This window comes from Sphingopyxis terrae subsp. terrae NBRC 15098 (genome assembly GCF_001598815.1).
GTDB lineage: Bacteria > Pseudomonadota > Alphaproteobacteria > Sphingomonadales > Sphingomonadaceae > Sphingopyxis > Sphingopyxis terrae.
The window spans coordinates 1-55,008 of record NZ_BCZQ01000005.1 but is presented as its reverse complement, the minus strand read 5'-3'; the positions used below and the strand labels follow the sequence as shown (position 1 = coordinate 55,008).

Here is a 55,008-nt window from a genome sequence, read left to right as displayed (position 1 = left end):
CTGATGCTGGTGTTCGACGAAGTGCAGTGCGGCGTCGCGCGCACCGGATCGCTTTATGCCTATGAACAGTTCGGCGTCGCGCCCGACATCATGGCGACCGCAAAGGGCATCGGCGGCGGCTTCCCGCTCGGCGCCTGCCTTGCCACCGAAAAGGCGGCGCGCGGCATGGTCATCGGCACGCATGGATCGACCTATGGCGGCAACCCGCTGGCGATGGCGGCGGGGCAGGCGGTGTTCGACGTGATCCTGGAGGATGGCTTCATGGATCAGGTCAAGGCGACGGGCGAGCGGCTGCGCGGCGCGCTCGAACAGCTTATCCCCAATCACGATCATCTGTTCGAAAGCATCCGCGGCATGGGCCTGATGCTCGGCATCAAGATGAAGTCCGACAGCCGTGCCTTCGTCGCGCATCTGCGCGACAATCACGGGCTGCTGACGGTCGCGGCGGGCGACAATGTCGTGCGCATCCTGCCGCCGCTGAACATCGAGCAGGGTCATATCGACGAATGCATCGAGAAACTGTCGGCGGGGGCGGCGAGCTACACGCCGCCGGAAGCATGAGCGCACCTGCGCTGCGGCATTTCCTGAACCTGTCCGACGCGGGCGGGGATGCCATCGCGGCGATGCTCGCCGATGCGATCGACCGCAAGACGGCGCGCGCGGCCTGGCCCAAGGGCCGGGTCGACGCCGACGCGCCGCTTGCGGGTCATGTGCTGGCGATGATCTTCGAGAAGAATTCGACCCGCACGCGCGCGTCGTTCGACATGGCGATCCGCCAGCTCGGCGGCAGCGCGATGGTGATGGAAGCGGGGTCGATGCAGATCGGCCGCGGCGAAACGATCGCCGATACGGCGCGCGTCCTGTCGCGCTATGTCGATGCGATCATGATCCGCACCGATGATCATGCAAAGCTCGAGGAGCTGGCCGAATATGCCAGCGTCCCCGTTATCAACGGGCTGACCGACCTGTCGCACCCTTGCCAGATCGTCGCCGACCTGCTGACGATCGTCGAGGGCGGCAAGGCCTTGCCCGGCCTTGAACTCGCGTGGCTTGGCGACGGCAACAATGTACTCGCCTCGCTGATCGAGGCAGCGGGACTGTTCGGTTTCAACGTCCGCGCCGGGGTGCCGCAGGGCTATGACCCCGACATGCGCTTCGTCGAGGCGGCGCGCGCGCAGGGCGCGCGGATCGATATCGTGCGCGACGCGACCGAGGCGGTGGCGGGCGCCGACATCGTCGTCACCGATACCTGGGTGTCGATGGGGCAGGACCATGCGCATAACAAGCTGGCCGCAATGGCGCCCTATCAGGTCGACGAGCGATTGATGGGCAAGGCGAAGGGCGATGCGCTGTTCCTCCACTGCCTGCCCGCGCATCGCGGCGAAGAGGTGGTCGATGCGGTGATCGACGGCGCGCAGTCGCGCGTGTGGGACGAGGCGGAAAACCGCGTCCATGCACAGAAATCGGTTCTTTTGTGGGCGTTGGGGAAATTGTGAGCGAGACGCGCGAAACCTGGTTCGACGAACCGCTGATCTTCACCATCGCCGAGCGGCATGTCCGCGGCCGCTTCGTGCGGCTGGGGCCGGTGCTCAACCGCATCATGGCGGCGCACAGCTATCCGCCGGTGATGGAAAAGCTGCTCGCCGAGGCGCTGGTGCTGACCGTGCTGCTCGGTTCGACGCTCAAGGACGATGAAAGCCAGATGACGCTGCAGGCGCAGACCGGCGGCGGCCCCGTCGATCTGCTCGTCTGCGATTATCGCGCTGGTGAGCTGCGTGGCTATCTGAAGTTCGATGCCGAACGGCTGGCCGAAGTCGGACCCGACCCGACGCTGTTCGGTCTGTTCGGCGAGGGTTTTCTGGCGATCACCTTCGATCAGGCGGTGAGCGGCGAGCGCTGGCAGGGGATCGTCCCGCTCGAAGGATCGTCGATCGCCGATGCCGCCGAACATTATTTCGAGCAGTCCGAACAGATACCGAGCCTCGTCCGGCTTTGCGCGCGGCACGACGCGGAGCTGGGCTGCGTCGCCGGGGGTCTGCTGCTGCAGCATCTGCCCGACGGCGAGGTCGGGCGCGACCGGATCGAAGCGCGCGCCGATCATCCCGAATGGGAACATGCGCGCACGATTGCGGCGACGCTGAAGGACGAGGAACTGACCGACGCCGCGGCTTCGCTGGAAACGTTGGCGTGGCGGCTGTTCCACGAAGAGGAAGTGCGCGTCGAACCCGGCGTGGCGGTGTCGCGCGGCTGTCGCTGCAACATCGACCATTATGCGCGGGTTCTGGCACAGTTTCCCGAAGCCGAACGGCAGGAAATGGCCGACGACGACGGGATCATCCAGGTCGATTGTGCCTTTTGTTCGCGGCTGTTCCCCGTCCCGCTAGACGAGATCGCGACGCGCCACTGACGCACGGGCCGTCGATGAAGCGAGGCAGGCGTGCGCTGAATGGTTGAAATACGCGGGTTTGATGATTAGGTGATGTGCAGGGGTCGTTGCCGTTCCACACGGAACGGCCGGTGGACAAGGTGCAAATGACGATCTTCTCTCCCATGTTTCGCATATCGGCGATGGCGCTTGCCCTGACCGGAGCGGCGAGCGCGGTGCCTGCGCAGGCGCCGACGCTGGCCATGCTCGACCGGCTGGAAAAGGGCAGTTGGCAGCTGCGTGAGCGCGGCAAGGATGCGGTGCTCCAGACCGTATGTCTGGGCGACGCGCGCCGCCTGATCCAGGTCTATCATCCGCGCGCGACCTGCTCGCGCTATGTGATCGAGGATACGCCGACATCGGTGACGGTGCATTATACCTGCCCCGGCGCCGGGCATGGCCGCACCACGATCCGCAGCGAAACGAACCGGCTCGTCCAGATCGACACGCAGGGCATCGCCGACGGCAAGCCCTTCTCGCAGGCGATCGAGGCGCGCCGCGCCGGCGGTTGCTGAAGCAAACCCTTTGTTAACCATCCTTCGCTAGAAGGGCGATTGCGACACGCCGATGTGTGTCCTTCTCCCTAACGGCATTCATGCCGCACTGGGCCGCCCGTCGAACGACGCGCGGCCCATTTTCTTTGGTGCGCCGCACAAATCGCGGTCTTGCGCGAAGCGCGACGCGGGCGTATCGCGCGGCGATGCAGGATCTTTCCGGAAAAACGGTGATCGTCCTTCTGTCGGGCGGTCTGGACTCGATGGTTTGCGCAGGACTGGCGCGCGAGGCGGGGGCGCGGATTGTCGCGCTGACCGTCGATTACAACCAGCGGCACCGCGTCGAGCTGGACTCGGCGGCGCGGATTGCGACGGCGGTGGGCGCGGCCGAGCATATCGTGCTGCCGCTCGATCTGCGGCGCTTCGGCGGGTCGGCGCTGACCGCCGACATCGATGTGCCGAAGGACGGCGTGGGCGAGGATATTCCCGTCACCTATGTTCCCGCGCGCAACCTGATCTTCCTGTCGCTGACGCTTGGCCTCGCCGAAGCGCGGCGGTCGCAGGACATCTTCATCGGCGTCAACGCGCTCGATTATTCGGGCTATCCCGATTGCCGCCCCGAATTCATCGCGGGCTTCCAGCATCTCGCGCAGCTCGCGACGCGCGACGGCGACAAGGGGGTCGATTTCACGATCCACGCGCCGCTGCAGCATATGACCAAGGCCGACATCGCGGCCGAGGCGGCGCGGCTCGGCATGGATGCGGGGATGAGCTGGTCCTGTTACGACCCGACGCCCGAGGGGCTGCATTGCGGGCTGTGCGACAGTTGCCGCCTGCGCCGCAAGGGCTTCGCCGACGCCGGGCTCGCCGACCCGACGCGCTACGCCGTCGAGGCCTGACCCATGGCCTATGCGGTCAAGGAAATATTCCTGACGCTGCAGGGCGAGGGCGCGCAGGCCGGACGTCGCGCTGTCTTCTGCCGCTTTGCGGGCTGCAACCTGTGGACGGGGCGCGAGCAGGACCGCGCCAAGGCGATCTGCAAATTCTGCGATACCGATTTCGTCGGCACCGACGGGACGCTGGGCGGCAAATATGCCGATGCCGCGGCGCTGGCGGAGCGGATTGGCGAAACATGGGGGGCGGCGCAAGATGACCGCTATGTCGTGCTGACCGGCGGCGAGCCGATGTTGCAGGTCGACGATGCGCTGATCGAGGCGCTGCATGGCGAGGGCTTCACCGTCGCGATCGAAAGCAACGGCACGCTGCCGGTGCCGCGGCTGATCGACTGGATCTGCATCAGCCCCAAGGCGGGCAGCGAGCTGGTCCAGACGAGCGGCGACGAACTCAAGCTGGTGTGGCCGCAGTCGGGGAGCGATGTCGAACGGCTGGCGGAACTCGATTTCGCGCACCGGCTGATCCAGCCGCTCGACGATGCCAATGCCGCGGACAATGTCCGGCACTGTATCGATCTGGTGATGCGCGATCCGCGCTGGCGTCTGTCGCTGCAGACGCACAAGACGCTGGGGCTGCGCTGAGCGAAGAGACTGCGGCGACCGCCCTACTGGCTGTCGACCTGGGCCTTCTTTGCCGCCGGAGCGGGGACGGCGTCGGGATTGTCGCTCTGATCCGCGGGCGCGCTATCGCTGCTGCTGCTGTCGGCGCTTTCGTCGTCGGCCTTGCTGTCGGTCTTTTTGGAATCGCTGCCGGGCACGCTGCTGTCGACCGCGGTGCCGTCGCTCGCCGCATCGTCGAGGACGATCATCGAGTCGCTGATCGTGCCGGGTTCGACTTCGACCGCGTCGAGCTTGGTCGTGGTCTTGCTGCCTTCGCTGCCTCCGCAGGCGGCGAGCGACAGGGCGAGGAGCGAGGTGAGGATGATCCGCGTCATGTGCCGGTCCTAATCGCTGGCCGCGATCTTGTCGAGAAAGGCCGGAAGGGCATCGGCGAGCGCGGCGTCGACAGCGGCGAAATCGGCGGGACGGCCAAGCTCCGCCAGGCTCGTCACCGGAAATTCGGCGATGCCGCATGGCACGATGCCGCCGAAATGCGTCATGTCGGGCGCGACGTTGAGCGAAAAGCCGTGGAGCGTGACCCAGCGCCGGACGCGGACGCCGATCGCGCCGATCTTGGCCTCACGGCCGTCGCGATCGTCGGTCCAGATGCCGATCCGCCCTTCGGCGCGGCGCGCCGCGACGCCGAGCCGCGCGAGCGCGTCGATCACCCAGCCTTCGAGCGCATGGACATAAGCGCGCACGTCGCGCCCGCGCTGCGCGAGGTCGAGCTGGACATAGCCGACGCGCTGGCCGGGACCATGATAGGTGTAGCGCCCGCCGCGACCCGCGTCATAGACCGGAAAACGCGGGTCGAGCAGCTCGGCGGGGTCGGCGCTCGTCCCGGCGGTATAGAGCGGCGGATGTTCGAGCAGCCAGATGCGCTCGCCCGCCGTGCCGGCGTGGATCGCGGCGGCGCGCGCCTCCATATCGGCAAGCGCGGCGGGATAATCGACAAGGCCGGGCGAAACGGTCCATTCGGGAGGCGGGAGCGCGGGCATCGCGCGGCTTCTGCCCCGCGCGGGCGCGAAGCGCAAGGGGGCGGCATCCGCGCCGAACGGGGCTGGACTTTGGCCGCGAAGCCGGTCAGGTTCGGCGCCAATCCGAAGCGATAAATGACGGGGTATCAATGGCAAAATTCGATATGGGCGCGGCGTGGGACGATGCCATTCAGCTTTTGAAGGCACACCGCCCGCTCACCGGCACCATCGCGGCGGTTTTTCTGTTCCTGCCGGCGCTTGCGGTGGCCTGGTTCGGCCCGGCGCCGATCGAGCCGCCCGCCGAAGCGACGATCGACCAGCTGACCGCCGCGATGCAGCAGAATATCCTGCAGATGCTGCCGTATCAGATCGGCGTTGCGCTGTTCACGATGTTCGGGACGGTGGCGATCATGCGCCTGTGGCTGTCGCGGTCGAGCACCAGCGTCGGCGAGGCGCTGGGCTTTGCCGCGTCGATGCTGCTCACCATTTTGGCGGTGCAGATATTGACCGGCCTGATGCTGGGCGTCGGCTTTCTGCTGCTCATCATTCCGGGGCTTTATCTGATCGGGCGGCTCGCTTTTGTCGCGCCGCTGGTCGCCGACCGCGCGATCCGCAATCCGGTCGAGGTGATCGCGACAAGCTGGCAGATGACGCGCGGCAATGGCTGGCGCATTTTCCTCTTCCTGTTTCTCGTCACGCTGGTCGTCATCATCGCGGCATCGCTGGTGGGCGGGCTGGTCGGCATGATCGGCGGCGCGGGCAGCGTGGGCAAGATGCTCGGCGGGCTGGTCGAAGCGGGCTTCGGGCTCGTCGCGACGATGATCTCGATCGCGATTTCGGCGGCCGCCTATCGGCAGCTGGCGACAACCCAGGCGGGGGATATCTTCGCCTGACCATGTCCAACAGGGGAGAATGGATGTGAATAATATCAGCATCAGTCAGGCCTGGTCCTATGCGACCGGCTTTTTCAGCGGCCGCGCCGCCGAGCATGCCATCGCGCTGATCGGCGTCGGCATTGCGGTGCCGCTGATCCTGCAACTCGCGCTCGGCGGCGGCATGGCCGCCTTCGATCCGGCGCGGATGACGAGCGGGGCAGGGGCTTTCGCCGCGTTCAGCGGTTTTGCGATCCTGCTCGGCTTGGTCAATTACATCCTCCAGACCGGTAGCTATTTCGCTTCGTGGCGACTGGGCTTCAGCGACGGTCAGGAAAATGTCGGCGGTGCGCTGAGCTATGGGCTGGTGGCCGCGCTGCCCGTGCTCCTTTTCACGGCGGCGATCCTCTTCGTGATCGGCATCATCGGCTTTCTGCTCTTCGGCGGCGCCGTTGCGCCGGCGCTGCTCAGCGGCCGCCAGCCGAGCGAATCGGCGCTGGCGGGGATGGGTTTCGCGATGCTGATCCTGGTGCCGCTGTTCCTGCTGTTCATCGTCTGGCTCGCGGCGCGGCTGTGCTGCACCGGGCCGATCATGGCCGACAAGCGGACCTTCAATGTCCTGACCGGCCTGTCCGAATCGTGGCGGATCACCGGCGCGGCACAGTGGAAGATCTTCGCCTATTTCATCCTGCTGGGCATCGCCTTCCTGGTGATTGCGATGATCCTTGGCGCGGTGGTCGGCTTTTCGGTCTTTGCGAGCGGCGGGATGCCGGGCGCGGGATCGATGGTCGGACTGATCGTCGGCAGCATCGTGATGAGCATTCCCGTCGCCTATCTGCAGGTCGGGATTCCGGCGGGCATCTACCGCGCGCTCGGGCCCGTCGATGCGGGCAGCGTTTTCGCCTGATCGACGGTCAATATCGCAAGAATCAGGGGCGCCCGCGGCCGACGCGGCGCCCCTTTTTCGTCAGCTCCACTTGGCGAGGGGCGGCAGGCTCATCAGGATCGCGTCGATATTGCCGCCGGTCTTGAGCCCGAATAACGTCCCGCGATCGTAAACGAGGTTGAATTCGGCGTAGCGCCCACGCCACACCAATTGCTCCTCGCGCTCGGCGTCGGTGAAGGGCTGGTTCATCCGGCGGCGCACGATCTGCGGGAAGATGTCGAGGAAGGCCTCGCCCACGGCGCGGGTGAATTCGAAGTTGCGGTCGAAGCCCGCATCGTCGGCGCATTCGAGATGGTCGTAGAATATCCCCCCGACGCCGCGATGGACGCCGCGATGCGGGATATAGAAATAATCCTCCGCCCATTTCGAATAGCGGGCATAGGCATCGGGACCGAAGGGCGCGCAGGCGGCGCGCAGCCGCGCATGAAAGGCGTCGGTGTCCTCGGCATAGGGGATGGGCGGATTGAGGTCGGCGCCGCCGCCGAACCACCGCTTCGTCGTGGTGAGGAAGCGGGTATTCATATGCACCGCCGGAACATGCGGATTGGCCATATGCGCGACGAGGCTGATGCCGGTGGCGAAGAAGCGCGGGTCGCTTTCGGCGCCGTTGATCGATTGGGCGAAATCGGGCGCGAACTCGCCCGCGACGGTCGAGACATTGACCCCGACCTTTTCGAAAACCCGGCCGGTCATCACCCCGCGCACGCCGCCGCCGCCTTCGCCCGCCGCAATACCTTCGGCCTCGCGGTCCCACGGCGTATAGGCGAAACGCGCGTCGCTGCCCGCCTCGGCCTCGATTGCCTCGAACGCGGCGCATATCCGGTCGCGCAGCGACTCGAACCAGTCGCGCGCCGCCTGTTGCTGGGGATCGAGCGAAATCATGACGCAAAGCCTTTCGTCTGCCGGAGTGCCTCGGCCAGCGCGATGCCAGCCGCGACCGCGACATTCAAGGACCGAAAGCCCGGCCGCATCGGAATCGCGACCCGCGCCGCCGCGGCGGCATGGACATGCGCGGGAACGCCCGACGACTCCGCGCCGAGCAGCAGCACGTCGCCCTCCTGAAACACGAAATCGGGCAGGGCGGTCGCGCCCGCGGTGGTCATCAGCACCAGCCGCCCGCCGTCGGCGCGGTTCCAGTCGCCGAAGCCCGCCCAATCGGCGTGGCGCCGCACATTGGCGCGCGCGGCATAATCCATTCCGGCGCGGCGCAGCGCCTGGTCGGAAAAAGGAAAGCCGCACGGTTCGATGATGTGCGCCGGAACCCCGAAGCAGGCCGCGGTGCGCAGGATGGTGCCGACGTTACCGGCGATGTCGGGCTGAAACAGGGCGATTTGCATCGCTCCGCCTTAGCTTCGCGCGCCTGCGGAATCGAGAGGGGGCAACATAGCGGTCACAAAGCGGAAATTGCCTGTTGGCAAGGCTGTTGTGTGCGGCTATCAGGCCCGCAATTCCCGGAGGGGCCGCCGGGATTTGCGACGCTTTGCGCGCGTAAAACGGGGTGGCCAGTTTTCCGAGAACCATTGTCAGTTCACCCAGCGCAAGGGCAATCGAATGGCCAGTGAATCCAATCTCAACGCCGGCATCGAGGATGGCGTGCGGCGCCGGGACTTCATCAATATCGCGGCGGTCAGCTTCGCGGGTGTTGGTGCGGCCACCGTCGTTTTGCCGCTGGTGAACCAGATGAATCCGTCGGCGGACGTGCTGGCGCTGTCGTCGACCGAAATCGACATTTCCGCGATCCAGTCGGGTCAGGCGATCAAGACGAGCTGGCGCAAGCAGCCGGTGTTCGTCCGCAACCTGACGCCCGTCGAAATCGCCGAGGCGAAGAAGGTGCCGCTAAGCGACCTGCGCGATCCGCAGACGCTCGACGAGCGCACCAAGCCCGGCAAGGAAAACTGGCTGATCACGCTGGGCGTCTGCACCCACCTGGGCTGCGTGCCGCTCGGCGCCGCCGAGGGCGAGCCGCGCGGCGATTATGGCGGCTATTTCTGCCCGTGCCACGGTTCGCACTACGACACCGCGGCGCGTATCCGCAAAGGCCCGGCGCCGAAGAATCTGTTCGTGCCGCCTTATGAATTCAACAGCGACACCGTCGTGACGATCGGCTGAGGAGCGAGATAAGATGAGCTTTCCCTGGGCCAAGAACTATGAACCCCAGCAGCCGCTGATGAAGTGGCTCGACGCGAAGCTGCCGCTGCCGCGTCTCGTCTATAATGCGATCGGGGCCGGCTATCCGGTGCCGCGCAACCTCAACTATTTCTGGAACTTCGGCGTCCTCGCCGGGGCCGCGCTGGCGATCCAGATCATCACCGGCATCGTGCTGGCGATGCATTATGCCGCCAATGCGGGCGTCGCGTTCAACTCGGTCGAGCATATCATGCGCGACGTGAACGCCGGCTGGTTCCTCCGCTACGCGCATATGAACGGCGCGAGCATGTTCTTCATCGTCGTCTATCTGCACATCTTCCGCGGCCTTTATTACGGTTCGTACAAGGCGCCGCGCGAAATGGTGTGGCTGCTCGGCGTCGTGATCTTCCTCCTCATGATGGCGACCGCCTTCATGGGCTATGTCCTTCCCTGGGGCCAGATGAGCTTCTGGGGCGCGCAGGTGATCACCGGCTTCTTCTCGGCGATACCCGCCGTGGGCGATCCGATCCGCGTCTGGCTGCTCGGCGGTTTTGCGCCGGACAACGCCGCGCTCAACCGCTTCTTCTCGCTCCACTATCTGCTGCCCTTCGTGATCGCGGGTGTCATCATCCTGCACATCTGGGCGCTGCATATCCCGGGGTCGTCGAACCCGACCGGTATCGAGGTGAAGGACGAACAGGACACCGTCCCGTTCCACCCCTATTACACCGCGAAGGACGGTTTCGGCCTTGGCGTGTTCCTGATGATCTTCGTCGCCCTGACCTTCTTCAGCCCCAACCTGCTCGGTCACCCGGACAATTATATCCCGGCGAACCCGCTTTCGACGCCGGCGCACATCGTTCCCGAATGGTATTTCTGGCCGTTCTACGCGATCCTGCGCGCCTTCACCTTCAACTTCCTGTGGATCGATGCGAAGCTGTGGGGCGTCATCGCGATGTTCGCGGCGATCGCGCTGCTCTTCTTCCTGCCGTGGCTCGACAGCTCGCCGGTGAAGTCGTCGAACTATCGTCCGCTCAACCGCATCTTCTTCTGGATCCTCGTCGTCGACGTGTTCATCCTGGGCTATTGCGGCAAGAGCCCGGCGGAGCAGCCCTATGTGATCCTCAGCCAGCTGTGCGCGGCCTATTATTTCGCGCACTTCCTGATCATCCTGCCGATCATCTCGCGGATCGAACGGCCTCTTCCGATGCCGAATTCGATCACCGAGGCGGTCCTCGCCAAGAATGCCGACGCGTCGTCGGCCCCGGCAACGGCCTGAGCGCCGGACTTTTATAGGAGCTGATACAGCCATGGTTCGTCCGCTCGGATTTCTCGTCGGCCTGGGTTTCATCCTGGCGCTGCTGTGCGCGATCTTCACTACGCCGCTCTCGAACGAGCCCAACGCGGTGCATGAATTCCACAAGCACCCGCGCCACCTCGCGCTCGCCAGCGACGGCATGTTCCCCCATTGGGACAAGGCCCAGCTGCAGCGCGGGATGCAGGTGTACAAGGAAGTGTGCTCGGCCTGTCACAGCCTGAACCTCGTCGCGTTCCGCGACATCGCCGAACTCGGCTATACCGAGGGTCAGGTGAAGAGCTTCGCCAAAAGCTATGACAATATCCCGTCGATCAACCCCGATACGGGCGAACCGGCGACGCGCACCGGCCTGCCGTCGGATCACTTCCCGGCGCCCTATGCGAACGAAACCGCGGCGCGCGCGGCGAACAACAATGCGCTGCCGCCCGATCTTTCGCTGATCACCAAGGCGCGCGAAGACGGCAAGAATTACGTCTATTCGCTGATCACCGGCTTCCAGAACCCGCCGGCGAACCTGCCGAAGGAACTGCAGCCGGCGACCGGTCTGCACTACAACCCCTATTTCGCGAACCTCAACCTCGCGATGGCACCGCCGCTGGCCGATGGTCAGGTGACCTTCGCCGACGGTTCGCCGAACGACCTCAAGAGCATGGCGAAGGACGTGACCGCCTTCCTGGTGTGGACGGCCGAACCCAAGCTGGTGAAGCGCGTGTGGACCGGCTGGGCCGTGTTCCTTTACCTTCTGATCTTCACCATCCTTGCTTATCTGTCGTACCGGAACATCTGGGCCGGCAAGGAACATTGAGGATCGGGGACGCGGGCATAGCGAAGGGCGGTCGACGATGATCGCCCTTCCGCCGCGTCCCGACCTTGACCTGTCGGAGCTCGTGCGCACGATCCCCGATTTCCCGAAACCCGGGATCCAGTTTCGCGACATCACGACACTGATCGGCGACGCGGCGGGCTTTTCCGAAAGCGTCCGCCGCCTGGCAGACCGCGCCGCCCGCTATCGCCCCGACCTGATCGTGGCGGTAGAGGCGCGCGGTTTTCTGTTCGGCGCGGCGATGGCAACCGCGCTCGGTATCGGGCTGGTGCCGGTGCGCAAAGCCGGCAAGCTGCCCGGCGTGACCATCGGCGTCGACTATGAACTGGAATATGGCACCGACCGGCTCGAACTGCACGAAGGCGCCGTCACCGAGGGTCACCGCGTGGTGCTGGTCGATGATCTGCTCGCCACCGGCGGGACCATTCTCGCGACCGCCGAATTGATGCGCAGCGTCGGCGCCGACGTCGCCGCGGCGCTGTTCGTCATCGACCTTCCCGACCTCGGCGGCTCGCAGCGGCTCAAGGCCGCGGGCCTTGCGTGCGAAACGCTGATCGCCTTCGACGGCGACTGAGGCACGGCGGTTTTGGGGTGGGAAGCGGGCGGATCATATCTTAGGTTGTCATTGATGCCGATGAATATGAGACGCTACGGGGAGAGGTCGCGCTACCGGATTGGTTCGGCAGCTCTTGTAGCAATTACTTGCGTTGCTTTAGCGTCGGTAAATATCGGCATTCCCGCGTGGTTTATCTTTCTCGTCGCATTCGTTGCCTCGATTGCCCTGACGATAATGACGTATCATCGCCTTCGCGATACGAAGCTATCCACTGCATGGTTGCTTTTGATGATCCTCCAGTTTGGCATCGGACCAACATGGCATCTTTCGGATCATGTAACTTTCAACATCGGCGGATCAATCATCAGCTTGGTGCCGGTGATATTCGGATGGATCGTGCCCCGAAAGGCGGATCAGAAGATTGAGCTAGAGTCTGCTTAAGGGCCGATTCCAGCCCTGTCCCACCGCATAGCAACGCGGCTTTCTCCAAAAGAAAAAGGCCCGCGTCCGGAGACGCGGGCCCATCGCCCGTTGGGAGTGGCGGGTGCTTCAGAAGGGCACCCAGCTCTGTTTTTTGCGGAATTTCATATAGCCGATATTGGCGCCGAGCCGCGCGCCGACGCCGACGCGGATCGGGATCAGCACCACGTCGCCGCGGCGCAGATAGCTCGCGTTGAAGCCGCCGACGAGATAGGCGGCGCCTTCGCCTGCCGGATAGCGTTTGTAGAGATCCTCGCTGTCGAACAGATTGTAGACCAGCACGAAGGTGTTGCCGGCATTGGCGCCCGCGTCGAAGCCGATCGAGGGGCCCGTCCAGTAGACGGGGCGTTCGCCCTCGATCTTGTGGTACAGCGTGCCCGACCCATAGCGCAGCCCGATGCCGAGCGCGCCGCCGGCTTCGCGGCCGACGATATAGGCGTTGGGTTCGCCCTGCTTCTTCAGAATATCTTCGATGAGGCCGGCGAGGCCCTGCGCACCCTTGCCGAAGACGCCTTCGGCAGCGCCGATCAGATCGTCTTCCTTGTAGGTTGTGGTGTCGTCGGCGGCCGCCGTCCCGGTTGCAGGCGCAGCGGTGGTCGTGCCCGTATCGGGCGAGGTGACCGAATATTGCTCGGCGCCCGTGGCAAGGTCGCTGTCGAGCGACGGGTCGCTCGTCGTCGTGGCCGGCGGGGGAGACGGCGGGGGCGCCGGATTGTTGAGGTCGGAATCGATCGCCGTATTGGGATCGACCGATGTCATCTGCGCGTGCGCCGCCGGCCCGGCGAGCATCAGCCCGATCGAGGCGACCGCCGCAACGGCAATATTGGTAAGCGCATTCCGCATATATTCCCCCAAAAATCGGCGGCTTCGGGCGCCGCAAGCCGGGTTAACCATGACTCATCCTGTCGGCGCGGCAATGAACGGGCGATGACTTGAGTCGATTTTGCGCCGGACCGAATCATTTCGACCGACCAATAGGGGAATAAGTGACAAAAAGGCCAATGTTAGGCGTTGCGGGGCGGGATCGGTCTGGCTATAGCGCCCGCTCAGGCCAACCTGCCGTTCGCGCGGCAGACCATGCGGAGACGTGGGTGAGTGGCTGAAACCAACGCTTTGCTAAAGCGTCGTACGGGGAACCGTACCGAGGGTTCGAATCCCTCCGTCTCCGCCACCTTTTCCATCCACGCATCCCGGTCATCCCGCGGCGATTGCCCGCGGCTGCGGACATGCGCGCAAATTTCGCCTGCTTATCTGTTGTAAATGCGAATCGTTCGCGATAGTGAGGGCCAAATTTCAAGGGCCTCTCTCCTCCATGCAAGCACCGACCCCAACGCGCACGCCGACCAAGAAGAGCCGCCGCGCCTTCTGGCTCAAACAGCTTCACATGTGGCACTGGATGAGCTCGGCGATCAGCCTGAGCGGGCTACTGCTGTTCGCGATAACGGGCTTCACGCTGAACCATGCCGCCGATATCGAGGGGGCACCGCGCGTTGCCGAGCGTAGCGCGCAATTGCCAGCGCCGCTGCTCGAAGCGCTGGCGGCGGCGGACCCGGCGGACGGCAAGGGGGAGCTGCCCGCACCGGTTGCGGCGTGGGTCGAGGCGAATTTTCCGGTCCGTGCGGGCGAAGCCGAATGGTCCGCCGACGAGGTTTATATGGCCGCGCCGCGTCCCGGCGGCGATGCCTGGGTCGCGATCGACCGCGCGACGGGCGCCGCCACCGCGGAAATCACCGACCGCGGCTGGATTTCCTATCTCAACGACCTGCACAAGGGGCGCAATTCGGGCGGCGCGTGGAGCCTGTTCATCGACATATTCGCCTTTGCCTGCCTGGTGTTCGCGCTGACCGGGCTTGTGCTGCTTCAGCTTCATTCGGCCAAGCGCAAGAGCACCTGGCCGCTCGTCGGCGCGGGGGTGGCGATCCCCGCCGCCATCGCGATCCTCTTCATCCATTAAGGAGATGCCATGCAAACCGAGTTTCGATCCGTCCTGACCGGCGCCTCGCTGGGGCTCGGCGCGGTGCTGTCCGCCCCGGCGCTCGCCGCCGATCCGGGGACGATGGAGGTCAGCATCACCATCCCCCAGCTCAAGGTCGCCGAATATCATCGGCCCTATGTCGCCATCTGGGTCGAGAAGGCCGGCGCGCCCGCGAAGACCGTCGCGATCTGGTACGACCATGACATGAAGAATAACGAGGGCACCAAATGGCTGCGCGACGTGCGCCAGTGGTGGCGCGCCTCGGGCCGTTCGATGCGCTTTCCGGCCAATGGCGTAACGGGCGCAACGCGTGCGCCGGGTACGCACAAGATTGCCTTCAGCCGCGCCCAGCTCGGCGCGCAGGCGCCCGGCGATTATGTCCTGGTGATCGAGGCCGCGCGCGAAGTCGGCGGGCGCGAGTTGCTGCGCATTCCGTTCCGCTGGCCCGCCAAAGCCGGGGCCGCGGGCCGCGCGGCGGGCAAGACCGAACTCGGCACCGTTTCGATTTCCTTCCGTTGATCCAGAGAGGACCGATCATGAAGACCCGATTGCTGATCGCCGCGAGTGCCGCGCTGGCCCTTTTCGCCGCAGCGCCCGCGCAGGCGCACCGCCAGTGGATGCTGCCGTCCTCGACCGTGCTGTCGGGCGACGATGTGTGGGTGACGGTCGACGCCGCCGTTTCGAACGACCTGTTCTATTTCGAGCATCAGCCGCTGCGGCTCGACGCGGTAAAGGCATGGGCGCCCGACGGTAGCGAGGCGTCGATCGAGAATAAGGCGACGGGCCGCTATCGCAGCACCTTCGACGTGCATCTGACGCAGAAGGGAACGTGGCGCATCGCATCGGTCGCCGACATGCTGATGGGCAGCTATGATCTGGACGGCAAGACCGAACGCCTGCCGCGCGGGACGACCGCGGCCAATCTGGCCGAGCGCCTGCCCGCCGGGGCGACCAACGTGCGAACCGCCGAGGCGAACAACCGCAACGAAATTTTCGTGACGGTGGGCGAGCCGACGACGACGCTGTTCACCCCGACCGGCAAGGGCATCGAGCTGGTGCCGGTGACGCACCCCAATGATCTGTTCGCGGGCGAAACCGCGACCTTTCAGTTCCTGCTCGACGGCAAGCCCGCGGCGGGCCTGCCCGTCACGGTGATCCCGGGCGGTATCCGCTATCGCGACCAGTTGGGACAGATCGATCTCAAGACGGGTGCCGACGGCACCGTAGCGATCAACTGGCCCGAACCGGGCATGTACTGGCTCAACGTCACCACGCCGCAGGCGGAACGCGAAGACGGCGCGGGCGGCCCGCCGCCGCTTGCCCGCCGCGCAAGCTATGTGACGACGCTTGAGGTCATGGCGCCCTGACGGACCGGATATTGATCCCCCGGGCGCTGACGCCCGCCGCCTTTGCGGCGCGCCGTCCGGAGGCGTCGGTCCGCCGCTTTTCGGGGCGGACGATGGGCACCAGCTGGTCGCTGCAGGCGGTTGACGCACCGGCTTCGGCGGGCGAGGGCGTCCGGCGCGCGCTGGACCGCGTCGTGCGGCAGATGAGCCAGTGGGAAGCGGAATCGGACCTGTCGCGCCTGAACCGCGCGCCTGCGGGGGAATGGCGCGCGATCCCGCCCGAATTTGCGTGCGTGATGGCTGCGGCGACCGCGATTGCCGAAGCGAGCGACGGCGCGTTCAATCCCGCGCTCGGCCTGCTGACCGAGCGCTGGGGCTTCGGTGCGGGCGGGCCGGTCGCTGCGGCGCCCGACATCGCGCCGCCCGAGGCGCCGCCCGACATTGCCTTTGATGCCGCGACGGCGCGCGTCCGGCGCGGGACGGGGGCGGCGCTCGATCTGTCGGGGATCGCCAAGGGGTTCGGCGTCGATCTTGCTGCCGAGCAGCTGCTGGCGAGCGGGGTGCGGCATTTTCTTATCGAGGTCGGCGGCGAATTGCGCGGCGAGGGCGTGCAGCCCGACGGGCAGCCCTGGTGGGTCGATGTCGAGCCGCCGCCCGGCCTGTCGCTCGCGCCTTGGCGGCTGGCGCTGCACGACCTGTCGGTCGCAACCTCGGGCAATTACCGGCGCGGCTTTACCGACGGCGGCCGCCATTATTCGCACAGCTTCGATCCGCGCAGCGGGCGCCCGATCGTCAACGGCGCAGCGTCGGTGACGGTGGTGCATCGCAGCTGCATGATCGCCGACGGCTGGGCAACCGCGCTCACCATCGTCGGTCCCGAGCGCGGCATGGCACTTGCCGATGCGCAGGGCCTTGCGGCGTCGATGATCGCGGACGGCCGCGAATATGCCTCGCGTGAATGGCGCGCGATGCTGGATTAGAAGCGCAAGGCGTTCAGGCGTCGGCCCATTGGCGCAGCAGATTGTGATAGACGCCGGTCAGACGGACGACCGTCGGATCGCCCTGACCCATCGCCGCTGCGGCGCCCTGAACCCCCAGATCGAGGTCGAACAACAGGTTGCGCTGCGCCTGATCGCGGATCATCGACTGGATCCACATGAAACTGGCGACGCGGACACCGCTTGTGACCGGTTCGACGCGGTGGACAGTGCTCGACGGATAGAGGATCAGGTGGCCGGCGGGAAGCTTGAGGCCGGGCGCCTCGCCCATTCCTTCGATGACCAGGCCGCCGCCTTCATAGCTGTCGGGGTCGGCCAGAAACAGCGTTGCCGACAGGTCACTGCGGATTCGGAAATCGGTGCCGCGCCGCATCCGCACGGCATTGTCGATATGATCGCCGAACGCCTCCCCGCCCGAATAGCGGTTGAAGAAGGGGGGATAGATCTTGAGCGGCAGCGCCGCCGCCATGAACAGCGGCGAGCGGCCGAGCGCGTCGATCACCATCCGGCCCGCCTCGACCGCCGCGTCGCCGAATTCGGGAAGCTGCTGGTTGCGTTTCGCCAGCGCCGCCTGCGGCCCCGACGTCTCGTTGCCGTCGATCCAGTCGGCGCGATCGAGGATGGTGCGGAGCGCCCTGACGCCCGCGGCGTCGATCAGGTCGGGAATGATGCGGATCATGCGCGTTACTATGCCGAAAAGCCCGGGCGCGGCAATCGCCGCGCCCGGAGTCGATCAGAATTTGTAGAAGAGGCTCAGCACCGCCGAGCGTTCCTCGCCGGGCGTCGCCCAGCCGCCGGTGACGATGCCGGTCGTGCTGTTCACATTGTTGCGAACGCCCGTGTAATAATCCTCGTTGGTCAGGTTTGACACATTGAGCTGCGCCACGAGGCCGTTGCCGAAATCATAGGACACGAACGCGCGGTGGATCAGATAATCGTCGACGAAATATTGCGAGCGCTGCGCCATGTTGCGCTGGCTGGTCGCGAAGCTGCCCTGATAGGTCAGGCCATAGCCGATTTGCAGCCCGAACGGCAGCGTGTAGGTGGTGAACAGGCTGCCCGAATGTTTCGGGGTCTGGATCAGGCGGTCGCCCGCCTGCGGGTCGGGCAGGGCGGCGCTGTTGGTGCAGGTGCCGCCGCCGGGGTTGGCGAGGCAATAGTCCGACACGCTCTGCCGCACCGTTCCGTCGAGGTAGGTGTAATTGGCGAAGATCGACCAGTTGGGCGTGATCGCGCCGGTCAGGCCGAGCGCGAAGCCGTCGACGCGCGACTTGCCGTCGAGCACCTGCAGCGAGCTGGGCAGCGAGGCGTCGTTCGACGGCACGCGGTAATTGCTGCGTTCGTTGCGGAACAGCGCGGCGGTGAGCAGCAGCTTCTTGTCCATGAGCTCGGCTTTCGCCCCGATCTCGTAAGTGCGGCCGGTTTCGGGCGCGACGTCGCAATTGGTGCCGCAGCCGAGCCGGACCGTCGCCGACGACGGCGTCTTGCTGTTGCCGTAGGCGGCATAGAGGCTGACATTTTCGACCGGGTGGAACACCGCGCCGACGCGATAGGAAAAGAGATTTTCGTCGCTGATCTGGTCGGCGCCGCGGGTGTAGACAGCGCCGGTCGCGGGCGTCGTCACCGTATCCGCACGGAACTTGGCGCGCGAATTTTCATAGCGCAGCCCGGCGTTCAGTTCGAACATCGGTGAAAGCTCGAGCGTGTCGAAGGCGTAAATCGCCCAGCCGCGCGTATCGCCATAGCTGTTGCCGGTGCGGACATAATTGACCGGGCCCGACCAATAGGTGTCGGGGTTCGCCAGGCTGATCGGCCCCTGCACGGGATTGGGCGTTGCGCCGCCGGCGTTGCGCAGCAATTGCGCGACCTCGATCGAATAATCCTCCTGGCTCAGCGAGCCGCCGATGACGAGCGTGTTGTGGACGCCGCCCTTGGTGCCGCTGACGATCGTGAGGTCGGTCTGGTTGTAGAGCAGTTCGTTGAGCTGATCGCGGACCAGTCCGCGCGGCCCGGCCGGGTAATAATAGCCCGCCATGTCCTGGCCGCTGGGGCAGGGGACGCCGACGGTGGCATCGGGCGTCGCGCCGATGGGCTGCAAGCCGCTGGCGAGGCAGAAGACACCCTGCGGCGCGCTCGTCTGGCTATATTGGTGGACGCGCTGCCAGCGCGTGAGGTTGCGGATCGAGACGGCGTCGCTGAACGCGTGGCGGAAGGTCGCGGTGAAGCGGTCGACCTTCGTCTTTTGTTCGTCCAGATTGACGATGCCGAAATAGGAGCTGTCGTCGACGCCCGGCAGCGGGCCGTCGTTCACGCCGCTTAGGAAATAGGGGACGCCATAGATCGGCGTGTTGTCGTCATCCTGGTGAATATAGGCGAGCGTCAGGCTGGTGTCGCTGTCGACGCCGATGGTGATCGACGGCGCGATGCCCCAGCGCTGATAGGATTCGACGTCGCGGCCGGGCACGTCATTTTCATGATACATGGCGTTGAGGCGCACCGCGATCAGGTCGCTGAGCCGCCAGTTGCTGTCGACCGCCGCCCGATAATAATTGTCGGTGCCGACGGCGGCCTGCACCGTCGTCGCATCGCGCGCGAAGGGGATCTTGCTGACGAGATTGATCGTCCCGCCGACGCTTCCCGACCCGTTGAAGACCGAGTTGGCGCCGTTGTAGACTTCGATCTGCTGGAGGTTGAACGGGTCGGTGCGGCTGTATTGCGCGCTGTCGCGCACGCCGTCGACGGTGATGTCGTTGCTGGCCGAATAGCCGCGCAGGTTGATCGAATCACCATAGCCGCCGCCGCCTTCGCCCGCGCCGAAGGTGATGCCCGGAATCGTCGAAAGCGCGTCGCGCAGCGTCAGCAGATTCTGCTGCCTGATCTGTTCCTCCGACACCACGGTCACGGTCTGCGGCGTATCGACGATCGGCGCGGTCGATTTGGGCGTTTCCACCGCGACGCCGTTGGTGCCGGTGACGATGATATTCTCCCGATAGCCGGGCGCATCCTGCGCATCGTCGGCGGTCGCGGCGAGCGCGGGCGCGCTGACGAGGCTGCCGACGCAGGAGAGAGCGAGGAAAGAAACAGGCTTCACGGTGTTACCCCCTTATGGTTGTTGTTGGGGGTCCGCTATTGAGAGTCGTTCGCAGAGTCAACAATAATGCGAATCGTTCGCGATAATGTCGTAAATTTGTCGCGGCGGGCGGCGATGATCGGGGCGTGGTTACGCTTGCGGGGCAGGGCCTAATGCCGCGGCTCGAGCCACCAGCTCTGCCGCCAGCCATAGGGGCTGGCGACGGGTTCGCCGCGCGCATTTGTCGCGGGCCGGAAGCGGAAGCGCGCCTCGATCAGCCGGCACGTGGTCGAATCGAGCGCGGCATCGCCGCTCGATCGGCTGACCCGGCATCCGCTGACCCGGCCGCTGGCCTCGATGGTGAAGCGCACTTCGACGACGCCGCCGATACGCGCGCGGCGCGCCTCACGGGGATAATCATCGTCTTCGATCGTTCCGCTGCGCCAGACGGCGCGCGTGCCGCCGCCGGTGCCGCTGCCTGCACCGCCGGCCCCTGTGCCGTCGCCGCGTCCGCCGGCGCCCGATCCAGCGCCGGGGGTCGGGGTAGCGCCTGCCGATGGATCGTTGCCGCTGCTGGGCTGCGGCGCCGCCGCGACCGGAGGCGGCTCGGGCGGGACGATCCGGGGCTTGGGTGCTGCGACCGTCGCGGCCTTGGCAAAGCGGTTCGCCGCCGACGCTTTGCCGCTCGCCGCATCGCTCTGTGCCGGGGCGGGGGCTGCGGGTGTCGGCGGAGGTTGCGGGGCGGGGAGTGCGATGGCACTGATCACCTCGCCGGCCTTGCGGATCACCGCGATGTCGAGGCTGCTGACCAGCGCGGCGCCGACCAGCAGCGCAGCCAGGGCCGCACCGCCGCCTGCCAGAGCGCGCTGCCGCGCCGGAAGCTGTCCGCTATATGCCATCGCCCGGTCCCGGCACGCGCCCATCGCGCGCCTTCGGAGGCGATATTAGAGGAAATCGTCTAGCGTGGACATGAACCGGTCGAACTGATCGTGATGCAGCCAGTGGCCGGCGTTTTCGAACTCGATCACCTGCGCGGACTTGAAATGCGCGATCCGACCGTCCTTCGCGGGGTTCGACGCCCAGCTGTTGGCGCCATAGAGCAACAACGTCGGGCAGGTGATTTCGGCCCACAGCGATGCGATTTCGTCGTGCGACAGATCGAAAACCGACCAGATGTTGAGATAATTGTCGAACTTCCAGCTCCACGTTCCATCCTCGTTGCGGCTGATGCCGTGGATGGTCAGGTGACGCGCCTGTTCGGGCGTCAGATAGGCATTTTCGCCCATCATCCGCGCCAGCGCATCGTCGAGCGTCGGATAACGGCGCGGCGAACGGCCCGCCGCCTGCCGTTTGTCGTCGATCCATTTGCGGAACCGGTCGGCGACGGGCGTTGCGAGGCGTTCGGCGATCAGCTTGGGCGAGGGGCCGAGCCCCTCGATCGCGACGAGTTTGGCCACCGTGTCCGGATAGAGCCCGGTGTAGCGCAATGCGACATTGCCGCCCATCGAATGCGACACGATCGTCACCGGCGACAGGTCGAGCTGGTGGATGAGCTGCGCCAGATCATAGACGAAGGCGTCCATGTCGTAATTGCCGTCGGGCGACCAGGCGCTGTCGCCATGGCCGCGCAGGTCCGGCGCGATGACATGATAGCGATCGCGCAGCTTTTCGGCGACCCAGTCCCAGTTGCGGCAGTGATCGCGCCCGCCATGGACGAGAAGCAAGGGCGGCGCGTCGGCATTGCCCCAATCGACATAGTGCAGCTTCAACCGCTGCGAGATGTAGGAGTGCGACGTGGGGCCACTTGCCATCTGATCATCCTTGCTGTCTGGTTGCGTTTCAAAAGGCGACCGAATCCGATCCGTCAACCCCACATGGGCCGGCGGCGCGAGGCGAAGGCGCTGAAACAGCGAAGGGAAGAGTGAGGCCATGACCAGTTTTCGCGACAATCTGCTCGCCGGCAAGACCGCTTTCGTCGCGGGCGGCACGAGCGGCATCAACCTTGGTATCGCCAAGCGCTTTGCCGAACTCGGCGCGCGCGTGGCCGTCGCGGGGCGCGATCCCGACAAGGCGCGCCGCGCCGCCGACGAAATCGGCCATGATGCGATCGGGCTGTCGGGCGATGTGCGCGATTATGGCGCGATTCGCGGGGTGATGGAGACGGTCGCGGACAAGTTTGGCCCGATGGACATCGTCATATCGGGCGCTGCTGGCAATTTCCTCGCGCCCGTGCTCGGCATGTCGGCTAACGCCTTTCGCACCGTGGTCGACATCGATCTCAACGGCACCTTCAACGTGTTTCGCGGCTGCCACGATCTGCTCAATACGCCGGGTGCCTCGCTGATCGCGATCACCGCGGGGCAGGCGGTCAATGCCTCGGCGCTGCAGGCGCACGCCTGTGCGGCGAAGGCGGGGATCAACCAGCTCGTTCGGGTGCTGGCGCTCGAATGGGGACCCGATGTCCGCGTCAACGGCATCTCGCCGGGTCCGATCGCCGACACCGAGGGCATGAAGCGGCTCGCCCCCGACGATGCGACGCGCGAGGCGCATTATGCGCGCATCGCGATGAAGCGCTGGGGCAAGGTTTCTGAGGTCGCCGAATCGGCGGTTTTCCTTTGCTCACCGGCCGCGAGCTATATCACCGGAACGATCCTCGACTGCGATGGCGGCAGCCAGGTGGGCGACGCATCGCGGCTCGACCTGGCGCGCGGAATGGCCTGAGGCTCGCCGCGGACGCTGCCGTCAGTCGCGGCTTTCGACGCGGACGACCGCCGTCATCGGCAACGTGCCGTAAAGATGCGGGAAGAGCTGGCCGCCGCGCGACTCTTCCCAGCGCACCGCCTTGCCCAGCGGGGCAAGATCGACCTCGGCGATTACCAGCCCCTGCTGCCCGGCAAAATGTTTGGCGAGCGTTTCCGCAAGCTGCTCGGCGGTTGACATGTGGATATAGCCGTCGGCATGGTCCACGGGGGCGCCGTGGAACAGGCCTTCGCGCTCGAAATCCATCCACTGGTCGGCGGTCAGCACCTTGAAGGCGGTGCCGGCGGTCATTCGCCGGCGCCGTCCGGTCCCGCGTCGGTGGTCCCATCGGCCGCTTCCGTTGCCTCCGCCGGAGCATCGGCCGCATCGAGCGCCTCGTCCTCGCTATCCTCGATCAGCGCCGCCGATACGACATGTTCGTCCTTGGCGACGTCGAACAGGCGCACGCCCGCCGATCCGCGGCCGATGACGCGCAGGCTGCCGAGTCCCATGCGAATGAGCTTCGCCTGATCGGTCACGAGCATCAGCTGATGCGCCTGCGTTGCCGGGAAGCTCGCCACGACCGGGCCGTTGCGGCCGATATTCTCGATATTGGTGATCCCCTGGCCGCCGCGGCCGGTGCGGCGATATTCATAGGCGGAGGACAGCTTGCCATAGCCGTTGGCGCAGATCGTCAGGATGAACTGTTCGCGTGCGGCGAGCTCCTCCATCCGGTCGGCCGGCAGCGTCGGCGCGTTTTCATTGTCCTTCCACGGGGCCGCGCGCAGATAGGCTTCGCGCTCCTCGCTGCTGGTGCCGACGCGGTGGAGGATCGAGAGCGAGATCACCTCGTCGCCCTCGGCGAGGCGCATACCGCGCACGCCGGTCGAATTGCGGCTCTGGAATTCGCGTACATCGTCACCGGCGAAGCGGATCGCCTTGCCCTGCCGCGTCGCGAGCAGCGCATCGTCGCTTTCGTCGAGCAGCGCGACGCCGATCAAGCGATCGTCTTCGTCATCGCCTTCGAACTTCATCGCGATCTTGCCGTTCGAGGGCACGTTGGTGAAGGCGTCCATGCTGTTGCGACGCACGCTACCCTTCGCGGTCGCGAACATGACGTGGAGCTTGCCCCATTCGCCCTCGTCCTCGGGCAACGGGAGGACGGTCGAGATCGTCTCGCCCTGCGCGAGCGGGAGCAGGTTGATCATCGGGCGGCCGCGCGTGGCCGGCCCGCCTTCGGGCAGGCGCCATACCTTCATGCGATAGACCTTGCCCGCGGTGGAGAAGAACAGCACCGGCGTATGCGTCGAGGTGACGAACAATTCGGTGACGACATCTTCGTCCTTCGTCGCCATGCCGGCGCGGCCCTTGCCGCCGCGACGCTGGGCGCGGAAGGTGTCGAGCGGGGTGCGCTTGATATAGCCGTCGAGGGTGACGGTAACGACCATCTCCTCGCGCTCGATCAGATCCTCGTCGTCGATGCCATCGGCGGCGGGGGCAACCAACGTCTTGCGCGGGGTGGCGAATTCGTCGCGCACCGCGACCAGCTCTTCACGCATCACGCCATAGAGTTTGACGCGGTCGGCGAGGATCGAAAGCAGTTCCTCAATCTCGCTCGCCAACTCGCCGAGTTCCTTGCCGATTTCGTCGCGACCGAGCGCGGTCAGACGATGCAAGCGCAGGTCGAGAATCGCCTTCACCTGTATTTCGGAAAGACGATAGGTCGCGGTGTCCTCCATCTCGCCCTCGATCGCTTCGACGAGGCGGATATAGGGCGCGATCTCGCCGATCGGCCATTCGCGCGCGAGCAGCGCTTCGCGGGCCGCAGCGGGCGAGTTCGAGCCGCGGATGATGCGCACAACCTCGTCGAGATTGCTGACCGCGACGACAAGGCCGAGCAAGATGTGCGCGCGGTCGCGCGCCTTGGCGAGTTCGAATTTGCAGCGGCGGGTGATGACCTCTTCGCGGAAGGCGATGAAGGCCGAAAGAATATCCTTCAGCCCCATCATTTCGGGGCGGCCGCCACGGATCGCGAGCATGTTCGCGGGGAAGCTCGACTGCGCCGGGGTGTGGCGCCAGAGCTGGTTCAGGACGACCTCGGCGGTGGCGTCGCGCTTCAGCTCGATAACGACGCGCACGCCCTCGCGGTTCGATTCGTCGCGGATGTCGGCGACGCCCTCGATGCGCTTGTCGCGCGCCGCCTCGGCGATCTTCTCGACGAGTCCGGACTTGCCGACTTGAAAAGGAATGGACGTCAGAACAATCGATTGGCGGTCGTTCCTGCCTTCCTCGATGATATGCGTCGCACGCATCATGATCGAGCCGCGGCCGGTGGCATAGGCGTTGCGTGCGCCGCCCTGGCCGAGCATCATCGCGCCGGTCGGGAAATCGGGGCCGGGGACGATCGCCATCAGTTCTTCGAGGGTGATGTCCGGGCCGCCCTCGAGCTGGCGGTCGATCATCGCGAGCGTCGCATCGACGACTTCGCCAAGGTTGTGCGGCGGGATGTTGGTCGCCATGCCGACCGCAATGCCGCCCGCGCCGTTGACGAGCAGGTTCGGGAAACGCGCCGGGAGCACCGTCGGCTCGTCGCGGCTCGCGTCATAATTGGGCTGGAAGTCGACGGTATCCTTGTCCAGGTCGTTCAGCAGCACCATCGCGGTCTTGGCAAGGCGCGCTTCGGTATAGCGCATCGACGCCGGCGGATCGGGGTCCATCGAGCCGAAGTTGCCCTGGCCGTCGATCAGCGGCACGCGGAGCGACCAGTCCTGCGTCATGCGGGCGAGAGCGTCATAAATCGCGCTGTCGCCGTGCGGGTGGTAGTTACCCATGACGTCGCCGACGATCTTCGCCGATTTCTTGTACGGGCGGCCGGGAATGAAGCCGCCTTCCTGCGCTGCGTAGAGGATGCGGCGATGCACCGGCTTCAACCCGTCGCGCACGTCGGGCAGCGCGCGGCTGACGATCACGCTCATCGCGTAATCGAGGTAGGACGTCTTCATTTCGTCGACGATGTTGATCGGCGAAATGCCATCGTCGGACGGCGGCAAATGCGTATTTTCTTCGGTCAAAGCCCGGCCTTCTGTTGCGCTATCGGGAGATGCTTCGGGCCTAGCCCATGACCGGCGTCTTTGCCAGCGATTCGGTGGCTTTCGGCGCGATTTTTTCCCGGCTCGGCAAGGCTTTTGCGCGGGGCGGGAAGGATGACGTCATGACGGCGGTTCGGAAGATGATCGCTTGCCAATCGGTCCTTCGCGCCTAAAGGTCGGCGGCGATGATCTGTGCTGCAAATGGGGGACGCCGATGGCCTTGATCGCGCTGGTCGGCGCCAGCGAAATGCTGCCCGACGGCGGACTGCGCGCGCTCGTCGCGATCGCGGGCGAGACGCTGATCGAGCGGCAGGCGGCGCGGCTTGCCGACGTCGGGGTTACGCATATCGCCGTGGCCGTCGCGGCGGTGCCGGCCGATCTGCTGGCGACATGCGACCGTATCCGCCGCCGCGGGATGAAGGTGACGCCGGTGCGCGAGGCGAGCGACCTGATGGCGCTGGTCGAGGGCGACGATCGCATCATCCTGGTCGCCGACGGTTTGCGTGCGGGCAGCGCCCATTATGCGGCGATTGCCAAGCCGGGTTCGCCGGCGATCCTCGTCACCGCCGACACGCTGCTGACGCAGGGGTTCGAACGCATCGACGCGACCCGGCGCTGGGGCGGGCTTGCCTGTATTTCGGACGCGATGGTGCGCGATCTGGCCAATATGCCCGGCGAATGGGACGTAATGCTGACGCTGCTGCGGATGGCGGTGCAGACCGGCGCGCGCCGACTCTATTGCGAGCCCGCGCTGTTTGAGCAGGGCGACATCGCGATCGTCACCGACCGGCCGACCGCGGCGCTGATCGAGCAATCGAGCCTGCAGCAGGTCGATTATGGCGGCATGGGGCTCGGCCGCTCGGCGATCATGATGCCGTTGATCCGGCTTGCGGGGCCGCTGCTCGTGCGATCGCCCAAAACCGCGCGCTATCTGCCCTATGTCACCGCGCTGCTCTGGATCGGCGTTGCGCTGCTCGCCGCAAGCGGGCTGGCGGCGGCGGGCGCGCTGGTCGCCGTGCTTGGCGGCCTCTGCCTCGCCGCGATGCGCTTTCTCGCCTCCTTTCGCGCCCAGAGCGCGGCGCACGACCGGGTACGCGCGATCATCCGCAGTTTTGCGTGGCTGTTGCTGGCGGCTTTTCCCTGGCTGCTCTCGCTCGGCGGGGCGGCGCACGCGATGCCGCGCTTTTCGGAAGCGGCGCTTGCGCCATGCCTTGCCGCGACGATCCTGCTCGCGCGCCTGCTCTATGAAGATGCGGGCGAAAAGCGCCGCTTTCACTGGCTGCTTCCCGACGCCGATCAGGCATGGATCATGCTCGCGCCGGCGTTGGTTTTCGGGGTGGCGCCGCTGATGTTCGCGATCCTGCCGCTGTTGGCGCTGTTCCAGATTTTGCTCTGGATGCGCCTCGCGCGGCGACCGGAAGCCAAGTAGAACAAAGGCCTTCAAGGTTTAATGCCTATTAACGACATGCTGCTATCCGCGAGCGTGCATGGCTGAATCCTTCCCCTCGACCGGTCCCGATCTGCCGTCGCCGACGCTGTCGGCGCGGCTGCGCGAACTGGCGGCCTATCTGGCGGCGCCGACCGCGGGGCATCTGACCGAGGAACAGCGCGCGCTGTCGCTGGGAATTGCCCGGCGGCTCGTCACGACGCTGGCGGCCGAACTGGATGTCGGGATCGATGTTACGGCGCTGTGGGACGACTGGCTCGCGAGCGGAATCCCCTCGGCCGAGCGCTTGGCTCCGGCCTGTTTCGCGCGCGGGGAAGAACATCGCTGGCGGCAGCAGTCGGCGCAGAGTGCGCCGACGGTGTCGCCGGGCACAGCCGAAACCGCCGACGGTCTGCCGGCTGCGGGCGAAAGCGAGCTCAGCGATACCGATCGGGCCTTTCTTGCGCTGCGGATTGCCGACCGGCGCCGCTTTGACGCGCTCGGAAACCCGGCGATCGCGGTCGCCGATCTCGATCCGGACCTGCTTCGCGCGCTGCTGCTTGATATTGCGGCGTGGTGGCTGGCGCGGGACAAGGGCGACGGCAATCGCGCGGCGGCGCTCGGCGATGCGGTACGAACCACCGGCGAGGCACAGCAGAGTGCAACGGGAATCGACGCCGAGGCAAAGGCTTACCACGCCATACTGATCGCGAATGGAGATTTGTCCGCGGTGGCGGCGGGAGCCATCGCGCGGCACGACTGGACGACGCTTGTTGCGCTTGCCGCGGCGGCGGGCAAACGGCGTTATGCCGACATGGCACTGGCGCTGATTACTGCCGAGGCGGCCGCGTTGCCGGTCCTTCTTGCACCGTTGCGGCTCGATTCGGCTGCGCTGGCGCCGCTTGAGGCGTCGCTGGCGATGCTGCCGGCGCGGGCGCTGGCTGGCGATGATGCCGGTTCGGGGGCCACGGCATGAGCGGCGAACGCATCATTCGCGGCCGCGTCGATGCTGGCGGAGCGCTCGTCAGCGCCGATCCGTCGCTGCTCCGCCTGCAACAGCGCGCCGGGGCGGGCCTTGGCCGTCCGCTCGCGCTGCCGCAACTCGCGCGGCTCGTCGCACTTGCGCAGCGGCTTCAGCGCGACATCAGCCGGCCGCTCTATACCGCCGACGATCATAGCGACATTCACGCGCTGGTACGCATCGCGCCCGATGCCGATGGCGCGACGATCGAGATCAGCGACTGGCGCACACGGCCCGTCGTGATGCCGCAGACGCCGCCGGTCGCCGACGTGGGGATTGTGCCGCACGGATGGGCGTGGGAATGCGACCAGCATCTGCGCGTCGTGGCGCTGCGCGCTGGGGCGGAGGCTCCGTCGATCCCCGCCGGTTGGGAGGGGCGGTCGCTGTCCGAATTGTTCGAGCTTCAACCCGATGCCGACGGGCGCTTTGCCGTGCTGCGCGCGCTCGCGCGGCAGGCAAGCTTCCAGGGCCAGCGCGTTCGCGTCGAGATCGGCGGCACGCCGCTGACGATGACGGTGGCGGGCGAGGCGCTGTTCGACGCAACGGGAGGCTTCACCGGTTTTCGCGGCATTGCGGTGCGCGATCCCGAAAGGACGGGCGCTGCGCCGACATCCGGCACCATCGATCCCGCCTTTGGCTCGCTGCCGCTGTCCGACCCGCAATTCGGGCGCCGGATCGACGGTGCGCTGCGTGGGCCGCTCAGCCGCATCATCGCGACTGCGGAGACGATTCATGGTCAGTTCGACGGCCCGATCCGCGCCGACTATGCCCGTTATGCCGGCGATATCGCGCATGCAGGCCGGCATTTGCTGGGACTGGTCGATGATCTTGCCGACTTGCAGAATATCGAACGCCCGGGGTTCAAGGCGGCGCGCGATGAAATCGACCTTGGCGACCTAGCGCGCCGCGCAGTCGGCCTGCTCGGCATGAAAGCGGAGGAAAAGGGCATCCGTATCGACGCGCCGCGTACCGACGACCGGATGCCCGCCTATGGCGAGTTCCGCCGCGTGCTTCAGGTGCTGCTCAATCTGCTCGGCAATGCGATCCGCTATTCGCCCGAACAGTCGCAAATCTGGATTCGCGTCGACCGCGAAGGCGACCGCGCCATGGTGACCGTCGCCGATCAAGGGCAGGGGATTGCCACCGACCAGCAGGCGGTGGTGTTCGAAAAATTCGAACGGCTTGGCCGCACCGACAGCGGCGGATCGGGGCTTGGCCTCTATATCGCGCGCCGCCTGGCGCGCGCGATGGACGGCGACCTCACCGTCGACAGCGCCCCCGGCCAGGGCGCCCGCTTCACCTTGAGCCTGCCCGCGCGCGAAGCTTAGCCGAGCAGCAGCGCCCTGGTTGCCGCTTCGACATCGGCGTGGCGCATCAGGCTTTCCCCGACCAGAAAGGCGCGAACGCCGCTCCGCGCAAGCCGTGCGCAATCGGCGTGGCTCGCGATGCCGCTTTCGCCGACGAGCAGGGTTCCGGCGGGAACAAGTTTCGCCAGCCGTTCGGTGACGCCGAGATCGGTTTCGAAGCTGCGCAAGTCGCGGTTGTTGACGCCGATGAGCCGCGACCTGAGCTGCGTCAACGCGCGGTCGAGTTCGGCCTCGTCATGCACTTCGACCAGCACATCCATGCCGCGTTCGACCGCCGCCGCCTCGATCTCGCGCATCGCGCCATCATCCAGCGCCGCGACGATGATCAAGATCGCATCGGCGCCGATCGCCCGCGCTTCGGCGACCTGCCACGGATCGATCATGAAATCCTTGCGCAGCACGGGCAGCGCGCAGGCGGCGCGCGCGGCGACCAGATAATCCTCATGCCCCTGAAAATAGGGGGCGTCGGTCAGCACCGACAGGCAGGCCGCGCCGCCAGCGGCATAAGCGCGGGCATGATCGGCGGGAGAAAAATCTTCGCGGATCAGCCCTTTGGACGGCGATGCTTTCTTGACTTCGGCAATCAGGCCATAGCCGCCCGCGTCGATCTTGCGGCGCAGAGCGGCGGCAAAGCCGCGCACCGGGCCGGCATCGACGGCATCGAGATCGGCGAGCGTGCGCTGCGCACGGCGCGCGGCGACTTCGCCGGCCTTGGTTTCGAGGATCTGGGTGAGCTTGTTCATTTATACGCGATCCAGCAGTTGAGCAGCGCGTTGGCGAGCCCCTTGTCGATGGCTTCGGCGGCCTCCTCGACCCCGTCCGCCAAGGTATCGACCGCGCCCGCGACCATGAGCGCTTCGGCGGCATTGTAGAGAACGGCATCGCGATAGGCGCCGGTTTCCCCCTGGAGCAGCGCGCGCAGCGCCTTGGCATTATAGCTTGCGTCACCGCCACGGATCGCCGCGATCGGATGCGTCGACAGTCCGGCGTCGGCGGCGCTGCTGCGCTGCATCTGCACCCCGGCGCGCGTGACCACCGCAACCTCGTTGCCGCCCGCGAGCGACAGTTCGTCGAGCCCCTCGTCGCCCGATACGACCCGCGAATGATCGGTGCCAAGCTGGTGCAGCGCGCCGGCATAGACAGGGACATAGGCGGGACGCGCGATGCCGACGAGCTGGCGCGTGACGCGGGCCGGATTGGCGAGCGGCCCCATCAGGTTGAAGATGGTGCGGCGGCCGATAGCCTTGCGGATCGGCTGGATACGCGCCATCGCGGGGTGGTGGTTCGCCGCGAACAGGAAACAGATGCCGAGATCGGCGAGCTGGGCCTCCGCCATCCGGCCCGCGCGCGCCATGTCGAGGCCGAGCGCCTCGAGCGTGTCGGCGGCACCTGCCTTTGACGAAGCCGCGCGATTTCCGTGCTTTGCAACGGGCACTTCGCATGCTGCAACCACCAGCGATACGGCGGTGGAGACGTTGAGCGTGTGGTGGCCGTCGCCGCCGGTGCCGCAGACGTCGATGGCCCCCTCGGGCGCGGCGATCGGGATCAGCCGGTCGCGCATCGCCTGCGCCGCGGCGGCGATTTCGACCGTCGTCTCGCCGCGGTCGGACAGCGCAACCAGAAAGGCCGCGACCTCCTCGTCGCTGCCGCCGCCATCGAGCATCGTCGCAAAGGCGTGCGCCGCCTCATCGGGCGCGAGTTGTCCCGTCGGGTCGGGAAAGGGACCGAAGCGGCTCATGCCGCCTGGCGGGCGCGAACCGGCAGCCCGGCGATGCTCATGAAATTGGCGAGCATTGCGTGACCATGCTCGGTCGCGATGCTTTCGGGGTGGAATTGCACGCTGTGGATCGGCAGGTCGACGTGCCGGAACCCCATCACCGCGCCATCGTCGCTCGTCGCATTGATCGCGAGGCAGTCGGGAATGTCGACGACCTCTAGGCTGTGATAGCGGGTCGCGGTGAAGGGTGAGGGCAGGCCGGCGAACAGTCCCGTGCCATCGTGGCAGACGGGCGAGGTCTTGCCGTGCATGAGATGCCCGCGCTGGACGGTCGCGCCGAAATGCTGGCCGATCGCCTGATGCCCCAGGCAGACGCCGAGCAGCGGTCGCCGGGCGGCGGCGCAGGCAGCGACGAGGTCGAGACTGATCCCGGCTTCGTTCGGCGTGCAGGGCCCCGGCGAGATCAGCATTGCTTCCGCGCCGGTTGCCAGTGCCTCGGCAGCGGTCAGATCGTCGTTGCGCACGACGCGCACCTCGGCACCGAGCTCGATCAGATAATGAACGAGGTTGAAGGTGAAGCTGTCGTAATTGTCGATGACCAGGATCATGGCGCGGCCCTAATGCTTTTGCGTAGCGGGGGGAAGGGATAGAAGCTTCGGCGGCCCCAAAGCGGGCTTTATTCGGCCATCAGCTTCGCGAGATCGTCCTTCCAGAATTTCGCCCAGCTATGCGTGCCATGCCCCTTGGTTTCGGGTGACGCGAGGATCAGGACATAGCGGGCCCTGGGCATGCGTGCGGCCGCCTGTTCGGCGATGCCATAGCCCGGCGGATTGATGAAATCGTCGGCCGAATTGACCCACAAAAGGGGCACGTCGATCTTTTCGAGATCCGCCCAGGGATTATAGGTTCGCGACGCATCGAACTGATAAATAACGTCATTGGCATCGTTGCGGCCGTAACTGCGCGCGAAGGCGGTGTCCTTATAGGCTTCGGCGGCGGCGCGCGTCGGATATTGCGCCTGCAGGGCATAGGGGTTCGACCCCGCGATCAGCCCGATCGAGGTGGCGGTCCGCAGACCCGCGGCGGGCTCCTGCGTGTAATTGCCGCCGTTCCACGCTGGGTCGGCCTTGATCGCGTCGATAATCAGCGTGCGCCACATCCGGTTTTCGCCGGCAATTTCGACGGGCAGGCAAGCGAAAGGCGCGAGCCGCTTGGCAAAGCCAGGCCAGCTTTCACCCCAGACAAAGGCGTGCATGCACCCCATCGAGGTGCCGAGGATGAGTTGGAGCTCGCCGATTCCCAGCTTTTCGGTCAGCAGCCGGTGCTGCGCCGCCACCATGTCGTCATAGTCATATCTGGGAAACGCCATGCGCATCCCGTCGCTCGGCTTCGACGATCCGCCATGACCGATATTGTCGGGCAGGATGACGTAATATTTTGCGGTGTCGAGCGGCTGGCCGGGACCGAATAATTCGCCCGCAAATTGCGGCTGGAGAAATTGTTTGCCGGTTCCGCCGGTGCCGTGGAGGATCATCACCGCATTGACGATTGCGCCGCTCGCGTCGCGCTGCGGCTTGCCGAGCGTGGTATAATGCATCTTGAGTTCGGGCAGTTTTTCGCCCGAACGGAAGGTGAAATCCTTCAGTATTGCATCGCCGTCGATCGCGCCCTCGACCGTCTGGGCCTGAGCAGGAAAAGCGGCGAGCAGCAGGGCAAGCGGGAGGAGGCGTTTCAGCATGAGCGCGACGCTAACGCACCGCGCCCGCCGGTCAAGCTATTGTCCGTAACCCGGCGTGCCGGCCAGCTTCACCGCCTCGCGCGCGGCGGCGAACAGTGCGCCGGCCTTGGCCTCGCATTCGCGCTGTTCATAGGCGGGATCGCTGTCGGCGACGATGCCGGCGCCGGCCTGCGCATACATCGTCCCGTCCTGCACGATCGCGGTGCGCAGCACGATGCAGCTGTCCATATTGCCGTCGGGCGCGAAATAGCCGACGCCGCCGGCATAAGGCCCGCGCGCTTCGGCTTCGAGTTCGGCGATGATCTGGCACGCCCGCACCTTGGGCGCGCCGCTGACGGTGCCGGCCGGAAAGCCCGCGAACAGCGCGTCGATCGCGTCCTTGTCGGGCGCGATACGGCCGATGACGTTCGACACGATGTGCATGACATGGCTGTAGAATTCGACGGTATAGCTGTCGGTAACGGTCACGCTGCCGCCGACCGCGGCGCGGCCGACGTCGTTGCGGCCGAGGTCGAGCAGCATCAGATGCTCGGCGCGCTCCTTGGGATCGGCGAGCAGGCTTTCGCGATTTTCGGCATCCTCGGCGCTGGTCCGGCCGCGCGGACGCGTGCCCGCGATCGGGCGAATGGTGATCTCGCCATCGCGAACGCGCACCAATATTTCAGGCGACGAGCCGATCAGCGCAAAGCCCGGCAGGTCGAGGAAATAGAGGAAGGGTGAGGGGTTGATGCGCCGCAACGCCCGGTAGAGATCGAAGGGCGGCAGGTCGAAGGGCGTCGAGAAACGCTGCGACAGCACCACCTGAAATATGTCGCCCGCCGCGATATATTCCTTCGCCGCCGCGACCATTTCGGCGAAGCGCTCGGGCGTCGTCGCCGGCTGCGCCGCGACCATATCGGGAAGCAGCGCGGTCTCTGCCTTGGCGCCATGCGCGTTCGCGCTCGACAGGCGGGCGGCGATCGTGTCGATACGGTCCTGCGCGCCGTCGATCATACGGTCGATCGGCGCGTCGGGATCGGGCCAGATCGGCGCGATCAGGAACAGCTCGTCGGCCAAGCGGTCGAAGACGAGGATCGTCGTCGGGCGCACGAACACCATGTCGGGCAGGTTCAGACCCGCCCCCGCGGCGCGCGGGATCCGCTCGACGAGGCCGATCGTTTCATAAGCGAAGAAGCCGACGAGCGTCGCAAGCGCCTTTGGCAGCGCTTCGGGAACGTCGAAGCGACATTCGGCGACCAGATCGCGTAGCGCTTGCAGCGCCCCCGCCTCGACCGGGCGAAAGGCCTCGCGGTCGTGGCGCCAGTCGCGGTTGATCCGCGCCGTGTCGCCGGTGACTTCGAAGAGCAGGTCGGGGTCGAGGCCGATCAGGCTGTAGCGTCCGCGCGTCTCGCCGCTTTCGACCGATTCAAGGACCCAGTCGCCGCGGCCCGGCTCGATAAGCTTGAGCGCAGCCGAAACCGGGGTTTCGACGTCGGCGATCATCCGTTGCCAGACGACGGCGCCGCGCCCCGCGGCCAACGCTTCGAGCGCGGCGGCCCTGCCTTCCAGCGCCACCGGGGTTATTCGCCGACCGGCGACGCGCCGGTCAGCTCCCTGGTGAGCTGGGTGACGAGATCCTTGTTGATCTTCACGCCGACGCGGCGCTTCGCCTCGGTAGCGAGCTGTTCGACCAGTTCGTTGCCGAAGGCCTGCGACAGCGGCTGCGCCATCGCGGCGACGCGCGCGGGTTCGATCTGCTTGGGATCGGGGCGGTTCACCTCGGTCAGTGACAGGACCATCCAGCCGCGGTTGCCGGGGATTTCGAGCGTCTTGACGCTGCCCTTCGCCATCGAGAAGAGCAGGGCGAGTTCGGGCGGCACCGGCTTGCCATCGCGGCCCATGTCGCCGCGCAGCCCGCCGATGGTCTGGACATTGCCCAGATTGGGGCCGGCGGCGCGCGTCGCATCGGCCAGGCTCTTGCCGCCTTCGACCGCCTTCACGATTCCCCGGGCCTTGTCGCGCGCGACCTTCTGGCCTTCGGACAGGCGCCATTCGGCGAGCAAAGCGCTGCGGATCTGGTCGAAGGGCGGCGGTGCAGCGGCGACGACCGACTTCACCGAATAGACGGCGAATTTCTCATTCTCGACCAGCGTCGCAAGTTGCGATTCGCCTTCGCCGGCGACCTGGAAGGCCTGACCGACCATCGGCGCCAGTTCGGGGGGCAGCGCGAAGCCGGGTTCGTTCGGCGCACGGCCGCTCGGCAGGATGGCGGGCGTTTGAACCAGCTTCAGCTTGCGGTCTGCGGCGATCTCCTCGATCGACGCACCGCTGTTCACGGCGTCCTGGACCTGGTTGTAATAATCGACGATCGCTTCATTGGCCTTGTTCTTGACCAGTTCCTCGCGAATTTCGGGGGTCGCATCGGCCAGCGTGCGCGCGGGCTTGGCAATCACATCCTCGACACGCAGCACGGTCCAGCCCAGCCCGGTCTGCAGCGGCCCGACGATTTCGCCGCGCTTGGCCACAAAGGCCGCCTTGGCGATGGTGTCCGACGTCGCAGCGGTGAAGGCAGCGAGCGTCTGTTCGCCGGTCGTCGAAGCGGCAAGTCCCGAACCCTGCGCCGCCGCCGACAATGTGGCGCCGCCGCGGGCCTTCGCCGCGATGCTGTTGGCGGTCGCCTGATCGGGCGCGATGACCTGCGCAAAGCGCCGCGTCTCGCTCGCTGCATATTGGGCGGCATTGGCCTTGTAAGCGGCGGCGATTTCGGCGTCGGTGACCGCCGGAACCGGGACGGCGCTACGGTCGAACAGCGCATATTGCAGCACGCGGCGTTCGGGAACGGTGAATTTGGATTTGTTCTGCGACAGGAAGGTCTTGAGCGCGGCATCGCCGGGGTCAGCGGTCGGCGCAAAGGGCGCGGAGGGGATATAGACGGCCTGGCCCGCGCGCTTTTCAAGGAGCAGCGCGGCATAGGGCTGCGCGACGCCCGGCGCGATCGTCGGCAAATTGCCGATCGGCGCGCCAAACTGTTCGAGCAGCAATTGCTGTTTGATCTCGGTCCGCACCTGCGCCTCGCTCAGATTATTCTGGCGCAGGAAGGCTTCGTAACGGGTCTGGTCGAACTTGCCCGACACGCCGGCGAAGGCGGGAATATCGGCAATGCGTCCGTCGATCTGGCGCTTGCTGACGCCGAAGCCCAGCTTGTCGGCGAATTGTTCGAACGCCAGACCGTCGATCATCTGGTTGAGCACCTGATCGACCGCGCCCGATTCGACGAAGCCAGCCATGGTCAGCGTCGGCTGCTGCTGGCGCGCCTGATTATAGGCGTTGCGAACGCGCTCGCGCAGTTCGCCGATGCCGATATTCTCCTTGCCCACCCGCGCGACATTGGCGCCGCCGAGGCCTCCGAAGCTTGAATTCCCCGTCACATCAGCGAGCGCAAAGCCGACGCCGATGAGGATGACGAAGCCCAATGCGAGGGCCTTGCCCAGCCGGGATCCGAAAAGGCTACGGATTGCGGTAATCATGGAGGAGCGTTTCTTTCGGCGTGGCGCATTGCGCGTGGTTTCGGCGTTGCTTTAGGCGGGGAGGCGGCGGGCATCAAGGCGGGAAAGCCCCTTTTCTCGCCGGGGCGCAGTGCAGCTTGCCTTTCGATCCCCACCGCCGCTAGGGCTCGGCGCAACGGCTCGATCGCAGGAGAGGAAACGATGGCACGGCGCAAATATGTGGTCGGCAACTGGAAGATGAATGGTCTTGCGGCATCGATCGGTGAGGCGCGGGTGATTTTCGACGGCGCGCGTGCGCATGGCGCGGTCGATGTCGCGCTGTGCCCGCCCTTTACGCTGGTGGCCACGATGGCGACGGCAACGCCCGAGGGCGCAGTCGGGGGGCAGGATTGCCACAGCGCGGCATCGGGCGCCTACACGGGATCGGTGTCAGCGCCGATGCTGGCCGATGCCGGGGCCGCACTCGTCATCGTCGGCCATAGCGAACGCCGCGAGGGGTTCGGCGAGAGCGACGCCGATGTCCGGGCCAAGGCCGAGGCGGCGCTGGCGGCCGGACTTGCGGTAATCCTGTGCGTCGGTGAACCGCGCGGCGTGCGCGAATCGGGCGGTGCGATCGACTATGTGCTGGCGCAGGTCGCGGGGTCGCTGCCCACCGAATTCGATCCGGCGCGGCTCGCTATCGCCTATGAGCCCATCTGGGCGATCGGCACCGGGCTGGTGCCGACCGTCGGCGATGTCGCCGCGATGCACGGCGCGATCCGCGCGCAGCTCGATGCGCAGGTCGGCGCCGATGCGGCGGCGGCGATGCGGCTGCTCTACGGTGGTTCGGTCAACGGCGACAATGCCGCCGAACTGCTCGGCGCGGGCGACGTCGATGGCGCGCTTGTCGGCGGGGCGAGCCTGACCGCGGAGAAATTCCTGCCGATCGTCGCGGCGGCGGCGACGCTCGGCTGACGCGCGGCGCACGCTGTGGGTTGAAGCGGAGGCGCTTCGTCTCTATGTGCGCCGCAAGCACGGCCCATCCGGCGCCAACCAACGCTTTCGGGAAAATTCGATGTCCAGCCTCTTTACCTTTCTGCTCGTCGTTCAGGCGCTCGTCGCCGCAGCGATGATCGGCGTCATCCTGATGCAGAAGTCGGAAGGTGGTGGCCTGGGTGTCGGCGGTAGCCCGGCGGGCCTGCTCTCGGCCCGCGGCGCCGCGGATTTCATGACCCGCGCGACGACCGTGCTGGCGACGCTGTTCGTCGGCCTTTCGATCGTTCTGGCCGCCATGGCGTCGGTCGGCAGTGCCGGCACCACGGCGCTCGACACCTCGCTGTCGAAGACCGCGCAGCAGCCGAGCGGGGGCGCAGCGCCGCTGACCGGCCCGGCGCAGCAGCCCGCTCAAGGTGCTCCGGCCGCGCCGGTAAGCGACGATCCGCTTGCCGCCGCCGCCGCCGCTGCAAATCAGAACGCTCCGGCCGAGCAGGCTCCCGCCAAGAAATAACCGGAAGCTCCAGCTTCCAGATTCGTCCCCGCATGCTGCGGAATTTTTTCCGCGGGATGCGATTCGACGGCTTGCGCCGTCACCCACCCTTTGAGTAAGTCTTTCCTCCCATGGCGCGGTTCATTTTTATCACCGGCGGCGTGGTCTCCTCCCTTGGCAAAGGTTTGATGGCGGCTAGCCTTGCGGCTCTGTTGCAGGCGCGGGGTTATCGCGTCCGCATTCGGAAATTCGATCCTTATCTCAACGTCGATCCGGGCACGATGTCGCCCTATCAGCACGGCGAGGTTTATGTGACCGACGACGGGGCCGAAACCGACCTCGATCTCGGCCATTATGAACGCTTTACCGGCGTTGCCGCGCGGCAGAGCGACAATGTCACCTCTGGCCGTATCTATCGCGACATCATCACCAAGGAGCGCCGCGGCGACTATCTGGGCGCGACCGTGCAGGTCGTCCCGCACGTCACCGACGCGATCAAGGCCTTCGCGCGCGCCGAAACCGACGATCTCGATTTCGTGCTGTGCGAGATCGGCGGCACCGTCGGCGATATCGAATCGCTGCCGTTCATCGAAGCGATCCGCCAGCTTCGCAATGAAGAGGGGCGCGACAAGACGCTGTCGGTGCATGTCACGCTGGTTCCGTATATTGCCGCCGCGGGCGAATTGAAGACCAAGCCGACGCAGCACAGCGTCCGCGAACTGGCCTCGCTCGGCGTCCAGCCCGATATCCTGCTCTGCCGCTGCGAAAAGCCGCTGCCCGAGGGCGAGCGCGCCAAGATTGCGCAATTCTGCAACGTGCGGAAGGAAGCGGTGATTCCGGCGCTCGACGCCGACTCGATCTATTCGGTGCCGGTGCAATATCATGGCGAAGGGCTCGACAGCGAAGTGCTGCGCGCGTTTGGCCTGCACGACGTGCGCGAACCCGACCTGACCGCCTGGTACGACATCATGGACCGCAAGCGGCACCCCGAAGGCGAGGTGACGATCGGCGTGGTCGGCAAATATGTGTCGCTGCCCGATGCCTATAAATCGCTCAACGAGGCGCTGGCGCATGGCGGCATGGCGAACCGGGTGAAAGTCAATATCCGCTGGCTCGACGCCGAAATGTTCGAACGTGGCGACGATCTCGCCGCGCAGCTCGAGCCGATGCACGGCATCCTCGTGCCCGGCGGCTTCGGCGAGCGCGGTTCGGAAGGCAAGATCGAGAGCGTCAAATTCGCGCGCGAGCGGGGCGTCCCCTTCTTTGGCATCTGCCTGGGCATGCAGATGGCGTGCATCGAGGCGGCGCGGAATACGAGCGGGATCGAAAAAGCCTCGAGCACCGAATTCGGCCCGACCGACGAACCCGTCGTCGGCCTGATCACCGAATGGATGAGTGCCGAGGGGCTGCAGAAGCGCGGCGCGAACACCGATCTTGGCGGTACGATGCGGCTTGGCGCCTATGAGGCGAAGCTGTCGCCCAACAGCCATGTCTCGACCATCTATGGTGCGAACGACATCAGCGAGCGTCACCGCCACCGTTACGAAGTCAACGGCGCCTATCGCGACCGGCTCGAAAGCGGCGGTCTCGTCTTTTCTGGCATGTCGCCCGATGGCATGTTACCCGAAATCGTCGAACGTCCGGACCATCCGTGGTTCATCGGGGTGCAGTTTCACCCTGAACTGAAGTCGAAGCCCTTCGATCCGCATCCGCTGTTCAAGGGATTCATCGAGGCCGCGGTAAAGCAGAGCCGGCTCGTCTGACGGATCAACAGGGGAAGGGGGCCCATGGATCACGCGAAACTCGCCGAGCTTCAGGGGCCTGACAGCATCTTTTCCGGCCTGTCGCTGGAGGACTGGTCCGATATCGCCAGCCGCGCGGTGCAGATCAACTTTGCGAAGGGCAAGGAACTGCTCGTCCAGGGCGATCCCGGCGACATCATGCTGATCCTGACCGAAGGCACCGCGCGCGTGTCGATGCTGACCGCGGGCGGGCGCGAGATCGTGCTGGCCTATGCCGAGCCGGGTGCCGTCCTGGGCGAGATCGCGTTGCTCGACGGCGGCGAACGCACCGCGTCGGTCGTCGCGACGAGCGCCGGCAGCGCGCTGCAACTCGGCCGCAACGCGATGCGCGATTTCGCCGCCAGCCATCCCGACTTCGCCTGGTCGCTGCTCCAGCAGCTTGCGCGCCGCCTGCGCACCGCCGACCAGACGATCGAAAGCGATCGCGCCTATGCCTCGGGACCGCGCCTGGCGCGCTACCTCAAGCGCCTGATCCGCAAGGACAGCGTCGATGCCGAGCATAAGGTCGAACTCAGCCAGACCGAACTTGGCAATTTCGCTGGCATGAGCCGCGAACATATCAACCGCCAGCTCCGCAGCTGGGAGGAATCGGGGATCATCGCGCTCGAACAGGGGCGCGTACGCGTCCTCGACGCCGATCTGCTCGAGGACATCAGCGAAAGCGAAGGCTAGCGCGTTTTCCGGGGCCATGCTGCCGGAGCGCGCGCGCTTGGTCGGGCACCGCCTCGCGGGAAATTATAGCAGTTCGAAAACGTCGTAGCGGACAGCGCCGCCGACACTCGCGCCCAAACCTACGGCGACGATGTCGTTGAGCCACGCATAGCGTTCGTCACCGGTTTCGAACATCGGAGTCGTGCGGAAATAGATTTCCTTGCGCTCGTCGGCGGTTTGCGGGCCGCCGTTGCGGGCGTGCCGATGCGCCACCGACAGCGGTCGCAAGACGCCGCGATACGACACATAGATCAACGCGCCATCATGGGTTTCGAAGGTGATCCGGGCGTCGAGGCGAAGCGTGTCCTTGCTGTCGATCGTCGCCCAGTCGCCACCGCTCGGCATCACGCGGCCGCGCAATCGCTCGCCTTCGACTTCGCCGCCGGTGAGCGCTGCAATCATCCGGCGCCCGAAATGGGCGGTTCCGATCTGTTGCTGCGGCTCGGTAAAGGCGGCGCGGTAGGAACACAGGTAGCGGAATTCGGGACTATCCATCGTTCGTCCTCTCATTGAACCGGTCGGCGCGGCGGGAAATGATCCCGCCGCGCCCGAGGTCAGATGCCGAATGCCAGCGTCACGCCATAGGTCCGCGGCGGGGCATAGGGGGTGAGCGTCTGGCGATATGGGCCGAAGTAGGTGACGTAGGTCGGGACCAGCGCATTGGTCAGATTCTTTCCCCACAGCGAGATTTCCCAGCGGTTGTCGGGCGCCGCCAGCGACAGGCGCGCATCCAGATTCTCGTGACTGGGCCACAGCTGTTGCGGGACGTTCGATGCCTCGAAATAGGCATCGTCGACCCAGCTGTAATCGACGCGCAGCTTGGCCGACAGGTCGCCGAGCGCGGTCTCGTACTGGCCGCCGATATTGAACTTGTTCTTCGGCGAGCGCGGCAACCGGTTGCCCGTGTAATTCTGCCCCGGGATCGTATATTCGGTGAACTTCGCGTCGAGCCAGGCATAGCTGCCGTCAAGCTGGAAACCGTCGAAGGGCCTGATGACGGTTTCGACCTCGATGCCCTTGATCCGCGCCTTGGCCGCGTTGCTGACGACGACGCAGCAGAGCGGGACGAGCTGCGAGATCTGGAGGTCCGAATAATCGGTGCGGAACGCCGCGACGTTGAGCCGCAGGCGGCGATCGAACCAGTCGGTCTTCGCACCCAGTTCATAGCTCCACGCGAATTCGGGATCATAGGGGGTCGATGCGCCCGCGGCAGTGCCCGAAAGCCCCTGAAAGCCGCCACTCTTGTAGCCGCGCGCGATCGATCCATAGAGCAGCACGTCGTCGGTCGCTTTCCAGTTGAGTGCAAACCGCGGCGTGAAGGCTTTCCAGCTCTTCTTGCCGGTCACGTCATAGCCGGCGAGCGAACCGAGCGGCGGCGGAAGGCCCGGGCCGTCGTCGGCCTTGTAGCCCGCGAACCGGCCGCTCTTGCGCTCCCACGTCATGCGTGCGCCGACCGTCGCGACCAGCGACGGGACGATTTCGTAATCGAACTGACCGAAGACCGCGATGCTGCGGGCATGGACCGACTGAGGGTAGATGCCGGTTCCCGATCCCGCCGGAGTCGGGAAATCCTGGATCTGGCCCTCTATGCGATCATTGTTTTCCTTCAGATAGTAGACGCCCGTCTGGCCTTTCAGCTTGCCGTCCAGTGCATCGAAGCTGAGGCGCAGTTCCTGGCTGAACTGGCTGTTGTTTTCTTGGCCGAAACTGGTCGATTCGATCTGGTCCGGTGGATTGATCGGGTTGCTGAAGAAGGGGGTGACGAAGTTGAACTTGACCTTGCGGAGCGCGGTGAGCGAGGTCAGCGTCCCGAACGGGAGGTCGAGGTTGACCTCGCCGGAATAGGTCTGGATCGTCCGTTTGACCTCGCCGTCGATATAGGCGTTCACGACGCGCGGGTCGGGGTTGATGCCGACGCAATGGATGCCACCGGCAAAGGTTGCATCGCAATTATTGTGGCGTGGATTGCCCTTCTGATCCTGACGCGACACGTCGGCGCGCAGGATGATGTCGAGCGTGTCGGTGGGCACGAAGCGGAGCGCGGCGCGGCCCGTCGTCAGGTTGAGATCGTTGACGTCGTTGCCCGTGGTTTCATTATATTCGAAGCCGTCGCGCTGTTTGTGCGACAGGCCCGCCGACAGATAGATTTTGTCGGTGAGCGCCATGTTGCCGCGCGCGATCACCCCGACGCGGTTGTAGTTGCCATAGGTGCCTTCGAAGTGGAAACTTTCTTCGTTGGTGGGCTTGCGGCTGATGAACTGGACGAGCCCGCCGATCGCATTTTTCCCGAACAGCGTGCCTTGCGGTCCGCGCAGCACCTCGACGCGTTCGAGGTCCAGCGCGTCGAGATCGGGGGTGCCGCCGCGGCCGGCGTAAACGCCGTCGATGAAGACAACGACGGATGGGTCGCCGCCCGCATTCTGACTGATTCCGGGGGCGCTGCCGATGCCGCGCATCGCGAAGTTTGTGTTGACCGGGTCGACCGCGCTGATCGCCAGGCCGGGGGTACGGATTGCGATGTCCTGCACGGTTTCGATGCTGTTGTCGCGAAGCTGCTCGGCCCCGAAGGCGGTGACCGACACAGGTACGTCCTGCAGCCTTTGTTCCTGCCGCTGCGCGGTGACGATGATTTCGCCGCCGTTATCCGCCGCCGCATCCTGCGCCGCCGCCGCTACGGGCATCGCGGCGAGGGTCACGCCCGTCAAAAACAGGGCAGACTGCTTCCTTCCGTTTTTCGCCATCTCAACTCTCCCAGCCGGTTTGTTATTTTGCATCCCGATCGCGCTTGACTCGGTCACAAATTTACTTAGTTTTCTAAGTAACTGTTTCTATATAACAGGCTGACTTGCGACGCAAGAGCGAGCGGCTTTCGGGGAGATGGGTCGATGGCGGGCGGAAACGCGATGCAGGATGGTCGAGGCGGGCGGGTCACCCGTGGGGGCGATACAGCCGATTTTCAGCGGCCTGCCTATGCCTGGTACACCGTGGCGGTCCTGCTGCTCGCCTATACATTGTCGTTCATCGACCGCATGATCCTGACCTTGCTTGTCGCGCCGATCCGGGCGGCGCTCGACATTTCGGACACGCAGGTCAGTCTGCTCATCGGACTGGCGTTCGCGCTTTTCTACACCTTGCTCGGTATGCCGATCGCGTGGATCGCCGATCGCTGGAACCGGCGGAACCTGATCCTGATCGGCGTTGCCCTGTGGAGCGCGATGACGGCGGGATGCGGTTTCGCCGGAAGCTATTCGACGCTGTTCCTCGCGCGCATGGGGGTGGGGGTCGGCGAAGCGGCGCTGTCGCCGGCCGCCTATTCGATGCTCAGCGACACGTTCCCGCGTGATCGGCTGGCGCGCGCAATGGCGGTCTATTCGATCGGCGTGCCGCTGGGTTCGGGCGTTGCGATGATCCTCGGTTCGTTCGTCGTGCAGGCCGTACTTGCGGCGCCGATGGTCGATCTGCCGCTGATCGGTCCGGTCGAGGCGTGGCGGACGATTTTCCTGTGGGTTGCGGCGCCGGGGATTCTCGTCTGCCTGCTGCTGCTCACGCTTCGCGAACCGCTGCGGCGCGGCATGGCCAGGGCTGACGCCGGGCCGCGTGCCGGGGCAGCGCCCGGCTTTCTGGCGCATCTCGGGACTCAGCGGGTCGCGGTTGGTTCGTTGTTCGCCGGCATGTCGCTGATCGGCCTCGTCATGTACGGTGTGATCGCGTGGGTGCCGACCTTCTTTGCGCGGACCTATGGCATGGATGTGTCGCAGGCGGGCCTGTGGTTCGGCCTGATCATGGCGACCGGCGGGGCGGCCGGTCTGGTGCTCGGCGGGACGCTGGCCGACAGGATGTTCGCGCGGGGGCGGGCCGACGCCCATCTGCGGGTGATGCGCCTTTCCATCCTTCTGGGCGGCCCGCCGCTGCTTGCGGCGGTGCTCATGCCGAACGCGACGCTTGCCTTCGTCCTGCTTGCCGCCGCTTTCCCGATGCTGACGATGCACGGCGTCGGCACGGTGGCGTTGCAGTTCATTACGCCCAACGAATATCGCGCGCGCGCAACCGCGCTCTATTTCTTCGTCGTCAATCTGGTCGGGCTGGGTTTCGGTCCGATGCTGATCGCATTGTTGACCGACCATCTGTTCATGGACGACGGCGCGCTGCGTTATTCGATCGCCCTCGTTACAGGGGTCGCGCTGCCCCTTGCGGCGGTGATCCTGACCGCCGGCTTCTCGGCTTTTGCCCGCGACATCGAAAAGATAGCCGACGCCGAGTGACGGACGAACGGCCGCGAATGTTCGAAAGCGATTGCGTGAGTTTCGTCCTCAGGTCGAAGGCGACGCCTGCGGCTCCCCATCGGCTAAACTGTCGGACCAATTTCAAGGGATAATGGTGGACGCACTAGGGCTCGAACCTAGGACCCGCTGATTAAGAGCCAAGATCAGAGGGTCCTAGCACGTCCGCATGTGTCCAAAAATGGCGGAAATCTGCGATTCAGAGTCCGCATTGTTCTTGAAATGTTCGCCAGTATCCACTACAAAAAGCTACCTAAGGTAGCAGGTGCATATGGCGAACAAAGTAGGATTGACGGACGCTAAGATCGCAGGACTGAAGGCGCCGACTGCGGGTCAAATTGAGCTCGCCGATGGTATCGTCCCCGGCCTTAGGCTCCGCATGGGTGCCAGTGGTATCAAGACGTACATTCTGCGCAAGCGGGTTCAGGGCAAATGGTTGAATGTGACCATCGGACGCCATGGTCCGAGTTTTACATTGGCCCATGCCCGCAAGAAGGCGCGCGATCTGCTTGTCGATGTCGAGCAGGGCAAGAGCATCGCCAGAAAAGCGGGCGCAAAAAGGAAAGGATCAAAAGGCGTCGGGACAGTCGCAGAGCTCTACGAGACGTACCTTGCTCAGCAGATCGAGGGCAAAAAGCGGAGCGCGAGGGAGTTCGATAGGGTCTTCCGAAAGTATATTGAGCCCGAGATTGGAGACCGGCTCGCGGACTCCATTACCCGAAGTGACGTGAGCCGCTTCGTGGAGAAGATTGCGTTCGAGCGGGGCAAGGAAACCCTGACGATGGCGCGCATCGTGTATCGCCATCTTTCGACCTTCTACACGTGGGCGCTCACCAGACTTGAGCACATGCCAGCCAACCCCTGCCGGGATGCGTGGCGCCCGAAGCGGAATGAACCTCGAGATCGTGTACTGAGCGACCGCGAGCTAGCGGCACTATGGCAGTCTGCCGTCGAGGATGGCTATCCATTCGGTCATCTTGTGCAGATGCTTGTCCTTACGGCTCAGCGCCGGGGCGAGGTGCTCGATGCAGCGTGCGACGAGTTCGATTTCAAGGCGAAAGTCTGGACAGTTCCGGGCGACCGAGCGAAAAACGGCAAGGCGAATGTGGTGCCGCTATCCGCGCAGGCCCTGGCAGTCATCACCGAGATATTCATGGCGGCTGGCATCGACCCCGACGAGGCCCACAAGCAATCCCAGATCCTGTTGGCATCGAAGGTCACCAATACGAACAGCGTCAGCGGACTATCGAAGGCGTGGAAGCGGATCAGAGCAAGCGTGGACGAGAAGCTCGGTTATGAGGCCGGTCACTTCACAATGCATGATATTCGACGGACGGTGGCAACTGGTCTCCAGCGTCTTGGCATACCCTTGGTGGTTTCTGAGGCGGTCCTCAATCACCAGTCAGGATCAGCTATGGCTGGCGTCGCTGGGGTCTATCACCGTCACCAGTATACCAACGAGAAACGCGAGGCGTTGGCGTTGTGGGGTAAGGAGGTAATGCAGATCGCAGCCAAGTACCCAGCCGAGGCCAAAGACGGCTAATCTCAAAGGGGATCTCACCCGCTACAAAACCAGCCCGCCCGAAACCGCAGGACGATGGACCCTGCTCCGGCCATTTCGGGCCGATCTCTAGAAGCGCCAATGGCGAAGGACGTCGCGGACATATCCGGGCGTCTCGCCATTGCGGGGAATGCCGCCTGCGCGTTCTACCGCCCCTGGACCGGCATTGTAGGCAGCCACCGCGAGGTGAACCACGCCGAACTTGTCGAGCATCTGCCGCAGATACCGCGCAGCGCCGAAGATGTTAGCCATAGGATCGAAGCGATTGAAGACCCCGAGTTCTTTTGCCGTTGCGGGCATCAGCTGCCCAAGCCCCGCAGCGCCCGCCGGACTGACGGCCAAAGGGTTGTAGCGTGATTCCGTCCAAACGAGTGCATCGAGCAGGCCGGCAGGCAGTGAATACTTAGCTTCCGCCGCATAGATGTGGGGCAGGTAGCTTGCTCGCCTGAAGCCGGATGGGCCAGGTTGGGGTTTGGGTTCGTATCTGTAGGGCAGGTTGACCCGACCATTTTGTGGCACAGTCACAACAGGTGCCGGGCCGCCTTGGGCGGATCGCCAGAGCCCATGCTCGACCAGTTGGAAGCCGTTCGATGTTTCAGCGATCCGAAACCCTTCGGAACGGCTGTCGGGCGCTTCGATTGTGGCTGGCGCGGGCAAATCCTGGGCTCTGGCGGGGGTAGCAGAGGTGATCGCGATGCCTGCGACCAAGATAGCTTTCATTGTCATTTCTCGATCCTCGTATAGCCGAATCGAGGGAGAACATATAAAGAACATATGAAGTAGGAAAATGGTTTGGCGCTGGTGCAGAGCGGAGGCTGCACGGGGCGGGCACCTCAATCGGAGTAGGACGATGCCCCCGTTAGACAATGCACATCAACTCGAACGCCGCGCCCGCACCATCGTAGAAAGCCTTCAGGGTACATGGGGTCGGGGCAAAGGCATGTGCTGCTGCCCCGCGCACGACGATCGAACTCCGTCGCTGAGTGTGACCCTGGGGCGCAAAGCCATCCTGTTTCACTGCTTTGCGGGATGCCCGAATGAGGACGTCATTGCGGCACTGGATCGCCAGGGCGTTCGCAGCCGCGACCTTTTCAACGGTTCAAGTGCTGGGACCATCGAACGGCAAAGTCATGGCGACTTCAGTCCCAATGCACGGCGCTTGTGGCAATCGGCCACGGCGATCTCCGACAGCCCTGCCGCACGATACCTTGCGCAGCGCGGTCTTCTGCGCGCATCCGATCAACTCCGTTATCTGGCGCGCACGCCGCTCGGGCCGCGCGGCGCTGTCCAATTTCTCCCCGCGATGCTGGCCGCAGTAACGACCGACATTGGCATAATCGCGGTACACCGAACGTTTCTCGACTTGGCGAGCGGCAAGCTTGCCGCTTTCGAGCGGCCCAAGCGTGCGCTTGGCACCCTTGGTTGTGGCGCCGTCAGACTGGCGCCGCCGGTGCAAGGGCGTCTTGGACTTGCCGAAGGTATCGAGAGCGCCCTGTCAGCAATGCAGCTCTTCGGGGTCCCATGCTGGGCAACACTCGGGAAAGAGCGCTTCGGCCTTGTTGCGATCCCGGAAAGCGTGCGTGAGCTCTATCTGTTCATCGACAATGACGCCGGGGGCGCTCTCGCAGAGGAGCGAGCGCTGAGGGCATATGCTGCGCCAAATCGTGTCATCCACTCACGAGCACCAGCCTCGCCCGGTTTTGACTGGAACGATGAGTTGAAGTCCCGGCTTGCCCGTTAATCTGATCCGTTGGGCAGAGGGGAGGGGGCCTTTGGCTGATTGAGGCCTGCCAGCCGCAGGACCTCGTCAGGAGGTTCCCATGTCCAATTCGTCTCTTGCCTTTGCCTTCGATGAATCATCACCGCCCGTTGTTGCGATGGCGGCCCAGACCATGGCTTCGGAGTTGGCGGCAGGCCGCACGCTCTCACGCAGCGACATCAGTCGCATCATGACTGCGCACTTTGGAGGGAGCGATGCTCTCGGGCGATGGTCAGTTCGCGATGCTCACGCCGCGATCGAACTTGCGCAAGTTCAATACCTGCAAGCATCGGATCCGATCCGACTCTCGGCCCGGATCGAGGAAGCAGACCGGTTCTTCTGTTCCCTCGAGGCCCGAATTTCGACCCAGACCAATCGCAGTGAAGAGCAGATCGAATGGCAGCAGTTTGCAACGCCACCCCGCCTTGCCTGGCTTGCTGCCCGGGCTTGCGCGCTCGTCGCAGACGAGCTCGTGCTAGAACCGTCGGCCGGAACAGGGATGCTCGCGGTCTGGGCCTCCAAGGCCGGCACACGCCTCGCCTTGAACGAAATCTCGCCGCTGCGCCGCGACTGCCTGAGCGCTATGTTTCCGGCTGCCCGCGTGACCGGGCATGATGCCGAGCTCATCGACGAATTGCTCGATCCGGCCATCGCACCGAGCGTCGTGCTGATGAACCCGCCATATTCTCATGGGATCGAGCGGGGCCACGATGGTCGCACCGGGGGGAGGCATCTGCGCTCGGCCTGGAACAGGCTTGCCCCGGGCGGGCGGCTGGTTGCGATCATGCCTGAATGGTTCGATTGCACCAGGTTTCTGGTGGGGCTGAAGGGGCCAGTGGCTCTGCGGCTCAATGCCGCGGTCGAACGCGCTTTCATCAAGAGCGGCACCGGGATCACCACGCGGCTGCTGGTTCTCGATAAGGTGGAAGGCGCCAATGAGCTTGTCGCTATTCGCACGAACGACTTCCCCCAGCTGGTCGATCTAATCAATGCCTTGCCTGCTCTCGACAGCAGACAGGTAGCCTCTGAACAATCAATCCTCCCGGCTCGTGCGCCGTTCCGTTTGGTAGCCGGCCCGCGCAGACTGCTTCCGGCCCCGGCGAGGATCACGCCTGCAGCGTCGATGGCCATCGGCGCGCTGACCTACGAGGCGCTTGAAATCCCTGCGCCGCTTGGGATCCAAGTCGGCCACTATCTGCCCTATCGACCGAGCAGGATCGTGATCCATGGCGCGGCCGAGCATCCGACGGCGCTGGTTGAGTCCGTTGCCATGGGTTCGATCTCGGCACCCAAGCCAGAGGCGGTGCCGCAGCTTCCGGATGGACTGGTTCCCAAGGGGCTTCTGTCTGCTGCCCAAGCGGAGACCCTGATCTATGCCGCGAGTGCGCATGCGCGCGACCTTCCCGGCCGATTCGAACCGGAGGACAAGGGCTGTTCGCTCAAGGCGTCGGCGGAAGGTCACGTCTACCGGCAAGGCTATTTCCTCGGGGATGGCACCGGCGCTGGTAAGGGCCGCCAGGTCGCGAGCGTCATTCTCGATCGCTGGGTGCGCGGCGAACGCCGCCATATCTGGATTTCGAAGAACGAGGCGCTGCTCGAAGACGCGCGCCGCGACTGGGCCGCCCTTGGCGGTCTCCCGATCGACATCCAGCCGCTGTCGTCCTGGAAACTGGGCACGCCCATCGCCATGCGCGACGGGATCCTCTTCGTGACCTATCCGACGCTCCGCTCGGGCCGCAACGACGCAACGCGGCTTGATCAGATCCTCGCCTGGGCAGGTGAAGATTTCGACGGCGTGATCGTGTTCGACGAAGCGCACGCCATGGCCAACGCCGCCGGCGGGGAAGGATCGCGGGGCAAGGTCAAAGGATCGGAGCAAGGCATTGCCGGGGTGCGTCTGCAGAATCTCCTGCCCCGGGCAAGGGTGCTCTACGCCTCGGCCACCGGAGCGTCCGACGTGAACAACCTCGCCTATGCGACGCGCCTCGGGCTCTGGGGTCCGGAGACCGCGTTTGCGAATCGCGAGGCGTTCGTTGCCGATATTCGCGATGGCGGCATCGCCGCGATGGAACTCGTCGCGCGGGATCTCAAATCACTCGGCATCTACACGGCCCGGGCCCTTTCATTCGCCGGCGTAGAATATGAAATTCTCGAGCATTGCCTGACCGAGGATCAGATCGCGGTCTACGATGCCTATGCTGAGGCCTGGGCGATCATTCACGCCAACCTGCGCGAAGCACTGGATGCCACGCGGATCGTGGATAGCGAGACCGGGGGGACGCTCAACTCCGGTGCCAAGTCCGCAGCGCTGTCGATCTTCGAGGGAACCAAGCAACGCTTCTTCGCGCAGCTGCTTCTGTCGATGAAGCTCCCAAGCCTGCTGCCCGCGATCCATGCGGCGATTGCCGATGGGCAGGCTGTTGTCGTCCAGCTGGTCTCGACGGCAGAAGCAATGCTCGACCGCCGGCTTGCCGACCTGTCGGACGAGGCACGCGAAGCTCTTGAGATCGACCTGTCCCCGCGGGAATATGTAATCGACTATCTCGCCAAGAGCTTTCCCGTTCGCCTGATGGCGGTGTTTACCGACGAAAACGGCAATCCTCGCTCCGAGCCCATGACTGACGAGCAAGGCGCACCGGTGCTCTGCCGCTCCGCGCTTGCCGCGCGTGACCGGATGATCGAGGCGCTTTGCGCCCTGCCGCCGATCGCGACCGCACTCGATGCTATCATCGAGCGCTTCGGCGTTGATCAGGTAGCGGAAGTCACCGGTCGCACGCGTCGGCTCATCATCGGGCGCGACGGTCGTCAAAAACTCCAATCGCGGTCGCCGCGCGCCAACGTCGCTGAGACCCAGGCTTTCATGGACGGCGCCAAGCGCATCCTGGTCTTTTCCGACGCTGGGGGAACGGGGCGCAGCTACCATGCCGATCTGGCCGCTGGGAACCAGGCGCGCCGCGTCCACTTCCTGCTCGAACCGGGCTGGCGGGCTGACGCTGCGATCCAGGGCCTTGGCCGGACCAATCGCACCAACCAGGCATCAGCCCCGCTGTTCAGGCCGGTGACCACCGACGTGCGCGGCGAGCGCCGGTTCATCTCGACTATCGCGCGGCGACTGGACAGTCTTGGCGCTCTGACGCGCGGGCAGCGCCAGACCGGCGGACAGAACCTGTTTGATCCTGCCGACAATCTAGAAAGCATCTACGCCAAGGAAGCGCTCCATCGCTGGTTCGGGCTGTTGTTCACCGGCAAGCTTGAAGCGGTCAGCCTTGGACGATTTCAGGAGCTGACAGGCCTGCGGATTGAAGCGCCTGACGGGTCGATGGTCGATGACCTACCGTCGATCCAGCGGTGGCTCAATCGTATCCTCGCGCTGCCTATCGCCCTGCAGAACGCGATCTTCGACGAGTTCATGGGGCTGGTCGATGCGCGCATCGATGCCGCCCGGCAGGCCGGCACACTCGACCTCGGCCTCGAGACCATCGCGGTCGAGGACTTCACAGTCCTGTCGGACACGCTGCTGCGCACCGATCCGGCATCAGGTGCGACGACCCATCTGCTGGAATTGGAAATTGCCAGAGCCCTGAAGCCGCTCACGCTGGAGCGGCTCGAGGAGCTCCACGGCATCGCTGGGCAGCGGCAGCGGCTTGTTCGAAACGCCCGCTCAGGTCGGGTCGCCCTGCTTGTGCCCGCTCGCAGCATTCTCGCTGACGACGGCAGCCGCATTGCTCGCTTCGAATTGCTGCGTCCGCTCAAGCGCAGTCACATTACCGAGGATCAGCTCACTGAGAGCAGTTGGGAGGATATCTCCATAGATGCCTTCCGCGATGCATGGGTTGTCGAGGTCGAGGAAGCTCGGACCAGTCATAAGCGTGAACGCCTCTATCTTGCCACGGGCCTTCTGCTGCCAGTCTGGGACAAGCTCCCGTCTGATTTCGTGAGGGTGAACCGCATATCGGCAGCGGATGGTCGTTCGCTCCTCGGCCGCGAGGTTCCGGCCCATTGCGTGCTGGATCTCTGCCGGGCGCTGGGTCTCGAGCGCGAGCAGACGCTGTCCGCCGATGACATTGTCCAGACCGTCCTGGCAAATGGCCGGGCCATGGAATTGGCCGGCCGCGAAATGCTCATGGTCAAACGCAGCCTGGTCAATGGCTCACAGCGACTTGAACTCACCGGATGGAGTGTTGCTCGGCTCGACTGGTACAAGGCGCAAGGCTGCTTTACCGAGATCATCCGCTATCAGACCCGGCTCTTCGTGCCGATCGAAGGCGCAGCGAGCGTGATTGCCAGACTGGCATCATCGGCATAGCCCTTGCCAAATGGCATTATTTAGAATATATGATGCCATATGGAGAAATGCCATGCTGGCTCTGCAACCCGTTGATACTGCCGTTACCGCCTTCCGGCCCGATCCGATTACCCAGGACGAGGCGGCTGCCATGTTCCGGGCGGTCCTCAATCTGTTCGGCAAATGGGAGCTGACCGACGAGCAGGCGGCAACGCTGCTTGACATGCCAGTGCGCTCCTATCGCCGATGGAAGGCAGAAGGACCCGGGCGTATTTCGCGCGACGGGCGTGCGCGTCTCTCCAACCTCATGGGCATCCACAAGGCGCTCCGGATCATTTTTTCCGAGGCGACCCGTGGTTACGCGTGGATCAGGGTGGCGAATGAGGCTTTCGCGGGCTCCAGCGCGCTCGACCTGATGCTCGGGGGCGAACTCACCGACATCATGCGGGTGCGTCGCTACCTCGACGCCGAACGTGGTGGCTGGTGAGCGGAGCGGCAGATATCCCCGTTTCTCGAGTTGAGTGGAAGGGCGCTGTCAGGATCATCCGCAGTGCCTTTCCACCGATCGACTTGTTCGAGGATATCGCTGACCCTGCCGACTGGCCGCTGCTGATCTCGGCAGAGCAGAAGACCAATCCCCGCATCATGGCGACAATTGGCAATCTCGACCTCGTTCCGGTTGACCGCCGCGTCGGCGGCAACGGGGCCTCTTACCTCATGGCGCCATTCACCCACATCAGCACGGACCGGCCGAGCCGCTTTACCGATGGCAGCTACGGCGTGCTCTACGTGGGCGACCGGTTCGAGACCGCGCTGTTCGAGACGATCCACCACCACGCCCGCTTCATGGCACGGACAAAGGAAGCGCCTGGCTGGACCTCGCAATTCCGGGAGATTGTCATGGCGGTCGATGCAGACCTCCATGATCTCAGAGATGTAGAACCCGCGCCGGCGCTGGATCCTGAAAGTTACGCAGCATCCCAAGCTCTGGCTGCGATTCTCAGGGGCGCGGAATCCGACGGCATTCTCTACCCGAGCTTGCGGCATCCTGGTGGGGAGTGCGTCGCCCTCTTCTACCCGGACTGCGCGTCAAACCCCTTGCAGGGACGGCACCTCGATTATCACTGGGATGGCCAGCGCGTTGATCTGGTCCGTGATGCCGGATCGGGCGCTGTCTTCCGGATTGTCGATTTGCCGTCCGATCCCGTCTGACGGCATGAGTTGGGCTTCCGGCCGAGTGCTGTAGGATCTCCGAGCACAGTTTCCGGCCAGCAGTCTCAAATCTGCGAACCAGCCTTCACGAGTTCGTCGAGGGCCTTGTCCGGCGAAACCGGCCCCTTGTATAGCGGGCTACAAGGTGTCTCCGCTAGCTTGGCGGAAATCGCCAGAAGGTCGTCATCATCACCCTTTTCATAGGCATAGGCGGCCAGCCAGAACTCGGCTTGTCGAACGAACTCATTGAGGATGCCCACGACGCTCCGGTTCGCAGTTTTCGAGTACTGGACCTTGTCCATCCGCCAGACTTCCTGGGCGATGAATTCAGATGAGATGCCGTGCTCCTTCAGAACCAGCGCCAATTGTGCGGGGAATCTTCGAGCAAGCGAAGCCGCTGGGGCCAGCGGCATAAGCACGGGAAGCAGTGTGCGCTCAGAAACCAGCAAAGCGACTTGCGGCTTCCAGAATAGGACGGTGGCGTACCAGTTGCCCAGCGTGGTGTCGCTTTGCTCAGAGGCAACGATTTCCGGCTTGATCCGATCGAGCAGCTTCTTGGTGCAATTGAGCTGGAACATCTCGGCGGGACGATAGTGTGATACGGTCATCGCGTCCACTGACGCTACGGGCCCCGCCACTGGAATGGCAATGACCGACCAAAGCCGCTCGTTTGAATCAGGGAGCGCGATCGTCTACTCCTGACAGAGGATGCAGGATGGATAGCTACATTGCAGACCGTCAGGAAGGCGCTCAATTTCGGTCGTTCGATTGATCGACGGCGCTCCCAATAGCCGTCTTTCCGTTCTGAAGCCGCCGATTGGAGTAATCGGTGGGAAGCGGCCCGCCTCCTTTCGGACGGCGATCGCCGCTAACAGCCGTTCGTTCAGGCGACGGTGCGCGCTGAGGTAGCGCAATGCTTTGATCGCGGGCTCGCACCGACTCTGCAGGTCGTTAAAGTTTCAACGTAGGAAAATCAGAATTAACGTCTTAGTCGTGCTGGTGAGATCGGCTATGCCAAAAGTATGTTAGCGTCCGCGCTCGTGGTGTAATTTCCGGTGTAGGCGATGGTGTATTCCGGGGTGGGGCATGCCCCACCCCGGAATGCGGCGTCGCTGGTGGCCACCGGGTTCATCGTTATGGTGGAGTTTGCACACTTCAACCGTGACGAAGAGGAGTTCCCGATGACCGAGGACAGATTACTGATCGAAGAGCTTGCTGCGAAGGGCGGCCAACCGGATTTTTTGCGCACCATCGCCGAGAACGTGCTGCAGCTGATCATGGAGGCCGACGTTGATGGCCTGATCGGCGCGGGTCGCCACGAACGCAGCAGCGAGCGCGCGACCTGGCGCAACGGCTATCGCGACCGTTCGCTGGATACCCGGGTAGGCACG

54 protein-coding genes and 2 tRNA genes (1 of these 56 only partly in view) are annotated in these 55,008 nt (G+C 65.0%); 34 read left to right on the top strand and 22 right to left on the bottom strand.

From position 1 onward, the window contains the following. From STE01S_RS04515 to queE, 6 genes are all read left to right on the top strand, one after another. A protein-coding gene (locus STE01S_RS04515) for an aspartate aminotransferase family protein (RefSeq protein WP_062765294.1) crosses the window boundary here: on the top strand, positions 1-561 show its end. It extends 627 nt beyond the left edge of the window; 561 of the gene's 1,188 nt are visible here — the last part of the coding sequence; the start codon falls outside the window, past its left edge; its stop codon occupies positions 559-561. Further along, positions 558-1,496: an ornithine carbamoyltransferase gene (argF, locus tag STE01S_RS04510; RefSeq protein ID WP_062765291.1), complete on the top strand. Its 939-nt coding sequence runs from the start codon at positions 558-560 to the stop codon at positions 1,494-1,496. Before STE01S_RS04515 ends, argF begins: the two co-directional genes overlap by 4 nt. Continuing rightward, on the top strand, positions 1,493-2,407 hold the full coding sequence (gene hslO, locus STE01S_RS04505; protein ID WP_003050451.1) for an Hsp33 family molecular chaperone HslO: 915 nt from the start codon (positions 1,493-1,495) through the stop codon (positions 2,405-2,407). Before argF ends, hslO begins: the two co-directional genes overlap by 4 nt. Before the next feature lie 143 nt (positions 2,408-2,550). Beyond that, positions 2,551-2,940 (top strand): hypothetical protein, encoded by a 390-nt coding sequence (locus STE01S_RS04500; RefSeq protein WP_242664720.1) that lies wholly within the window; start codon positions 2,551-2,553, stop codon positions 2,938-2,940. A 185-nt stretch (positions 2,941-3,125) separates the two neighbouring features. After that, positions 3,126-3,818, top strand: a complete 693-nt coding sequence (gene queC / locus STE01S_RS04495; RefSeq protein ID WP_062765384.1) for a 7-cyano-7-deazaguanine synthase QueC — start codon at positions 3,126-3,128, stop codon at positions 3,816-3,818. 3 nt (positions 3,819-3,821) lie between these two features. Continuing rightward, complete coding sequence (queE, locus tag STE01S_RS04490; protein WP_062765288.1) at positions 3,822-4,454, top strand: 7-carboxy-7-deazaguanine synthase; 633 nt, start codon at positions 3,822-3,824, stop codon at positions 4,452-4,454. A 23-nt stretch (positions 4,455-4,477) separates the two neighbouring features. Here the strand turns inward: queE and STE01S_RS04485 are convergent, their stop codons facing one another. After that, the gene (locus STE01S_RS04485) at positions 4,478-4,807 is read right to left on the bottom strand and encodes a hypothetical protein (protein WP_062765285.1); all 330 of its coding nucleotides are present in this window, start codon (positions 4,805-4,807) and stop codon (positions 4,478-4,480) included. A gap of 9 nt (positions 4,808-4,816) precedes the next feature. Further along, on the bottom strand, positions 4,817-5,470 hold the full coding sequence (gene lipB, locus STE01S_RS04480) for a lipoyl(octanoyl) transferase LipB (RefSeq protein ID WP_062765282.1): 654 nt from the start codon (positions 5,468-5,470) through the stop codon (positions 4,817-4,819). 128 nt (positions 5,471-5,598) lie between these two features. Between lipB and STE01S_RS04475 the strand changes: the two genes are divergently transcribed. Next, entirely contained in the window at positions 5,599-6,342 is a 744-nt protein-coding gene (locus STE01S_RS04475) for a glycerophosphoryl diester phosphodiesterase membrane domain-containing protein (protein WP_058811773.1), read from the top strand. A gap of 25 nt (positions 6,343-6,367) precedes the next feature. Beyond that, a complete protein-coding gene (locus tag STE01S_RS04470) occupies positions 6,368-7,228 on the top strand; it encodes a hypothetical protein (protein ID WP_162928200.1) in 861 nt (286 codons plus the stop codon). 60 nt (positions 7,229-7,288) lie between these two features. Here the strand turns inward: STE01S_RS04470 and hemF are convergent, their stop codons facing one another. Next, positions 7,289-8,149, bottom strand: a complete 861-nt coding sequence (hemF, locus tag STE01S_RS04465; RefSeq protein WP_062765277.1) for an oxygen-dependent coproporphyrinogen oxidase — start codon at positions 8,147-8,149, stop codon at positions 7,289-7,291. Continuing rightward, complete coding sequence (locus tag STE01S_RS04460; protein ID WP_003050476.1) at positions 8,146-8,604, bottom strand: tRNA (cytidine(34)-2'-O)-methyltransferase; 459 nt, start codon at positions 8,602-8,604, stop codon at positions 8,146-8,148. The genes hemF and STE01S_RS04460 overlap by 4 nt, the downstream gene beginning before the upstream one ends. A gap of 214 nt (positions 8,605-8,818) precedes the next feature. Here STE01S_RS04460 and petA point away from each other — a divergent pair, with 214 nt between their 5' ends. The 5 genes from petA to STE01S_RS04435 are packed head-to-tail and all read left to right on the top strand — an operon-like array spanning position 8,819 to position 12,532. Continuing rightward, positions 8,819-9,376 (top strand): ubiquinol-cytochrome c reductase iron-sulfur subunit, encoded by a 558-nt coding sequence (gene petA, locus STE01S_RS04455; RefSeq protein WP_003050479.1) that lies wholly within the window; start codon positions 8,819-8,821, stop codon positions 9,374-9,376. A gap of 13 nt (positions 9,377-9,389) precedes the next feature. Further along, positions 9,390-10,673 carry a cytochrome b gene (locus STE01S_RS04450; RefSeq protein ID WP_003050481.1) on the top strand — a complete coding sequence of 428 codons (1,284 nt, stop codon included), beginning with the start codon at positions 9,390-9,392 and terminating at the stop codon, positions 10,671-10,673. A 31-nt stretch (positions 10,674-10,704) separates the two neighbouring features. After that, positions 10,705-11,517: a cytochrome c1 gene (locus STE01S_RS04445; protein WP_003050484.1), complete on the top strand. Its 813-nt coding sequence runs from the start codon at positions 10,705-10,707 to the stop codon at positions 11,515-11,517. 37 nt (positions 11,518-11,554) lie between these two features. Next, positions 11,555-12,109: an adenine phosphoribosyltransferase gene (locus tag STE01S_RS04440; protein WP_062765274.1), complete on the top strand. Its 555-nt coding sequence runs from the start codon at positions 11,555-11,557 to the stop codon at positions 12,107-12,109. A 54-nt stretch (positions 12,110-12,163) separates the two neighbouring features. Continuing rightward, positions 12,164-12,532: a DUF805 domain-containing protein gene (locus tag STE01S_RS04435; protein WP_062765271.1), complete on the top strand. Its 369-nt coding sequence runs from the start codon at positions 12,164-12,166 to the stop codon at positions 12,530-12,532. A gap of 108 nt (positions 12,533-12,640) precedes the next feature. On the opposite strand, the gene STE01S_RS04430 is transcribed toward STE01S_RS04435, so the two are convergent. After that, positions 12,641-13,414, bottom strand: coding sequence for a DUF1134 domain-containing protein (locus STE01S_RS04430; RefSeq protein WP_003052374.1), 774 nt, complete (start codon positions 13,412-13,414; stop codon positions 12,641-12,643). 238 nt (positions 13,415-13,652) lie between these two features. Here STE01S_RS04430 and STE01S_RS04425 point away from each other — a divergent pair. The 5 genes from STE01S_RS04425 (at position 13,653) to STE01S_RS04405 (ending at position 16,872) form a co-directional block, all read left to right on the top strand. Beyond that, positions 13,653-13,742, top strand: a tRNA-Ser gene (locus STE01S_RS04425). A 141-nt stretch (positions 13,743-13,883) separates the two neighbouring features. Then, entirely contained in the window at positions 13,884-14,525 is a 642-nt protein-coding gene (locus STE01S_RS04420; RefSeq protein WP_062765268.1) for a PepSY-associated TM helix domain-containing protein, read from the top strand. 9 nt (positions 14,526-14,534) lie between these two features. After that, on the top strand, positions 14,535-15,065 hold the full coding sequence (locus STE01S_RS04415) for a DUF2271 domain-containing protein (RefSeq protein WP_062765265.1): 531 nt from the start codon (positions 14,535-14,537) through the stop codon (positions 15,063-15,065). Positions 15,066-15,082: 17 nt separating this feature from the next. Next, positions 15,083-15,913, top strand: coding sequence for a DUF4198 domain-containing protein (locus STE01S_RS04410; RefSeq protein WP_062765263.1), 831 nt, complete (start codon positions 15,083-15,085; stop codon positions 15,911-15,913). 11 nt (positions 15,914-15,924) lie between these two features. Then, positions 15,925-16,872, top strand: coding sequence for an FAD:protein FMN transferase (locus tag STE01S_RS04405; RefSeq protein WP_120694141.1), 948 nt, complete (start codon positions 15,925-15,927; stop codon positions 16,870-16,872). Positions 16,873-16,885: 13 nt separating this feature from the next. Here STE01S_RS04405 and STE01S_RS04400 read toward each other — a convergent pair whose 3' ends face one another. The 4 genes from STE01S_RS04400 to STE01S_RS04385 all read right to left on the bottom strand — a co-directional run bounded on the left by STE01S_RS04400 (position 16,886) and on the right by STE01S_RS04385 (position 21,771). Beyond that, positions 16,886-17,569, bottom strand: a complete 684-nt coding sequence (locus STE01S_RS04400) for a Fe2+-dependent dioxygenase (RefSeq protein ID WP_062765260.1) — start codon at positions 17,567-17,569, stop codon at positions 16,886-16,888. A 54-nt stretch (positions 17,570-17,623) separates the two neighbouring features. Then, positions 17,624-19,981 (bottom strand): TonB-dependent receptor, encoded by a 2,358-nt coding sequence (locus tag STE01S_RS04395; protein WP_062765258.1) that lies wholly within the window; start codon positions 19,979-19,981, stop codon positions 17,624-17,626. 149 nt (positions 19,982-20,130) lie between these two features. Then, a complete protein-coding gene (locus tag STE01S_RS04390; protein WP_255265878.1) occupies positions 20,131-20,859 on the bottom strand; it encodes an energy transducer TonB in 729 nt (242 codons plus the stop codon). Positions 20,860-20,904: 45 nt separating this feature from the next. Beyond that, entirely contained in the window at positions 20,905-21,771 is an 867-nt protein-coding gene (locus STE01S_RS04385; protein WP_062765378.1) for an alpha/beta fold hydrolase, read from the bottom strand. Between the two features lie 118 nt (positions 21,772-21,889). Here STE01S_RS04385 and STE01S_RS04380 point away from each other — a divergent pair, with 118 nt between their 5' ends. Further along, complete coding sequence (locus STE01S_RS04380) at positions 21,890-22,681, top strand: SDR family oxidoreductase (RefSeq protein ID WP_003043887.1); 792 nt, start codon at positions 21,890-21,892, stop codon at positions 22,679-22,681. Positions 22,682-22,702: 21 nt separating this feature from the next. Here STE01S_RS04380 and STE01S_RS04375 read toward each other — a convergent pair whose 3' ends face one another. Beyond that, positions 22,703-23,011 carry a DUF952 domain-containing protein gene (locus tag STE01S_RS04375; protein ID WP_062765252.1) on the bottom strand — a complete coding sequence of 103 codons (309 nt, stop codon included), beginning with the start codon at positions 23,009-23,011 and terminating at the stop codon, positions 22,703-22,705. Next, a complete protein-coding gene (gene gyrA, locus STE01S_RS04370; protein ID WP_409371968.1) occupies positions 23,008-25,701 on the bottom strand; it encodes a DNA gyrase subunit A in 2,694 nt (897 codons plus the stop codon). Before gyrA ends, STE01S_RS04375 begins: the two co-directional genes overlap by 4 nt. A 116-nt stretch (positions 25,702-25,817) precedes the next feature. On the opposite strand from gyrA, the gene STE01S_RS20275 reads away from it, so the two are divergent. Genes STE01S_RS20275 through STE01S_RS04355 form a run of 4 tightly spaced genes read left to right on the top strand, consistent with a single transcriptional unit; the run spans position 25,818 to position 29,563 of the window. Next, positions 25,818-25,961: a hypothetical protein gene (locus STE01S_RS20275; protein ID WP_162928199.1), complete on the top strand. Its 144-nt coding sequence runs from the start codon at positions 25,818-25,820 to the stop codon at positions 25,959-25,961. Between the two features lie 41 nt (positions 25,962-26,002). Further along, entirely contained in the window at positions 26,003-27,217 is a 1,215-nt protein-coding gene (locus STE01S_RS04365; RefSeq protein WP_062765246.1) for a hypothetical protein, read from the top strand. 58 nt (positions 27,218-27,275) lie between these two features. After that, positions 27,276-28,190, top strand: coding sequence for a hypothetical protein (locus STE01S_RS04360; RefSeq protein WP_062765243.1), 915 nt, complete (start codon positions 27,276-27,278; stop codon positions 28,188-28,190). Then, on the top strand, positions 28,187-29,563 hold the full coding sequence (locus STE01S_RS04355; protein WP_062765240.1) for a sensor histidine kinase: 1,377 nt from the start codon (positions 28,187-28,189) through the stop codon (positions 29,561-29,563). The genes STE01S_RS04360 and STE01S_RS04355 overlap by 4 nt, the downstream gene beginning before the upstream one ends. Here STE01S_RS04355 and trpC read toward each other — a convergent pair. From trpC to STE01S_RS04325, 6 genes are all read right to left on the bottom strand, one after another. Further along, positions 29,560-30,345, bottom strand: a complete 786-nt coding sequence (gene trpC, locus STE01S_RS04350; protein WP_062765237.1) for an indole-3-glycerol phosphate synthase TrpC — start codon at positions 30,343-30,345, stop codon at positions 29,560-29,562. The two genes, STE01S_RS04355 and trpC, sit on opposite strands and share 4 nt — an antisense overlap. Next, positions 30,342-31,340: an anthranilate phosphoribosyltransferase gene (gene trpD / locus STE01S_RS04345; protein ID WP_062765235.1), complete on the bottom strand. Its 999-nt coding sequence runs from the start codon at positions 31,338-31,340 to the stop codon at positions 30,342-30,344. Before trpD ends, trpC begins: the two co-directional genes overlap by 4 nt. After that, positions 31,337-31,927, bottom strand: coding sequence for an anthranilate synthase component II (locus tag STE01S_RS04340; protein ID WP_058811422.1), 591 nt, complete (start codon positions 31,925-31,927; stop codon positions 31,337-31,339). The genes trpD and STE01S_RS04340 overlap by 4 nt, the downstream gene beginning before the upstream one ends. 68 nt (positions 31,928-31,995) lie before the next feature. Further along, on the bottom strand, positions 31,996-33,057 hold the full coding sequence (locus STE01S_RS04335) for an alpha/beta fold hydrolase (RefSeq protein WP_062765232.1): 1,062 nt from the start codon (positions 33,055-33,057) through the stop codon (positions 31,996-31,998). Between the two features lie 36 nt (positions 33,058-33,093). Then, the gene (gene trpE, locus STE01S_RS04330) at positions 33,094-34,611 is read right to left on the bottom strand and encodes an anthranilate synthase component I (protein ID WP_062765229.1); all 1,518 of its coding nucleotides are present in this window, start codon (positions 34,609-34,611) and stop codon (positions 33,094-33,096) included. A 5-nt stretch (positions 34,612-34,616) separates the two neighbouring features. Then, positions 34,617-36,563: a peptidylprolyl isomerase gene (locus STE01S_RS04325; RefSeq protein ID WP_062765227.1), complete on the bottom strand. Its 1,947-nt coding sequence runs from the start codon at positions 36,561-36,563 to the stop codon at positions 34,617-34,619. Positions 36,564-36,743: 180 nt separating this feature from the next. Here STE01S_RS04325 and tpiA point away from each other — a divergent pair, with 180 nt between their 5' ends. The 4 genes from tpiA to STE01S_RS04305 all read left to right on the top strand — a co-directional run bounded on the left by tpiA (position 36,744) and on the right by STE01S_RS04305 (position 40,481). After that, positions 36,744-37,496, top strand: coding sequence for a triose-phosphate isomerase (gene tpiA / locus STE01S_RS04320; RefSeq protein ID WP_062765224.1), 753 nt, complete (start codon positions 36,744-36,746; stop codon positions 37,494-37,496). A 100-nt stretch (positions 37,497-37,596) separates the two neighbouring features. After that, complete coding sequence (secG, locus tag STE01S_RS04315; RefSeq protein ID WP_040589980.1) at positions 37,597-38,028, top strand: preprotein translocase subunit SecG; 432 nt, start codon at positions 37,597-37,599, stop codon at positions 38,026-38,028. Between the two features lie 110 nt (positions 38,029-38,138). Then, the gene (locus STE01S_RS04310) at positions 38,139-39,770 is read left to right on the top strand and encodes a CTP synthase (protein WP_062765221.1); all 1,632 of its coding nucleotides are present in this window, start codon (positions 38,139-38,141) and stop codon (positions 39,768-39,770) included. A 24-nt stretch (positions 39,771-39,794) separates the two neighbouring features. Next, positions 39,795-40,481, top strand: a complete 687-nt coding sequence (locus tag STE01S_RS04305; RefSeq protein ID WP_003043848.1) for a Crp/Fnr family transcriptional regulator — start codon at positions 39,795-39,797, stop codon at positions 40,479-40,481. A gap of 63 nt (positions 40,482-40,544) precedes the next feature. Here STE01S_RS04305 and STE01S_RS04300 read toward each other — a convergent pair whose 3' ends face one another. Then, entirely contained in the window at positions 40,545-41,015 is a 471-nt protein-coding gene (locus tag STE01S_RS04300; RefSeq protein WP_062765218.1) for a DUF3237 domain-containing protein, read from the bottom strand. Positions 41,016-41,074: 59 nt separating this feature from the next. After that, positions 41,075-43,216, bottom strand: coding sequence for a TonB-dependent receptor (locus tag STE01S_RS04295; RefSeq protein WP_255265881.1), 2,142 nt, complete (start codon positions 43,214-43,216; stop codon positions 41,075-41,077). 189 nt (positions 43,217-43,405) lie between these two features. Between STE01S_RS04295 and STE01S_RS04290 the strand changes: the two genes are divergently transcribed. Continuing rightward, positions 43,406-44,782, top strand: coding sequence for an MFS transporter (locus STE01S_RS04290; RefSeq protein ID WP_062765213.1), 1,377 nt, complete (start codon positions 43,406-43,408; stop codon positions 44,780-44,782). Positions 44,783-44,895: 113 nt separating this feature from the next. On the opposite strand, the gene STE01S_RS04285 is transcribed toward STE01S_RS04290, so the two are convergent. Continuing rightward, positions 44,896-44,977 (bottom strand) — tRNA-Lys (locus STE01S_RS04285). A gap of 94 nt (positions 44,978-45,071) precedes the next feature. Here STE01S_RS04285 and STE01S_RS04280 point away from each other — a divergent pair. Continuing rightward, on the top strand, positions 45,072-46,343 hold the full coding sequence (locus STE01S_RS04280; protein WP_062765210.1) for a tyrosine-type recombinase/integrase: 1,272 nt from the start codon (positions 45,072-45,074) through the stop codon (positions 46,341-46,343). Between the two features lie 87 nt (positions 46,344-46,430). Here the strand turns inward: STE01S_RS04280 and STE01S_RS04275 are convergent, their stop codons facing one another. Continuing rightward, the gene (locus tag STE01S_RS04275; RefSeq protein ID WP_062765376.1) at positions 46,431-47,087 is read right to left on the bottom strand and encodes a lytic transglycosylase domain-containing protein; all 657 of its coding nucleotides are present in this window, start codon (positions 47,085-47,087) and stop codon (positions 46,431-46,433) included. 124 nt (positions 47,088-47,211) lie between these two features. Here STE01S_RS04275 and STE01S_RS19505 point away from each other — a divergent pair, with 124 nt between their 5' ends. From STE01S_RS19505 to STE01S_RS04255, 4 genes are all read left to right on the top strand, one after another. After that, on the top strand, positions 47,212-48,102 hold the full coding sequence (locus STE01S_RS19505; RefSeq protein WP_082813224.1) for a DUF7146 domain-containing protein: 891 nt from the start codon (positions 47,212-47,214) through the stop codon (positions 48,100-48,102). Between the two features lie 79 nt (positions 48,103-48,181). Continuing rightward, positions 48,182-52,426 (top strand): strawberry notch family protein, encoded by a 4,245-nt coding sequence (locus STE01S_RS04265; RefSeq protein WP_062765205.1) that lies wholly within the window; start codon positions 48,182-48,184, stop codon positions 52,424-52,426. A gap of 52 nt (positions 52,427-52,478) precedes the next feature. Next, a complete protein-coding gene (locus tag STE01S_RS04260; protein ID WP_062765202.1) occupies positions 52,479-52,892 on the top strand; it encodes an MbcA/ParS/Xre antitoxin family protein in 414 nt (137 codons plus the stop codon). Further along, a complete protein-coding gene (locus STE01S_RS04255; RefSeq protein WP_062765199.1) occupies positions 52,889-53,617 on the top strand; it encodes an RES family NAD+ phosphorylase in 729 nt (242 codons plus the stop codon). Before STE01S_RS04260 ends, STE01S_RS04255 begins: the two co-directional genes overlap by 4 nt. A gap of 65 nt (positions 53,618-53,682) precedes the next feature. Here STE01S_RS04255 and STE01S_RS04250 read toward each other — a convergent pair whose 3' ends face one another. Beyond that, positions 53,683-54,225, bottom strand: coding sequence for a DUF6933 domain-containing protein (locus tag STE01S_RS04250; protein WP_255265877.1), 543 nt, complete (start codon positions 54,223-54,225; stop codon positions 53,683-53,685). A gap of 573 nt (positions 54,226-54,798) precedes the next feature. Between STE01S_RS04250 and STE01S_RS04245 the strand changes: the two genes are divergently transcribed. Then, positions 54,799-55,008, top strand: a 210-nt coding sequence (locus STE01S_RS04245; protein ID WP_174531824.1) for a transposase, incomplete at its 3' end; no start/stop codon positions are given.

What these genes read in the sequence shown, in the direction of transcription:
- STE01S_RS04430 (WP_003052374.1), bottom strand. Translation starts at nt 13,414, where the DNA reads ATGCGGAATGCGCTTACCAATATTGCCGTTGCGGCGGTCGCCTCGATC.
- STE01S_RS04250 (WP_255265877.1), bottom strand. Translation starts at nt 54,225, where the DNA reads ATGACCGTATCACACTATCGTCCCGCCGAGATGTTCCAGCTCAATTGC.
- trpC (WP_062765237.1), bottom strand. Translation starts at nt 30,345, where the DNA reads ATGAACAAGCTCACCCAGATCCTCGAAACCAAGGCCGGCGAAGTCGCC.
- STE01S_RS04435 (WP_062765271.1), top strand. Translation starts at nt 12,164, where the DNA reads ATGCCGATGAATATGAGACGCTACGGGGAGAGGTCGCGCTACCGGATT.
- petA (WP_003050479.1), top strand. Translation starts at nt 8,819, where the DNA reads ATGGCCAGTGAATCCAATCTCAACGCCGGCATCGAGGATGGCGTGCGG.
- STE01S_RS04460 (WP_003050476.1), bottom strand. Translation starts at nt 8,604, where the DNA reads ATGCAAATCGCCCTGTTTCAGCCCGACATCGCCGGTAACGTCGGCACC.
- trpD (WP_062765235.1), bottom strand. Translation starts at nt 31,340, where the DNA reads ATGAGCCGCTTCGGTCCCTTTCCCGACCCGACGGGACAACTCGCGCCC.
- STE01S_RS04420 (WP_062765268.1), top strand. Translation starts at nt 13,884, where the DNA reads ATGCAAGCACCGACCCCAACGCGCACGCCGACCAAGAAGAGCCGCCGC.
- tpiA (WP_062765224.1), top strand. Translation starts at nt 36,744, where the DNA reads ATGGCACGGCGCAAATATGTGGTCGGCAACTGGAAGATGAATGGTCTT.
- STE01S_RS04310 (WP_062765221.1), top strand. Translation starts at nt 38,139, where the DNA reads ATGGCGCGGTTCATTTTTATCACCGGCGGCGTGGTCTCCTCCCTTGGC.
- STE01S_RS04440 (WP_062765274.1), top strand. Translation starts at nt 11,555, where the DNA reads ATGATCGCCCTTCCGCCGCGTCCCGACCTTGACCTGTCGGAGCTCGTG.
- STE01S_RS04500 (WP_242664720.1), top strand. Translation starts at nt 2,551, where the DNA reads ATGTTTCGCATATCGGCGATGGCGCTTGCCCTGACCGGAGCGGCGAGC.
- lipB (WP_062765282.1), bottom strand. Translation starts at nt 5,470, where the DNA reads ATGCCCGCGCTCCCGCCTCCCGAATGGACCGTTTCGCCCGGCCTTGTC.
- STE01S_RS04300 (WP_062765218.1), bottom strand. Translation starts at nt 41,015, where the DNA reads ATGGATAGTCCCGAATTCCGCTACCTGTGTTCCTACCGCGCCGCCTTT.
- STE01S_RS04485 (WP_062765285.1), bottom strand. Translation starts at nt 4,807, where the DNA reads ATGACGCGGATCATCCTCACCTCGCTCCTCGCCCTGTCGCTCGCCGCC.
- STE01S_RS04365 (WP_062765246.1), top strand. Translation starts at nt 26,003, where the DNA reads ATGGCCTTGATCGCGCTGGTCGGCGCCAGCGAAATGCTGCCCGACGGC.
- STE01S_RS04450 (WP_003050481.1), top strand. Translation starts at nt 9,390, where the DNA reads ATGAGCTTTCCCTGGGCCAAGAACTATGAACCCCAGCAGCCGCTGATG.
- STE01S_RS04355 (WP_062765240.1), top strand. Translation starts at nt 28,187, where the DNA reads ATGAGCGGCGAACGCATCATTCGCGGCCGCGTCGATGCTGGCGGAGCG.
- STE01S_RS04415 (WP_062765265.1), top strand. Translation starts at nt 14,535, where the DNA reads ATGCAAACCGAGTTTCGATCCGTCCTGACCGGCGCCTCGCTGGGGCTC.
- STE01S_RS04385 (WP_062765378.1), bottom strand. Translation starts at nt 21,771, where the DNA reads ATGGCAAGTGGCCCCACGTCGCACTCCTACATCTCGCAGCGGTTGAAG.
- STE01S_RS04275 (WP_062765376.1), bottom strand. Translation starts at nt 47,087, where the DNA reads ATGACAATGAAAGCTATCTTGGTCGCAGGCATCGCGATCACCTCTGCT.
- STE01S_RS04375 (WP_062765252.1), bottom strand. Translation starts at nt 23,011, where the DNA reads ATGACCGCCGGCACCGCCTTCAAGGTGCTGACCGCCGACCAGTGGATG.
- queC (WP_062765384.1), top strand. Translation starts at nt 3,126, where the DNA reads ATGCAGGATCTTTCCGGAAAAACGGTGATCGTCCTTCTGTCGGGCGGT.
- STE01S_RS04400 (WP_062765260.1), bottom strand. Translation starts at nt 17,569, where the DNA reads ATGATCCGCATCATTCCCGACCTGATCGACGCCGCGGGCGTCAGGGCG.
- STE01S_RS04325 (WP_062765227.1), bottom strand. Translation starts at nt 36,563, where the DNA reads ATGATTACCGCAATCCGTAGCCTTTTCGGATCCCGGCTGGGCAAGGCC.
- STE01S_RS04280 (WP_062765210.1), top strand. Translation starts at nt 45,072, where the DNA reads ATGGCGAACAAAGTAGGATTGACGGACGCTAAGATCGCAGGACTGAAG.
- STE01S_RS04380 (WP_003043887.1), top strand. Translation starts at nt 21,890, where the DNA reads ATGACCAGTTTTCGCGACAATCTGCTCGCCGGCAAGACCGCTTTCGTC.
- queE (WP_062765288.1), top strand. Translation starts at nt 3,822, where the DNA reads ATGGCCTATGCGGTCAAGGAAATATTCCTGACGCTGCAGGGCGAGGGC.
- STE01S_RS04340 (WP_058811422.1), bottom strand. Translation starts at nt 31,927, where the DNA reads ATGATCCTGGTCATCGACAATTACGACAGCTTCACCTTCAACCTCGTT.
- gyrA (WP_409371968.1), bottom strand. Translation starts at nt 25,701, where the DNA reads ATGAAGACGTCCTACCTCGATTACGCGATGAGCGTGATCGTCAGCCGC.
- STE01S_RS20275 (WP_162928199.1), top strand. Translation starts at nt 25,818, where the DNA reads ATGACCGGCGTCTTTGCCAGCGATTCGGTGGCTTTCGGCGCGATTTTT.
- STE01S_RS04390 (WP_255265878.1), bottom strand. Translation starts at nt 20,859, where the DNA reads ATGGCATATAGCGGACAGCTTCCGGCGCGGCAGCGCGCTCTGGCAGGC.
- argF (WP_062765291.1), top strand. Translation starts at nt 558, where the DNA reads ATGAGCGCACCTGCGCTGCGGCATTTCCTGAACCTGTCCGACGCGGGC.
- STE01S_RS04290 (WP_062765213.1), top strand. Translation starts at nt 43,406, where the DNA reads ATGGCGGGCGGAAACGCGATGCAGGATGGTCGAGGCGGGCGGGTCACC.
- STE01S_RS04360 (WP_062765243.1), top strand. Translation starts at nt 27,276, where the DNA reads ATGGCTGAATCCTTCCCCTCGACCGGTCCCGATCTGCCGTCGCCGACG.
- STE01S_RS19505 (WP_082813224.1), top strand. Translation starts at nt 47,212, where the DNA reads ATGCCCCCGTTAGACAATGCACATCAACTCGAACGCCGCGCCCGCACC.
- STE01S_RS04335 (WP_062765232.1), bottom strand. Translation starts at nt 33,057, where the DNA reads ATGCTGAAACGCCTCCTCCCGCTTGCCCTGCTGCTCGCCGCTTTTCCT.
- hemF (WP_062765277.1), bottom strand. Translation starts at nt 8,149, where the DNA reads ATGATTTCGCTCGATCCCCAGCAACAGGCGGCGCGCGACTGGTTCGAG.
- secG (WP_040589980.1), top strand. Translation starts at nt 37,597, where the DNA reads ATGTCCAGCCTCTTTACCTTTCTGCTCGTCGTTCAGGCGCTCGTCGCC.
- STE01S_RS04260 (WP_062765202.1), top strand. Translation starts at nt 52,479, where the DNA reads ATGCTGGCTCTGCAACCCGTTGATACTGCCGTTACCGCCTTCCGGCCC.
- STE01S_RS04265 (WP_062765205.1), top strand. Translation starts at nt 48,182, where the DNA reads ATGTCCAATTCGTCTCTTGCCTTTGCCTTCGATGAATCATCACCGCCC.
- STE01S_RS04305 (WP_003043848.1), top strand. Translation starts at nt 39,795, where the DNA reads ATGGATCACGCGAAACTCGCCGAGCTTCAGGGGCCTGACAGCATCTTT.
- STE01S_RS04475 (WP_058811773.1), top strand. Translation starts at nt 5,599, where the DNA reads ATGGCAAAATTCGATATGGGCGCGGCGTGGGACGATGCCATTCAGCTT.
- STE01S_RS04410 (WP_062765263.1), top strand. Translation starts at nt 15,083, where the DNA reads ATGAAGACCCGATTGCTGATCGCCGCGAGTGCCGCGCTGGCCCTTTTC.
- STE01S_RS04445 (WP_003050484.1), top strand. Translation starts at nt 10,705, where the DNA reads ATGGTTCGTCCGCTCGGATTTCTCGTCGGCCTGGGTTTCATCCTGGCG.